This window comes from Pseudomonas sp. H1_F01 (genome assembly GCF_054681425.1).
In genome coordinates this window covers 6,424,585-6,480,415 of the sequence record NZ_CP162823.1, presented here as the reverse complement: position 1 = coordinate 6,480,415, position 55,831 = coordinate 6,424,585, and the positions used below count along the sequence as shown (strand labels likewise).

Sequence of the window (55,831 nt, the reverse complement as noted above, 5' to 3'; positions counted from 1 at the left end):
TGCTCGACGATCTGTTCCCACGGCGTGTCGTCGACCGCCGCCAGGTAATCCAGCACGTTGGTGCTGTGCTCATTGAGGAACGCATGGTCGAACACTGCCGCAGCGCCAGTGTTCTGCGCTTCGCGCTCCCACTGCAGCAGGAACTTCGCCATACCGCGCAAGATCGCCATGTCGCCACCCAGGGCCGGGCGGAAATAGGCGGTGTTGGTCGGCTTATTGCCGTTGGTGAGCATTTCGATCGGGTTCTGTGGATGCTGGAAACGCTCCAGGCCACGCTCCTTGAGCGGGTTGATGCAGACCACTTGGGCGCCGCGTTTCACCGCCTCGCGCAGTGGTTCGAGCATCCGCGGATGGTTGGTTCCGGGGTTCTGGCCCCAGACGAAAATCGCGTCGGCGTGCTCGAAATCGTCGAAGGTCACTGTGCCCTTGCCCACGCCAACGCTCTGGGACAGCGCTACGCCGCTGGCCTCGTGGCACATGTTCGAGCAGTCGGGGAAGTTGTTGGTGCCATAGGCGCGCACGAACAGTTGATACAAGTAGGCCGCTTCGTTGCTGGCTCGGCCCGAGGTGTAGAACTCGGCCTGGTTCGGGCTGGACAGCCCATGCAGGTGCTTGCCGATCAGGTCGAACGCCGCTTCCCAACTGATGGGTTTGTAGCGGTCGGTTTCGGCGTCGTAGCGCATTGGTTCGGTCAGGCGACCCTGGTACTCGAGCCAGTAGTCGCTCTGCTCCAGCAGCGAGCTCACGCTGTGCTTGGCGAAAAATGCGCCATCGACGCGGCGCTTGGTGGCTTCCCAGTTCACGGCTTTGGCGCCGTTCTCGCAGAACTTGACCACGCCGCTTTCCGGCGAGTCACCCCAGGCACAGCCTGGGCAGTCAAAACCGCCATTCTGGTTGGTCTTGAGCATCATGCGGATGTTTTTCAGTGCATTGTCGCTGGTCAACCAGGCCTGAGCGACGCTGATCAGCGCACCCCAGCCACCGGCCGGGCCCTTGTAGGGCTTGTAGCGCGGTACGGGTTTCTGGTCGGCTTGTTGATGATTGCTCACGCTTGTTTCTCCATCGCAGGGCTGTAGACCCGCGGCGCACTTTTTTGCGGCAGGTGGATGAGGTTGAGGTTGTGTTGGCGAGCCCACTGCACCGCAAGGCCGGTGGGCGACGACAGGCTGACCAGGGTCTGGATGCCGGCCCGCAGGACTTTCTGGATCAGTTCGAGGCTGCAACGGCTGGTGACGATCGCCATGCCGCCGGCCACCGGGATCTGCTGCCGGACCAACGCGCCGATCAGCTTGTCAAGGGCGTTGTGTCGGCCAATGTCTTCGCGACCCAGCAGCAATTCGCCCTGGGCGTTCATGAACAACGCGGCGTGGACTGCGCCGCAGTATTGGCCCAGGGGCTGAAACTGGCTGATACGGTCACGCAGGCCATCGAGCCATTGCGCCGGTGGTAGCGGTGCGCCGGGCAGCACCTTGAGGTTTGGCAATGCCTGTTCCACTGCTTCCACGCCGCACAAGCCGCAGCCACTGGTGCCCGTCAATTGCCGGCGTTGCTGCTTGAGGTTCCAGAAGGCGCGGTTGGCGATGCTCACCTCGGCATGGTGCGCAGCACCCGTGCCGCTCAGTTGCAGGTCATAGATGTCCGATGCGTCTTCAATGATGCCGCTGCCGAGGCTGAAGCCGACGATGAAGTCTTCAAGGTCGGTGGGGGTGACCAGCATGACCGCCTGGCTGATGCCGTTATAGGCAATCGCCAGCGCCACTTCCTCGGCCAGCGCGGTGCTGTCCGTTTGGGAGTGGTCCAGATTGCAGTAGCGATAGCTCTGGCTGGCGGCCGGCGCGGATGTTTCCATCGCTGGCGCTGGACTGACCGGAGGCTTGTCGTTCATAGGCATCACTGAAAGTAGGAATAGTGTTAAGACTAAATGCGGCAATCTGCCACGTCTAATCGCTATTACTGATCTCTCAATAGATGACGTCGATCAAGATGTTGTCGATGATTTCTGGTAGAGGGCAAAACAGGCCTCTGCCAAGGCCGAGCGTGGGGCGCCGCGCCGCATGATCAGGCCCAGCGGGACCAACGTTTGCGCGCTTTCGATGGGCTGGATGCGCAAATCTTCGGTCAGCACATTCAGGCCGCTGTCCAAGGGCATCACCGCGCAACACAGTCCACCGTGCACAGCTTGTAACAATTGATGCACCGCGTCGGTTTGCAACAGCGGTTGAGGCGTGAGGCCCCGGCTGTGGAAATTGTGGTCGATGGATTGGCGAAAGTGCATGCCGCTGGTGAGCATGCCCAGGGGCAGCTCTATCAGCGCTTCCCAGCTCAGCGGTTGTTCGCCAAAGAAGAAAAAGCGCTGGTCGTAGAGCAGACCCATGCGGGTGTGGCTGAAGGGCAGGGCTTCGAAGCGTTCGTTGTCCAGGCGTTCCAAGTAGGAAATACCCAGGTCGATACGGTTGTTCGCCAACTGTTCGAGGATGCGTTCGGAGCTCAGGGACGACAATTCGAAACGCAGGCTGGGGTGCTCGGCGTGCAAGCGCTGCATCATCGCCAGCGGGTCGAAGTCCGACAACGGCACCACGCCCAGGCGCAGCGTACCCACCAGGTTGCCACGACAGGCCGCCGCTTCGGCCTGCAGCCCGTCATAGGCCGCCAGCACCGTGCGCGCCCAGGCCAGCACTCGTTCCCCCGGCGCGGTGAAACCTTCAAAACGCTGGCCGCGGTTGACCAGCGGCAGGTCGAGTTCTTCTTCAAGGCTGCGCAGGCGCATCGACAGGGTCGGCTGGGTGATGTGGCAGCGTGCGGCGGCTTGGCCGAAGTGGCGGGTTTCGTCGAGCGCGATGAGAAATTTCAGCTGCTTGATGTCCATCTTCGCTCCAGGGCGCAGGAAGGTTCGGATTCTAGCGCTTGCGCGTGGTGGGGTCATTGGTCGGTTGGGAACCGGGTTCGTCTCGCCTGGTCTAGTCTTTGCGTCTGGACACTTAAATCAAGGAGCGTGTGCCATGAGTATTTTTAGCTTTGTGAAGGAAGCAGGTGAAAAACTGATCGACCTGCTGACCCCCGGCAATGCCAATGCCAGCGAACAACTGAAAGCGCATATTGAAAAGGTCGGCTTGGGTAATCCGAATGTCCAGGCGACCATCGACGGCGACAAAGTCATCGTCACCGGTGAAGTAGCGAGCCAGGAAGAAAAGGAAAAGATCCTGTTGGCGGTGGGCAATATCGCCGGTGTCGGCAGTGTCGACGACCAGATTACGGTGACTGGCCCGGTGGCACAGGCGGCGCGTTTCGTGACCGTGAAGAAGGGCGACACACTCAGTGCCATCTCCAAGGCCGAGTACGGCGACGCGAACAAGTACAACAAGATCTTCGAGGCCAACAAGCCGATGCTGTCGCACCCGGACAAGATTTATCCGGGGCAGGTGTTGCGTATCCCCGCGTAACCTTCAGGACTGTGGTGCCTTCATCGCGAGCAAGCTCGCTCCCACACTGGATCGGTGGCGAACAGGGATCCAACTGTGGAAGCGAGCCTGCTCGCGATGAATACGGCGCGGTTCAAAGCCCGGCAATCAAGTCCCGATAATCCCCCAACGCGTCAAACTCCCCCGTGTCCTTCGGTCCTTTGCGGCTATCCGGCTCGCTCACGGCCAGCAAGTGCGCCACGCCGAAGTCTCGGGCGCTGCGCAGCACCGGCAGGGTGTCGTCGATGAACAGGCTGCGGGCCGGGTTGAAATTCAAGTCGGCTTGCAGCGCATCCCAGAATTGCGGGTTTTCCTTGGGGAAGCCGTAGTCGTGGGAGCTGATCAAGCGGTCGAAGTAAGGGGCCAGTTCGATGCGTTCCAGCTTCAGGGACAATGAATCGCGGTGGGCGTTGGTGATCATCACCACGCGCTTGCCGGCCCGCTGGATCGCCGCCAGGAAGGTATCGGCGTCCGGCCGCAAGGCGATCAGGTGCGCGGTTTCCAACTTCAGTTCGCGTACCGGCAGTTTCAGCTCGGCGCTCCAGAAATCCAGGCAATACCATTGCAACTGACCGGCGTTGCGCTCGAACAGCGGCTGCAGCTCCATCTCGGCCATCGCCCGGCTCACGCCATGCAGTTCGGCGTAGCGCTGGGGCAGGTGTTCGAGCCAGAAATGGTTGTCGTAATGCAGGTCCAGCAGGGTGCCGTCCATGTCCAGCAGAACCGTATCGATCTCATGCCAGGGCAGCAAAGCCATAAAACTTCTCCAGCGGTAATCGGATATCCGACACAAACAATCAGAATAGGCCGGGTATAGTAGCCCGCTATCGCCCAGGGAGCCGTTTATGCGCCAGAAACCCACCATACTCGATCGCCAGATCGTCGCTACCAGCCGCCTGTTTTGCGTGGAAGAACTGAAATTGCGGTTTTCCAACGGTGTGGAGCGCACCTATGAACGTCTGGCGAGCAAGGGCGCAGGTTATGGCGCGGTGATGATCGTGGCGATGCTCGACGCCGACCACGCGGTGTTGGTGGAAGAGTATTGCGGTGGCACCGACGCCTATGAACTGTCCCTGCCCAAGGGCTTGATCGAGCCCGGTGAAGATGTGCTGGCTGCGGCGGAACGGGAGCTCAAGGAAGAGGCCGGTTTCGGTGCGCGCCAGTTGGAACACCTGACCGAACTGTCGCTGTCCCCCGGCTACATGAGCCAGAAGATCCAGGTGGTGCTGGCGACCGATCTGTATGAAGAACGGCTGGAGGGTGACGAGCCCGAGCCGATGCGTGTGGACAAGGTCAACCTGCGTGAGCTGTCGGCCCTGGCACAGAACCCGCAGTTCACGGAGGGCCGGGCCTTGGCGGCGCTCTACCTGGCCCGTGACCTGCTGACCCAGCGTGGAGCGTTCCTGTCATGACTTTCCCTCATCCGTTGATGGCTCCTGTGGTCGAACTGGCGCTCCAGGCCGGTGAGGCGATCCTGCCGTTCTGGCGCGCCAATGTGCAAGTCAACCACAAGGCCGACGAGTCGCCGGTGACCGCCGCGGACATGGCCGCTCATGATGTGATCGTAGCCGGGCTGATGGCGCTGGCCCCGGATATTCCGATCCTCTCCGAAGAAGACGCCGATATTGCCCAAAGCGTGCGCGCCGGCTGGCATCGCTGGTGGCTGGTAGACCCGCTGGATGGCACCAAGGAATTCATTTCCGGCAGCGAGGAGTTCACCGTCAACATCGCGTTGGTGGAGCAGGGCCGTGTGGTGTTCGGCGTGGTGTCGATGCCCACCAATGGGCGTTTTTACGTCGGCGGCGCAGGGCTGGGGGCCTGGCGTGGCGACAAGGGAGGGCAGCCCTTGCCGATCGCGGTTCGTGACGCCCTGGCGCCAGGTGAAGCCTTCACCGTGGTTGCCAGCCGCCGGCACACCAGCCCGGAGCAGGAACGCCTGCTGGATGGCTTGAGCGGGAGCCTGGGTGAGCTGCAACTGACCAGTATTGGCAGTTCGTTGAAGTTTTGCCTGGTGGCCGAAGGCGCGGCGGATTGTTATCCACGGCTGGCGCCGACCTCCCAATGGGACACCGCCGCCGCCCAGGGTGTATTGGAAGGTGCGGGTGGCGAGGTATTGGACTTGAGCGGCGAACCGTTCTGTTACCCACCGCGTGAGTCGCTGTTGAATACGTCATTCCTGGCGTTGCCAGCGAAAGCGGCGTGGCGTGGGAAGCTGCTGGAGCTTGCTCGCTCTTAAGCCTGGCTCGATCCTTCGTGGCAAGGGGGTTGTGGGAGCAAAGCTTGCTCGCGATACAGGCGCCTCGATCTCTGCAAGACCGCAGCGCATCCATCGCGGGCAAGCCTTGCTCCCACACAGAGATACCTCGTCACAGGGGGCGGCGGTGTTTTAGCGGTGCAACACGTACTGCCCCTCAAACTGCACCGCCACGTCCTCGCTGCCGGTATTCATCACCCGCGTCTGCAACGCCAGCCGCGCCCGTCCGTAACGTCGGTAGGTGGCCAGGAAGCGCTTCCAGACCTTTTCCTCGGGCGCTTCGCAGACGACGGTCGCATCGCGGGTCACTGGCAGCGGGTAGCTGATCTGCCCTTCCTGAATCACGATATGCCCGTCTTCGATGCCTTCCTCGCGCAGGGCCAGGTGCAGCCAGCCCCAGCCGCCGAGCACCGCGCCGCAATACAGGCTGCCACCGAACATGGTGCTCTTGTGGTTGACGTTGGCTGCAAGCGGCAAGGACAGGCGCAGTTGCCGGGCCTGCCAATCGAGCACCTTGAGGCCCATGTCCCGGGTCAAGGGGATGTCGTGGTGCAGGATCGATTCCAGGTAACGACTGTCGCGGTTCATTGCGGGGCCTTTTGCTTGAACGGGAAATGACGATAACTCAATCGGACTCATCGGCCGAACCATGGCTGCTGTCGCCGAAGTGCAGCCCATGTTTGCGTAACTTGTCGTGCAAGGTCTTGCGTGGAATGCCCAAGGCTTCGGCCAGGCTGCGCACCGAGCTGTGGGGGCGGGCCAGTTCGGCGGCGATCAGGGTTTTCTCGAAGTTTTCCACCTGCTCGCTCAAGCCGCCACTGACCACTTCCACCGGTGCGCCGGGGCTGCCGTCGGGCGCGCTGTTGTCCAGGGCCAGTTCCAGGCCCAGGGCAAAACGTTCGGCGGCGTTCTGCAGTTCCCGCACATTGCCCGGCCAACTGTGGCGCAGCAGCAGCGCCCGTTGTGCCGGTTGCAATTCATGGGGCGGCAGCCCGTGGCGAGCGCTGGCTTCATCGGCAAAATGCTGGAACAGCATCAGCGCATCCTCCCCCCGTTCACGCAATGGCGGTATGCGCAGCGGCGCGACGTTCAGGCGGTAATACAGGTCGGCGCGAAAACGCCCCTGGTCGGCGGCCTGGCGCAGGTCTTCCTTGGTCGCGGCTATGATGCGGATATCCAGCGGGATCTGTTGATTGCCCCCCAGCCGCTCCACCACGCGCTCCTGCAGCAGGCGCAGCAGCTTGACCTGGACATCCAGGCTCATGCTTTCAATTTCATCCAGGAACAGCGTACCGCCGTTGGCGAATTCGAATTTGCCGATGCGGCGCTTCTGCGCGCCGGTAAAAGCGCCGGGTTCGTGGCCGAACAGCTCGCTTTCCACCACCGACTCGGCCAGGGCCCCGGCGTTGATCGCCACGAAGGGGCCGTTGCGCCGGCCTGAAAGATCGTGCAATGCACGGGCGACCACTTCCTTGCCGGCACCGGTTTCACCGAGGATCAGCACGTCGGCGCGGGTGGCGGCCAGTGCACCGATCTGCTCGCGCAGGCGCAACATGGGTGTCGATTTGCCGACCAGGCGGGCGCTGAGTTCATGGCGATCGCTCAGGGCAAGGCGCAGGCTGCGGTTGTCCAGCACCAGTCGGCGCAGGGCCAGGGCCCGGCGTACGCTGTCGAGCAGGTGATCGCTGGCGAAAGGTTTTTCCAGGAAGTCATAGGCTCCGGCGCGCATCGCCTGCACCGCCAGTGGCACGTCGCCGTGGCCGGTGATCAGCAGTACCGGCAGCTCCGGGTCCTGGGCGTGGAGTTCGCCCAGCAGTTCGAGGCCATCCATGCCCGGCATGCGAATATCGCTGACCACCACGCCCGGCCAGTCACGGGGCAGTTGCGCGGCCACACCCTTGGCTTCGGCCAGGGGCAGGATTTTCAGGCCGGCCAGGTCGAGGGTCTGGCTCAGGGCCTGACGCAAATGGGGATCGTCGTCGATCAGCACCACCTCAATCCGGTTGTCGATGGTCATACACTTCGGTCCTCGGACGGTTGCAGGCTCACCCCGGGGGCGCCGGCTCGCAGTTTCAGGGTAATCAGGGCGCCGCCTTCCTTGTGGTTGGCGAACGACAGTTCGCCGCCAAAGGCGCGCATCAGGGTGTCGCAGATCGCCAGCCCCAGGCCGAGGCCCTGGGTGCGGGTCTTGGTGGTGTAGAAGGGTTCGCCGGCGCGGCCCAGGGCTTCCATGCAAAACCCGGGGCCGTTATCGCGGATGTACAGGTTGACGCCGGTTTCGGTGGCCTGGGCACTGAGCCAGAGTTTGCGCGGTGGGCCTTTCTCGGTGAGCGCATCGAGGGCGTTGGCCAGCAGGTTGCCGAGCACCTGGCGCAAGCGGGTTTCGCCGGCCTCGACCCACAGCGTGGCGGCCGGCAAGTCGCGGATCAGTTCCACTTCCATGCTGCGTCGGCGTTTGGCGAGCAGCGCCAGGGCGTCGTCCAGCGCCGGTTGCAGGGCGACGCTTTCCGGCGCATGTCGGTCGCGGCGGGCGAAGGCGCGCAGGTGGGCGATGATCGAGGCCATGCGCCCGGTCAGTTCGCTGATCAGCTTGAGGTTGCCCCGGGCGTCTTCGGTGCGTTGGTGGTCGAGCAAAATCTCGGCGTTTTCCGCGTAGCTGCGAATCGCTGCCAGCGGTTGGTTGAGTTCGTGGCTGATGCTCGCCGACATGGTGCCCAGGGCTGACAGCTTGCCGGCCTGCACCAGGTCATCCTGGGCGCGGACCAACTCCTGCTGAGCCTGTTCGCGCTCCAGCACTTCCTGCTTCAGCCGTCGGTTCAGTCCTTCCAGGTCGCTGGTGCGCTCGGCCACCCGGCCTTCCAATTCATGACGGGCCTTGGCTTCGAAGGCGATTCGATCCAGGTAATGACGCCGGCGTTGCATCATCAACCCGAGCAACAACATCAAGACCAGCAACGCCGCGCCACCGATGGCGACCACGGTGCGCACCGGACGATCAATCAGCGTGCGCGGGGCGAGAATGCTCACGCTCCAGCCGGTTTCCTCGATGGACTGGGTCTGGGGCAGCCAGGCGTTGGCGTCCAGGTTCAGCGGCTTGGGATCGCGGGTCGGATACGGTTGTACCGCGCTGATGGCCTCGCGCTCGGCGTCACTCAAGGGCCGGGTCGCGCGAAATCGCCACTCTTGTCGCGACGTGAGGATGACCACGCCGTTGTGGTCGGTCACCAGCAATTGTTCGGGAGTCTTGCCCCACAGGCTTTCGGTGTGGTCGAGGTCGACCTTGACCACCAGCACGCCGATGACTTTTTCGCGGTCGCGCACGGCGGCGGCAAAGAAATAACCACGTTTGGCCGATGTCGTGCCCAGGCCGAAGAAGCGGCCCAGGCGTCCGGCCATGGCTTCGATGAAGTACGGCCGGAAGGCGAAATTGCGTCCGACGAAACTGTCGTGTTTGTCCCAGTTCGACGCGGCCAGGGTCTTGCCGGAAGGGTCCATCAGGTACATGACTTCGGCGCCGGTCTGGGCGCTGATATTTTTCAGCAGCCGGTTGGCGTTGCCTTGAGTCACGCCATCGTCCGGCGCCGACAACGCGGAACGCAAGGCCGGCAGGTCGCCGAGAATCTGTGGCAGCACCTCATAACGGTGCAGCGTGCCCAGCAGGTTGGCGACGTAGAGGTCCAGGGTCTGGCGGTTCTGACCGGCCAACTCGCTGCGGTAATAACGTTCGGCCAGGTGCTCCAACGGCCACAGCAACGGCGCCAGGCACAGCGCGAGCAAGGCCAGGCTGCGCCAACGGGGTCTGCGGGGAAGGGTGGAATTCATGAGCCTCGGACGCCTGTGGTGACAGGCGTATTATGCCTAGTTGCCTTGCAAATACTATTTGTAAGGCAGTACTAGGTTTGTCCGGCAAGGCACTGCTGCAACGCACTTCGCCAGTCCGGTTGGCTCACCCCCCACTCCTTGAACAGGCGCGTGCAATCCAGGCGCGAGTTAAGTGGCCGCGGGGCTGGAGTCGGATAGGCGCTGGATTCAATGGGCTCCAGCAGCGCACACGGTTTGTGCCGATCGAGCAGGTTTTCGCCGATGGCCTGGGCGAAACCGAACCAGGACGTCTCGCCCCGGGCTGTCAGATGATAGGTGCCCCAGGCGCCGGGTTGGCCGGCCTGCCAGCGCTCGATCAGTTGCGCGGTGCTGTCGGCAATGGTGCCGGCCCAGGTCGGTGCGCCGACCTGGTCGGCGACCACCCGCAGCTGCGGTTTTTCCTGCAACAGGCGCTGCATGGTCAACAGGAAGTTGCGACCCTCGGTGGAGTACACCCAGCTGGTGCGCAGAATCAGGTGCTGGCCGCCAGCCTGGCGGATGGCATTCTCGCCGGCCAGTTTGCTGCGTCCGTAGACACTCAGCGGGTTGGGCGTGTCGTCTTCGGTGTAGGGGGCCGGCTTGAGGCCATCGAAGACGTAGTCGGTGGAGTAATGAATCAGCGGGACGCCCAGCGCAACCGCTGCCTGGGCCAGGATGCCCGGTGCCGTGGCATTGATGGCGAACGCCCGCTCCGGTTCACTTTCGGCCTGGTCGACGGCCGTGTGGGCGGCGGCATTGATGATCAGGCCGGGCTTGAGGGCTTCGATGGGCGCGCGCAGGGAATCCGGTTGTGCCAGATCGAGCTGGTCGCTGCCGCGTACGATCAACTCGCCCAGGCCGCTCAGGCGCGATTGGAGCGCCCGTGAAACCTGGCCATTCTGGCCGATGATCAGGATACGCAAGGGGGCACTCATGGGAACAGGTCTGCCTCGTGCAGGGCCTTGCCATTCTGATCCTTGGCCGAGAGGATCGGCGCGCCTTCGAACTCCCAATCGATGGCCAACTGCGGATCGTCCCAGCGAATGCAGCGCTCGGCCGAGGGTGCGTAGTAATCAGTGGTCTTGTAGAGGAAGTCCGCTGATTCGCTCAGTACGACGAAACCGTGGGCAAACCCTGGCGGGACCCACATTTGCCGATGGTTCTGCGCCGACAGGCGTACGCTGGCCCATTGGCCGAAGGTCGGCGAGCTGCGGCGGATGTCCACCGCGACATCCAGCACTTCCCCCGCCGTGACGCGCACAAGCTTTCCCTGGGCTTGTTCGATCTGGTAGTGCAGGCCCCGCAGCACGCCCCTGGTGGAGCGTGAATGATTGTCCTGGACGAACTGCAGGGTGCAGCCAGTCGCTTCGGCAAACGCCCGGGCATTGAAGCTTTCGTAGAAAAAACCCCGGTCGTCGCCAAAGACTTTCGGTTCGATGACCAGGACGTCTGGCAAGCGAGTGGCGATGACCTTCATCGTGTTTCTCCGGCGATGTTAAACAAGTACTGGCCGTAGCCGGTCTTGCCAAAATACTGGGCACGCTCGAGGACGTGCTCGCGGCTGACCCAGCCTTGCTGGTAGGCAATTTCTTCCAGGCATGCCACTTTCAGGCCTTGGCGATGTTCGATGGTCTGCACGTATTGCGAGGCTTCCAGCAGGCTGTCGTGGGTGCCGGTGTCCAGCCAGGCGAAACCACGACCGAAGCGCTCGACGTGCAGGTCGCCGCGTTGCAGGTAGGCATTGTTGACGTCGGTGATTTCCAGTTCGCCGCGCTTGGACGGCTTGATGGCCTTGGCGATCTTGATCACGTCGTTATCGTAGAAATACAGGCCGGTCACCGCGTAGCTGGATTTGGGCGCGGTGGGTTTCTCTTCGATGGATATCGCCCGTCCTTCTGTATCGAAGTCGATCACGCCAAAACGCTCAGGGTCCTTGACCCAGTAGCCGAACACCGTCGCGCCACTCTGCCGGTTGACGGCGGTCTGCAATTGTTCGCCAAAATGCTGGCCGTGGAAAATGTTGTCGCCCAGGATCAGGCACACCGAGTCGCTGCCAATGAATTGCTCGCCGATCAGGAACGCTTGGGCCAGGCCATCGGGCGACGGCTGCTCGGCGTAGCTGAACTGCACGCCAAACTGTTGGCCGTCGCCCAGCAGATTGCGGTATTGCGGCAGGTCCTGCGGGGTGGAAATCACCAGGATGTCCTTGATGCCGGCGAGCATCAGCACCGAGATCGGGTAATAGATCATCGGCTTGTCATAAACCGGCAATAGCTGTTTGGAAACGCCGAGGGTAATCGGGTGCAAGCGTGTGCCGGAACCGCCGGCCAGAATAATGCCTTTCATTACGCAATCGTATCCTTGTTGTCGAGCGAGCCCAGGCGCTCGCCCTGATAGCTGCCGTCCTGGACACGTTGGCACCACAGCAGGTTTTCGAGGTACCACTGCACGGTCTTGCGCAGCCCGGTCTCGAAGGTTTCTTGAGGCGTCCAGCCCAGTTCCCGTTCGATCTTGCTGGCGTCGATGGCATAGCGCAGGTCGTGGCCGGGGCGATCCTGGACGAAGCTGATCAGGTCGGCATAGTGCTCGACCCCTTCGGGTTTGCGTGGCGCCAGTTCTTCGAGCAACGCGCAGATACTGCGCACCACGTCGATGTTTTTCTGCTCGTTGTGGCCGCCAATGTTGTAAGTCTCACCGACCGCGCCTTCTGTAACGACCTTGAGCAGTGCACGGGCATGGTCTTCGACGAACAGCCAGTCGCGCACTTGCTGGCCGTTGCCATAGACCGGCAATGGCTTACCGGCCAGTGCGTTGAGAATCACCAGTGGAATCAGCTTCTCGGGGAAGTGAAACGGCCCGTAGTTGTTCGAGCAGTTAGTCAACAGCACGGGCAAGCCATAGGTGCGTTGCCAGGCGCGGACCAGGTGGTCGGACGCCGCCTTGCTCGCCGAGTACGGTGAGCTTGGGGCGTAGGCGGTGGTTTCGGTGAACAGGTCATCCACACCGTGCAGGTCGCCATACACTTCGTCGGTGGAAATGTGGTGGAAGCGAAACGCGCGCTTCTGCGGCTCGGGCAGGGTCTGCCAATAGGCTCGAGTGGCTTCCAGCAGGCTGTAGGTGCCCACGATATTGGTCTGGATGAAGTCCGCCGGGCCATCAATGGAGCGGTCTACATGGGACTCGGCCGCCAGATGCATGATGGCGTCAGGCTTGAATCGCGCCAGCACTGCACTGACGGTTGATTGATCGACGATATCCGCTTGGACGAATTCGTAGCGACTGTCGTGATCGATGCTGCTCAGCGATTCGAGATTGCCAGCATAGGTCAGCTTGTCGAGGTTCAGGACCTGGTGCCCGGTATCAAGAATCAAGTGCCGTATGAGAGCCGAGCCGATGAAGCCGGCACCGCCAGTGATGAGAATGCGCATCCAGTAAGCCTTTTGGACCAGAGAGTAGAGCGATAAGAGCATAGCTTGTAGGCATGGCGGGGGCGGCGCAAGGGGGATATTGCTGCGTCGACAGGCGACCAGCGCAAGAATGAACCTGTGCGTTGGGATAAATCCTCTCACCGCAGGCCCAATACCAGGGTGCGTAAGTAAGAGGGGTTGCTTATCCCACGACTCAGTGGCGTGATAGTCATCCGATCAAAACCACCTCAGGGGTCGTTGTATGCCACTCACTACGTTGGTTCACCGTGCCAGTTTGCCAAGCCCACAGATCAGCGCCGAGCAGGCGTTGGTGCTGTTGCGCTTGAATTACGGACTCAGCGGTGACCTGCGACCCCTTGGCAGCAACCAGGACCTCAACTACCGCGTCGACAGCGAGCGCGGGCGCTTTGTGCTGAAAATTTGCCATGGCGACTACGCCGTCCAGGAGCTCCAGGCCCAACACGCTGCCCTCAAGCTGTTGGCCGGGCACGGCGCGGTGAAGGTGCCGCGGGTGATTACCGCCAGCAACGGCCAGGACCTGCTGACATTGGACGTCGACGGGCAAGCGGTCCATATGCGACTGCTTGAGTACATCGACGGCCAGTCCCTCACGCAGCTCAAGCACTTGCCGCCTGAGCTGGTGACCGGCCTGGGTCGCCTGTGCGCGGAAATGGACCTGGCCCTGGCGACATTCGACCACCCAGGCCTGGAGCGTACCCTGCAATGGGACGCGCGCCACGCCCCTGCCTTGGTCGATCACCTGTTGCCGGTCATCGACGACGATCAACGGCGACAGCTGATCGCCGAGGTTGCGCAACAGGCCGAGCGTCGTTTGCAGCCGCTCAAGGCCAGCCTGCCGGTGCAGGCGATCCATATGGACATCACCGATGACAACGTGGTCTGGCAGCGCGATGCCCAGCGCCAATGGCAATTGCAGGGCGTCATCGATTTCGGCGACCTGATCCGCACCTGGCGCATCACTGACTTGTCGGTGACGTGCGCGGCCCTGCTGCACCACGCCGACGGCGACCCGTTCTTCATCTTGCCGGCGATCAAGGCCTACCAGGCGGTCAACCCCTTGCAACGCGAAGAACTGTTGGCGCTGTGGCCACTGATCGTGGCGCGCGCCGCGGTATTGGTGCTCAGCGGTGAGCAGCAGGTTTCCATCGACCCGGACAACCAATACAGCCGTGACAACCTGGCCCATGAGTGGGAGATTTTCCGGGTCGCCCACTCGGTGCCCTTCGAGTTGATGGAAGCGGCGATTCTCAGCGCCGTCGGCCACAGCCTGCCGCCCATCGCCAGCGAAGGCTTTGCGCCGCTGTTGCCGACCCTGGTGGGGCGTGAGTTCGCGCTGATTGACCTGGGTGTACTGAGCCCGCATTTCGAGGCCGGCAATTGGGAGCAGCCGGGGATCGACCAACGCCTGCTGAGTGAGGCCGCGGGCGTTCATGGCCTGGCCGCCAGTCGCTATGGGCAGTACCGGTTATCCCGCACTCGGCCGGACAGCGCCGTCGAACCCGATACTTATCCACTGCACGTGGAGTTGAGCGTTCCTCGGGGGACGCCGCTCGAATCCCCGTTCGCTGGGGTCGTGCACAAGACGGCCGACGGCCTGTTGCAACTGGACAGCGCGCAGTTGAGCGTGCGGCTGTGGGGCGTGACGTCGCCGCTGCATTCCGGCGCGGCACTGGTCAAGGGGCAGGTGCTGGGCGAAGTGACGGGGCCGTTGCGGGTCCAGTTGTGTAGGGGCGCCCAGGTGAGTCCACCGCTGTTCTGCGCGCCCTCCAGGGCACTGGCCTGGCAGGCGCTGTGTCCTTCGCCGGCGGTGCTGCTGGGACTGGCTTGCGATGCCGAACCGGAGATCGATCCCGAGTTGCTGCTGGCCCGTCGCGATGCGAGCTTTGCCCGTTCGCAGAAGCACTATTACGTCGATCCGCCGCGTATCGAGCGCGGCTGGCGCAATCACCTGATCGACATGCAGGGCCGCTCCTACCTGGACATGCTCAACAATGTCGCGGTGCTGGGCCACGGCCATCCACGCATGGCGGCAGTGGCTGCCCGGCAGTGGTCGCTGCTCAATACCAACTCGCGTTTCCACTATGCGGCGGTTGCCGAATTTTCCGAGCGCCTGCTGGCGCTGTCGCCGTCCAACATGGATCGGGTGTTCCTGGTCAATAGCGGCACCGAGGCCAACGACCTGGCGATCCGCCTGGCCTGGGCCTACAGCGGCGGGCGGGACATGCTCAGCGTATTGGAGGCCTATCACGGCTGGTCGGTGGCGGCCGATGCGGTCTCGACGTCCATCGCCGACAACCCCCAGGCCCTGAGCAGCCGCCCGGACTGGGTGCATCCGGTGACTGCCCCGAACACCTATCGCGGCGAATTCCGTGGCCCCCACACTGCGCCGGACTACGTGCGCAGCGTCGAACATAACCTGGCGAAAATCGCCGAAAACAAGCGCCAGCTCGCCGGTTTCATCTGCGAACCGGTGTACGGCAACGCTGGTGGGATTGCGCTGCCGCCCGGTTACCTGAAGCAGGTCTATGCGATGGTGCGCGAGCGCGGTGGGGTCTGCATCGCCGACGAAGTACAGGTCGGTTACGGGCGCATGGGCGAGTTTTTCTGGGGCTTTGAAGAGCAAGGCGTGGTGCCGGACATCATCACCATGGCCAAGGGCATGGGCAACGGCCAGCCGCTTGGCGCGGTCATTACCCGCCGGGAGATCGCCGAGGCGCTGGAAGCCGAGGGGTATTTCTTTTCGTCGGCCGGAGGCAGTCCGGTCAGTTGCCAGATCGGCATGGCGGTGCTGGATGTCATGGAAGAAGAGAATCTCTGGGAAAACGCCCGGGTGGTGGGCGGGCACTTCAAGGCGCGGCTGGAGGCCTTGATCGACCGCTATCCATTGGTCGGCGCGGTGCATGGCTCCGGGTTCTACCTGGGCGTGGAACTGATCCGCGACCGCGACACGTTGGAGCCGGCCACTGAAGAAACCACGGCGCTGTGCAACCGTCTGCGAACGTTGGGGATTTTCATGCAGCCGACCGGCGATTACCTGAACATCCTCAAGATCAAGCCGCCGATGGTCACCACGCGCCAGAGCGTGGATTTCTTCGTCGATATGCTGGTGAAGGTCTTGGACGAGGGGCTGTAACTAATCTGGAACGCCAAGCTGTTCCCCTGTGGGAGCGAGCTTGCTCGCGATGGACGGTGCCCAAGCCAATATTGATTTGGCTGACCCAACGCTATCGCGAGCAAGCTCGCTCCCACAGGGTTTTGCGGTTTTTTAAATCGATTTTTGTCGATGTTTGGCGCTATTTTTTGATGGGTGCTAGTTTTTCTGGCTTTATTAGTCGATATTTATCGTTTATAAAGTTGCCGCTGCCCATCGCCCAGGAGATGACCCATGACAACGTTGCACAGCACTCCCCGCGCGGATGGTTTCCACATGCCTGCCGAGTGGGCGACCCAGACCCAGGTCTGGATGATCTGGCCCGAGCGTCCGGACAACTGGCGCCTGGGCGGCAAGCCCGCGCAGGCCGCTCACGTAGCCGTCGCCAAGGCCATCGCCCGTTTTGAACCGGTGACCGTGGCGGTGTCTGCGGCCCAATATGAAAATGCCCGGGCGCGTCTCGACGTGCCGAATATCCGCTTGGTGGAAATGTCCAGCGACGACGCCTGGGTTCGCGACACAGGGCCGACGTTCATCATCAATGACAACGGCGCAGTGCGCGGTGTCGATTGGGATTTCAACGCCTGGGGCGGTTTCGACGGTGGCCTGTATGCGCCGTGGAACCGTGATGCGCAAGTGGCCGGCAAGATCCTCGAGATCGAGCGCAGCCCGCGTTATCGCACCGAAGGTTTTGTGCTCGAGGGCGGCTCGATCCACGTGGATGGTGAAGGCACCCTGATCACTACCGAAGAGTGCCTGCTCAACCGCAATCGCAACCCGCACTTGAGCCGCGAAGAGATCGAGGCGGTGCTCAGCGCGCAGTTGGCGGTGGACAAGATCATCTGGCTGCCGGACGGTCTGTTCAATGACGAAACCGATGGCCATGTGGATAACTTCTGCTGCTACGTGCGGCCGGGTGAAGTGCTGCTTGCCTGGACCGACGACCCGCAAGACCCGAACTACACCCGTTGCCACGCGGCGATGAACGTGCTGCAAAACAGCACTGACGCCAAGGGACGCCCATTCACAGTGCACAAAATGCCGATTCCGGGGCCGTTGTACGCCACCGAGGAAGAATGTGCCGGCGTCGATGCGGTGGAAGGTTCCCAGGAGCGCAACCCAACCGTGCGGCTGGCCGGTTCTTATGTGAATTTCCTGATCGTCAACGGCGGCATCATCGCCCCAAGTTTTGACGATCCGCTGGACGCACCGGCCAGGGATATCCTGCAGAACCTGTTCCCGCAGCACGAAGTGGTCATGGTGCCAGGACGTGAACTGTTACTGGGGGGCGGCAATATCCATTGCCTTACTCAACAGCAACCTGCACCGCGGGCAAAATGAGTGGCGATGTAACAGCTGGGTTTTATCGAACGCGTCGGCTCTAAGTCGGCGGTTTTGGATCCATCCTGGCAAGCCCGCGGCCCAATTGGGTCGTGGGTTTTTTTGTGTCTGTTTATAGCTGTCATGGATACGTTGGCATAGCTCTTGTATCAGTGTTCCGGCAGTTTCGGGGAGCGGAACTGCGTTGTTTTGTCATAAACCTTGGATAAATTGGCCGCTCATCAACCAGGAGAGGGCGCTGGAATGAATATGACAAGCGAGCGCACATGCCATCCCTTGGCCGTTAATGGTGAGTCGCTTCAAGCCTTGGCGCAGTGGTTGAAGTCCAACGGAACGCGTCAGATCAGAGAACCTGATCCGCGCCGGATGATCGTTGAACGTTACCCCGTTGGCTTGTTCAGCGAGGCAGAGCTGGAAGCGTTGTGGGATGTGATGCAAGGATAGAATTCGACGGATTGATAAAAAGCGCTGGCCGGGATGGCAGCGCTTTTTTTGTGTCCGCTGGCTTTCGAATTCACACAAATCCCTGTGGGAGCGAGCTTGCTCGCGATAGCGGTGGATCAACAACACTGCTGTTGACTGACACACTGCCATCGCGAGCAAGCTCGCTCCCACAAGGGGTGGTGTTCAGATTCAGTGGGAATTCGACCGATCCGCGAAATAGATTGAAAGCCATTCCAGCGTTTTTCCGCAGCCCTCCCGAGGCTACCCTGCTGTCATCGAATCCTGACGGCTAGCGGAGTTCCCATGACCACCCTTCACTACATCTACGACCCGCTGTGCGGCTGGTGCTACGGCGCCAAGCCGCTGGTGCAGGCCGCCCGAAGCGTATTGCCGGTGATTGCCCATGGCGGCGGCATGATGACCGGTGCCAATCGCCAGCAGGTCTCGCCACAATTGCGCAATTACGTGATGCCCCACGACCGGCGCATCGCCGAATATTCCGGACAGCCATTTGGCGAGGCCTATTTCGAAGGTTTGCTGCGTGACCACAGCGCCGTGTTCGATTCGGCGCCGCCGACCGCCGCCATCCTCGCTGCCGAAGAGCTCGGCGGCCACGGCCTGGAATTGCTCGGGCGCCTGCAAACCGCGCACTACGTCGAAGGCCGGCGCATCGCTGACGAAGCCGTCCTGCTGGAGCTCGCTCAATCCATTGGCCTGCCGGCCCAGGCGTTCCTGGCGGCGTTGCGCGCGGTTGACGTGCAGGGGCATATCAAGGCCAGTCGTACCTTGCTGGCCCAGGTCGGCGGCCAGGGTTTCCCGACCTTTGCCCTGGAGCAGGACGGCCAGTTCACGCTGATCGACATCGGCCCTTGGCTCGGCAAACCCGAGGCATTCGCCCAATGGCTGACGCAAGTCTTGCCGGAGCAGGCCTCTACGCCATCGTCGGCCTGCGGTCTGGATGGTTGTTCGTTTTGATCGATTCTTAGATGTTTTTCGCCTAATTACAGACGATTCACGAAATTGACACACCGTTGAGGGCGAGACTAGGATTCGTCCTACGCCTGTGGCTAACAGCCATGACTCTTAAATAATAAAAAGGCCCGACACGATCATTCGTGGGCGGGCCTTTTCATTATTTTCAGGAGCAAGAGTCCGAAAAAGAGCGCAAAAGCGCCATTTCGGTTGCCCGCCGCAGTGCGTATCAACCCGTACAAGGAAAATAATCATGTTGAACAAGCGCATTAGTTTGATCGCACTGGGGATCTTGAGCACGACACACGCCATGGCCAACGACCAGGCTGAGTCCAAAGGGTTCGTTGAAGACAGCAGCTTGAAAGTGCTGTTGCGCAACGCTTATATCAACCGCGACTACAAAGATGGCAACGAAGACAAGGCCGAATGGGGCCAGGCGGCCATAGGTACCTTCTCGTCCGGTTTCACCCAGGGCACCGTGGGTGTCGGTGTGGATGCGTTCGGCCTGTACGCGCTGCGTCTGGACGGTGGTAAAGGCCGCAGCGGTGCGGGCGGCATCGACTTCTTCAAGCAAGGCGACAGCGGCAACGCGGCCGATGATCTGTCCAAGTTCGGCGCAGCGGTCAAGTTCCGGGTCTCCAACACCGTGCTGGCCTACGGCGACCAGATGCCGGCCCTGCCGGTGCTCAGCTATGACAACTCGCGCCTGCTGCCGGAAAGCTACACCGGTACGCTGATCACCTCCAAGGAGATCAAGGGCCTGGAACTCAATGCCGGCCGCTTCACCGCCGAATCGCGCAAGAGCGCCGAAGGCCGCGACAGCGGTGGCCTGAAGTCGATCAACGTCTTGGGCGGCAGCTATCAGTTCACCGAGCAGTTCAAGGCTTCGCTCTACGCTTCGGATGTCGAGGACGTATTGAAGAAGCAATACGTGAACGCCAACTATGTGTTCCCGCTGGCCAAGGATCAGTCCCTGACCCTGGATTTCAACGGCTATCGCACCAAGCTGGATAACAGCTACGTTCGTGAAAACAACGTCACCGGCGATGACAACAAGATCTGGAGCCTGGCTGCCACCTTCGCCACAGGCCCGCACAGCTTCACGCTCGCCCACCAGCGCAGCACCGGCGACAGCAACCTGGGTTATGCCTACGGCGGCTATCAGCGCGAGCAGAATCGGGTGGGTGATGGTGGTAACACGATCTACCTGGCCAACTCCTACTGGTCCGACTTCAACGCTGAAGACGAACGCAGCTGGCAGTTGGGCTATGGCCTGGACTTCACCACCTTCGGCGTGCCGGGCCTGACCTATAACGTCGCTTATGTGCGTGGCGACAACATCACCACCTCTACCAGCGAAGGCGGTACCGAGCGCGAGATCTTCAACCAGTTCAAGTACGTGGTCCAGAGCGGCCCGGCCAAGGACTTGAGCGTAAGGTTGCGCAGTTCCGTGCTGCGGGTGTCGCAGAAGTCCAGCGAGTACAACGTCAGCGGCAATGAGCTGCGGGTGTTCGTGGATTACCCGATCAACGTCTTCTGATGCCTGATCGCGTTGTAAGTGGATAAAACCGTGGCGAGGGGGCTTGCTCCCTCGCCATGCCTGAAGTGAATAGCGTTGCGGCCTCAAACTCGGGTGCTTTTGGCTTTTAACGCAAAAAACAACGCTGGAACCGCCTGTTTTCCCGAGCAAAAGTCGTACTAATGCGGCTTTATCCGCCGTTTCAAGCACCGCTTGAAATGCCTCAAATACTTTCTCATGGACGTAAATCCTGCACCTACTAGATTAGGCCGCTCAATGCAGCGGAGACCTATGAAAAATGATCGTTCTGAACAGGGAAGTGGGCGAAGCGCTAAGACGTGACAAATACGTCAACGTTCGCGGTGGGGACTTCAACCTCTACGGTCATTTCGGCGATTTTGTCCGGCTGACCAAAAGCTGGGAAAACATGGAGCCCGACAGTTACTACGGCCAGGCCGAGTCAGGCATGCGTTTTCGCCGCTACAGCGACTTCGAATACAACCCTACGACCCGTGAGCTCACGCAGCTCGAACACCGGGCCTACATTCAGTCCAAGGCCAACAACAGCTATGTCGGTGGACTGGAGCGACACTTCCAGGACTTCTCCAACGAAGTGATCAATTCGCCGGTGATGCGCAGCCTGATCGACACGGACTTCGAGGTTTACAAGAACGTCCTGCCACAGGAACTGCACGATGAAATCTGGCAGTGCCAGATCCATCAGATCCGCATCGAGATCAAGCCGGGCAAACAACTGGAAATCACCCCCGAAGGGATTCACTGCGACGGCTATCCGTTCAGCGGCGTGCACTTCTGGGGCCGTCAGAATGTGGCGGGTGCGGAAAGCCGCTTGTACAGCGCCCAGGAAGAACAGCTGGCGGCGACGACCTACGAGGACATCCTCGACACCACGTTCTTCCTTGATCGTGACATGCGCCATTACGTGACCCCGGCGCGCAACACCCATAGCCATGACATGGCGTACCGGCAGATCCTGGCCATCTCCTTCTCGCGGCCCGGGACCGCTTTCGACATTGTTCGCTGAACGGCTCGAACCCATGGACGACCCGGCGCAGCAGGTCCTGTTGCGCCGGACCATGGTCCGGGACGCCGAGCGACTGGAGCGGTTTTTTCGCGGTTTCGACGAAGTGTCGTTCTGCGAGTGGCAGGACGCGCGATTCTTGCGCGGTGTGTTATTGCAGGAAACCACCACCGCCTACCTGGCCATCGATGCGAGCGGTGAAGTGGTGGGCGCGGTGATCGGCGGCATGCTCGGTACCCGTGGCACCATCAATCACTTGGCGGTCAGCCCGCAGCATCGCACCAAAGGCCTGGGCCAGCGACTGGTCGAAGCCGCATCGGCTGACATGAAGCGGGTCGGCGTGCTGCGCATGTTCCTTTTCGTCGACGATGCTAATCTGGCCGGCAAGCGCTTCTGGGCGGCCCAGGGCTTCTGTGAGCCCCGGGGTGAAATCACCTTCGAGAGGGATTTATGAACAAGACTTCCAGCCAGCCGCTGGCGGTCGAACCACAAGCCTCGCGTACCTTTGCTGAAGCCAGTCCGGTGGTAGCGGGTTATTTCACGGTTTCGTTTGTGTTCGGTCTGATGGCGGTCAACGCCGGGTTGCCCTTGTGGTTGCCGGTGGCGATGTGCCTGTTCGTTTACGCGGGCGCTTCGCAATTCGCGGCGCTGGCGTTGATTTCCAGCGGCGCGTCGCTGACCACCATCGTGCTCACCACGTTCCTGATCAATGCCCGGCACATGCTGATGTCGGTCTACATGGCCAAGGCCCTGCGTGCGCTGGGGCTCAGCCGTTTAGAGCGCTGGTGCTACGCGGCGGGGCTGACGGATGAGTCGTTCGCGTTCCACAGCGTCAAGCTCGGCAGCGGGGCGCCGGTGAGCGTGCGCTATCTGGTCGGCTTCAACCTGTTCTGCCATACATCCTGGGTGCTCGGAGGCTTGCTGGGCGCCGTGTGTGCGCAGTACGCGGCGCACCTCATCAAATACCAGCTCGACTATGCCCTGACGGCGATGATGCTCTATGTGCTGGTTTCGTTGTGCAACACCCGCAACAAACTGATCGCAGCCCTGGCGGCTGTCGTCTGCATGGGCGGGCTGAGCCTGCTGGGCAGCTCGCCGTTCAATGTCTTCATTGCCACGTTCGTTGGCTGCGGGGTGGGTGTATGCCTGACCAAACGTTCCTGATTCTGGTCGTGGTCCTGATGATGGCCGTGACCTTCCTGCCACGCGCCCTGCCGCTGCAGATCAATACCGAACACTGGCCGCCCTTCGTCGCCCGCGCCCTGGAATACCTGCCAGTGGCGATCGTCGCTGCCATCAGCCTGACTCCCTTGTTGATCAAGGATCAGCGGATACAACTCGACCGCCCTGAGTTTTATGCCGCGATTCCGACGCTGTTATGTGCGTATTTCAGCCGCAACCTGTTTCTCAGTGTGGCGGTGGGCACGGCGGCGTACATCGCGCTCGGTTCGTTCCTGTAGCGTCAGGTCCACCACATCGTGCAGTGCCTGGCCGGACAACTCCGGATTGTTCACCGCCAGGCGGACCTCTAGGAAGTCCTCGAAATCCGGGAAAATCGCCAGGCCGTTGCGCAACGCGGCTTCCCGGGACACCAGCCCCAAGCCATCGAGCTGAGTGATCAACGACAACGTCAGCGTCTCACTGCAGGAATACACCATGCGCTGGCTCGAGCCGTACTCGCCCAGGCCGGCGTCGAGAAAGCGCAGGAAACTGTGGGAATACGGACATTCTTCTGCCGGACGCACCTGAAACTTGTCACCGAGCAGGCCAAGGGAATCGTCTGCGTCGCCACAATGGGCGCCGACCACCCGCACCTGCACATCGGGCATGGTGATGCTGGTAAAACCGCCCTGTTGCTGGCCGATCAGGATCGCCAGGTCAAAATCTTCATTCCTGAGCTTGCTCAGGTTCTCCATCGACTCGGCGTAGCTGAATTCCAGCTGATACTGGGGGAACACAGCGATCAACCGGTCGATCATTCGCCGGTTGAACTCTGCCGGCAGGGTGGTATTGAGCGCCACTCTGAGCGTGCGCTGTCGCGGGGTCTTGAGCGCCGCGACTTTCTCCTCCAACTGCCGGGTGGCAACCAGCACCTGATCCATGAAGGGGGTCAGTTCCGAGCCTTGGCTCGTCAACGTCAGGCCCTTGTTCGAGCGCCGGAACAACCGGAAACCGAACTGTTCCTCGACCTTGTTCAACTGCGCCGCCAACGCTTGCACCGTGAGGCACGAATGCTCGGCCGCTGCCGACAACGAGCCGGTCTGCACGATACGCATGAGGTTGCGTAGGGTTCTGCTATCCATGAGGTAATGCCCTCTGCTTAAGTGGGCTCGCTATTGTTGTGCACCTGATCCGGGCCAGGCAGTGCATGCGGGCTATCATCATGCACCTTGCCACGGTTGTCGCGATTTTGTGCCGAAAAGCGCTGAGATGCGATGGTTGGAGCTTATGCGGGATTTGGGGATTTTGCCCAGTCGGTGCTGGCCGGGATCAGTTAGCAGGGTCATAGGTGGACTGTCTTGCGAAAAATCCTGCGTGAGTTTTACGCCCGACCCTGGTTACGTTTGTTGACTTGGGAAGTCATGCCGAATTGTTCAAATAGGGGATCTGTTGAGTCCACTTGCGAATAAAAACTTAAAAATAATCCACATCTGTACTATCCTTTAAGCACCACCCCGCGACAAAGGAGCCCAAACCCATGGCGACTTCCTCCATTACCCTCAACGCACAGCAACAATTGGATTCCCCGGATGCGGGTCGAGTCGCGTTGAAGTTTTTCTTCAACCTCATGGCGCTCTGGGGCTGCAGCGTCGAGCAGCAGCGAACATTGTTGGGCAAGGTGGGGAACACGACCTTCTACAAATACAAACAATTGCCGGAAAACGTGAAGCTGCCTCGCGATACGCTCGAGCGCATTTCCTACCTCATGGGTATTCACAAGGCGCTGAGTATTATCTTCAGCAACAGCCGGGACCGTGCTTATCAATGGGTCAGCAGCCCCAACACCGCGGCACCGTTCAACGGCCAGTCGGCGCTGTCCTACATGCTGACAGGGCGGGTGGTGGACATCGCCGATGTGCGGCGATACCTCGACGGAGTGCGCGGTTAATGGTGCCACCACTGGCGGACCCGCAATGGAAACGGGCCTATCGGATCGTCAACAGCAGCTTCCCGCCGATTTCGCTGTTTGAAGACGTACTCGACGCGGAAGACCTGCCCACGGCCTACGCTCTGGAAGCGTTGACCAACGATCGGCTGATGGAACAAGCCGGCGTGCTGTCCCGGGTACGCCCCGAAGACCGCATTTCCGGGCCCGGCTCCTCGCCGGTGATGGCGGCGTTTACCCACATCGGCAAAAGCAGCCGCTTCAGCGACGGCACCTTCGGTGTCTACTACGCGGCCAGCAGCCAGGAAGCCGCCATCGCCGAGACCTGCTATCACCAGGCGCGATTCCTTGGCGCGACCAACGAGCCGGACCTGGAGTTGACCATGCGCACCTACGTCAACAAGGTCGTCAAGCCCCTGCACGACATCCGCCACGACTACCCCCACCTCCACAACCCGGACCCCACCGCCTACGGCCCGTCCCAAGTGTTTGCCCGGCAGCTGCGTGAAACCCTGTCCTGGGGGCTGCTGTACAACAGCGTCCGCCTGCCCGGCCACGAATGCGTGGCCGCGTTTCGCCCGCCGGCTGTTTCGATTCCGACGCAGGGCAAGCACATTCGGTACGTCTGGAGTGCCCAGAAGCGGGAGATTTCGTTTGTGTTTGAGGTGAGCGAGGTGTGAGTCAGGTTTCTACGGCGTTTTATGGCTGGGCAATAATTATTGCCCAGCCATAATTTTCAACAATTCGTGATTATTGAAATCAGAGGTTGCCACGCAGCCAACAGGAGCAAGCCTCGTCACAGAAGCGCAGTCGATTGATCAAATCTTGAACTGCTGCACCGAAGCCTGCATCGACCCTGCCGCATTGTTCAATTGATCCGCTGTTTGCGTCAGGGTGTGAATCGAGCGGGTGTTCTCGCGGGACTGCTCGGCAATCGACTCCACCCGCTGAGCCATCTCATCACTGGCCTTGGACTGCTCGGCAATGGTGTGGGAAATTTCCTCCACCACTTCGGCCGCATGCCGGGCACCGGTGCGGATTTCGCTGATGGACACCCCGGCCTGCTGGGCCAGGTTGACGCCTTCGTCCACACGGCTGACGCACGCCTGCATGTTCGCCACCGCGTCCCGGGCGCTGGACTGGATGCGCTCGATCATCGCGGTGATTTCCTGGGTGGACTGCGTGGTGCGCGCCGCCAGGTTGCGCACCTCGTCGGCCACCACCGCAAAACCACGCCCCGCCTCACCGGCACGGGCGGCTTCGATGGCGGCGTTGAGGGCCAGCAAATTGGTCTGCTCGGCGATGCTCTTGATCACCTGGATGATGGAATGAATGTCCTCGGACGATGCGTCCAGTGCCGTGATCTTGCTGGACGACTGGTTGACCACTTCAGCGATCCGGTTCATGCCCTCCACCACCCCGAGAATCACCTGGCCACCGCTGCTCGCCAAATGTTCGGACTGCGCGGAAATCGTCCGGGCGCTGTCGGCGTGCTGATGGATCTGGCTGATGTTCGCTATCATCTGCTCCATGCTTGCCGCCATGCTAGTCGCGCTCTGGGCCTGCTGATCGGCGCTGGACACAATCTGCCGCGCCGTATCGCCCAGGTGCCGGGACGTGCCGTGCAACTCATCGCTCTGACCGCGGATAGTGGCGATCATCTGCCGCAGATTGGTCTGCATCTGCTCGATCACACCTTGCAACTGACCCAGCTCATCCTTGCTCTGGGCCCCCATCGAGCGCTGCAAGTCCCCTTGGGAAATCGCCTGGGTATTGAGGATGATCTTGTTCAGCGGCGTAAGTACCGCCTTGAGCAGGCTCCACGACAACAGCGCCAGCGCCACACAAGTGGCCAACAAGGTAACGATCAGCCAGGTTTGCGAGGTTTGAATGCTGCTGTCCTGATGCTCGCGGGACGACTGCGCCTGGTTCTCGATCAGTTCGCTCACCGCCTCGTTGCGTTCCTCCAGCGCTGAAAACGCCTTGTCGAACTCTGCGCGCAACGCATGGCCGTCCTGGGAACCACTCAGTGCCTTGCCGATTATTTGCTTGGCTTTGTCGATATAGGTTTCGACCTGTGGTTTGAGCTCGCCAATCGCCTTGGCGACATCCCCTGGCAACTTGGCCTCGGCGTTTTCGGCGATGACCTTGCGCATCCGCTGCGTATGCTCATCGAATGCCTCCGTCACCTCCTTGGCCGCCTGAGTGTCCCCCGGTGCCACCAGCAATGCAGCCAACACATCGGCACGAATGGCGTCGTGCATCATGTCCGCCTCCATGTGCTTGCGCATGGCCGAAATACTGGTCTCGTTCTGCACCAGGGCCTCGGTCATGGAGTGATAACCCCACAACCCGATACCGCCGAGCAATAGCGCAAAAGAAAGACTGACCAACCCCGAGCCTATGATCTTGGTGCGGATCTTCATGCTTACTGCTCCTGGAGCGGAGAATTCTGGGAAAGTGTAGTCGAGTGCCGGCGGAGCCTTGGGACGGGCCAGGCTCCTATTTGGGTATCGGCGGGGTAAATGATTAGATGAATACGCCGCAGACTGTCTGGACAGGAGGCAGGGTCGAGGGAGTTTTTCTCGCGAGGGTGCGAAGCAAGCGCCTACGCCTTCGCCACGATCTCGTCCCACGCTGTGGGGGTGGGGAATAGCTCGCTCAGAAAACCCACAAACGCTTTAACGTTAGGGCTTCCCCGACGGCTTTCAGGCCACAAGGCGGTGATGGAGAAACGGTCGACGGCGAACTGTGGAAAGAGCGGCTTCAGTTCTCCCCGGGCAACATAGGGCGCTGCGACATAAGTGGGTGAAATGCCGATGCCACCGCCCGCTGCGAGCACCGCGGCAACCGCATCGCTCGCGTCGATGACGATGGCTGCGTCGGGTGCGATCTCCACCATTCGGTCCCCCACGCTAAATGGCCAGCGCAGCGCTTGACCCGAACTCTGGTAGCGAAAATTCACGCAGTCATGGTCGGCCAGATCACTGAGTTCCAGCGGCGTGCCGCGTTTGGCTAGATAGGCTGGCGAGGCAAAAGCGCAAATTCGATGCGGTCCCAGCGTACGAGAAATGAGTCGCGAATCGGCCAGATCGCCCACGCGCACGGCCACATCGATGCCTTGTTCAACGATGTCCGAAAACTGATCGCCCAAGCGCAAGTCGATGGCGAGCTTGGGGTAGCGCTCGCGAAACCTGGGAATCGCCGGCGCCAATATGTTCAATCCGATAGGCGGTGGCGCTGTCACTTTCAAGATGCCGGAGGGCTCAGCGCGCGAGGCCGCTGCGGCCTGCTCAATGTCCTCCACCTCGCGCAGAATCCGCAGCGCCCGTTCGTACAGATCCCGTCCTTCAGCTGTCAGGGTGAGCGAGCGGGTGGTGCGGTTGAACAAACTCAGCTCGAAATGCTGCTCCAGGCGTTGCACGCTCTTGCTGATGGCGGACGGCGACACTGATAAATCGCGCGCTGCAGCGGTATAACTGCCCAAAGAGGCCGCTCGGGCAAAGGCAATGAGACCGGTAAGGCGGTCCAACCCTATTTGTTCCTTCATGGCATCAGTAAAGCGACTTCCGCCCTAATTATCAATGTTGTATCGAGCCTTTAGTCTTTGCCCATCGACGCCATCAAGGCGTTCAAGGAGAGAGACCATGAGCCATTTCACTGCTACCCAAAACGCATTGACCCAACCGCTTCCAGCCCAACTGGACGGCCGCACCGTGGTGATTTTCGGCGGCACGTCCGGCATCGGTTTAGCCGCCGCGACTCAGGCCAAAGCTGCCGGGGCATTCGTGACCGTGATCGGTTCCAACGCCGAGCGTGCCGAGCAGGCTGCCCTGGAACACGGGCTCGCCGGCTGGCGTGTTGCTGATGTCACCCATAGCGAGGCTATCTACACCGCCTTGGCGGACATCCCGCACGTGGATCATTTGGTTCTACTCGCCGGCACATTTGTGGGTGGTAAGGTGCTGGATGCTGAAATCGATCACCTGCGCCGGGCGTTCGAAGAGCGGATGTGGGCTTCTGTGCACGCCATTCGCGCGCTCGGGGATCGTTTGTCCAAGGACGGCTCCATCACCTTTATCTCTGGCTGCTTGGCCGACCGGCCCAATGCGCACGGCACTGCTGTGCTCGCTGCTGCTTCGGCCGCGATGGAAGCATTGGCACGTGGCCTGACCCTCGAACTGGCGCCTGTTCGCGTCAACACCCTGTCTCCAGGCCCGATCGATACGCCCATTTTCAGCAAAGCCCTGGGTGAAGGGCGCGATGCGTATGTTCGTGCGTGGGCACAAGCGTTGCCATTGCATCGTGTGGGTACTGCTGCTGAAGCAGGTGCGGCTACCGTTTTTCTGATGACCAACACGTTTATGAACGGCGCCACGTTGAACATTGATGGTGGGGCTCGGTTGGTCTGACTGGTACGAGAAGGGGTTAGGCCAGGGCCTCTACCGAGGGGGCAACGAGGGCGATATTTCGAGGCCATTTAGAAATGAGTAGAAAATATTATTTTCAGGTGTGGACGCTTGTTGAACGCTATCGTGGCCCGATCCAAGACCCCAGATAGGCCATGCCAAGTTTGGCTCTACTCAATCAGCATTGGTTACCTATCGCGAACGGTATCATAGTGTAATACCATGAATAGCAAGCAACTCAGCACCCTAAAGGCCGTCTTCTCGAAGCCCACTCCGGCGACATTGGAATGGGCTCGCATCGAATCGCTGTTTGGTGCCGCGGGCGCCAAGACCATTGAAGGCAATGGGTCGCGAGTACGGTTTGAACTGAATGGTGTGGTCGGTACCTTCCACCGGCCACACCCCGATAAAGAAGCAAAGCCCTATCAGGTTCGTGATGCTCGGGCTTTCCTTGAACTAGCAGGCGTTACCCCATGAACGTGATGAGTTACCAGGGCTATGCAGCCCGAATCGAATACAGCGAAGAGGACGGCCTGTTTGTAGGCCATATCGCAGGCATTAAAGATGTTGTTGGCTTCCATGGAGAGTCGGTTCAGGAGTTGCGAGCTGCGTTTGAGGAGGCAGTTGTCGATTACCTCGACACTTGCGCCAAGCTCGGCCGTGCTCCACAGAAACCCTACTCAGGAAAGCTGAGCCTACGACTGGCTCCGGCTCTTCATGCCACAGTGGCTGCCAAGGCAGAGTTGGCTCACAAGAGCATCAATCAGTGGGTTTCCGACGTTCTGGATCGCGAAGTCCACGCCTGATCCTGGCACCAAAACGGGGACTGACTAGATTGATTCAGTGTTTGTCCGTAACCCCGTGGCGAGGGAGCTTGCTCCCGCTGGGCTGCGAAGCGCCCTTTTTTTAATCCGCTCCCGCAAATGAAATTCAATGCTGCCCCGCTCGGAGCAGCATTGCACAGCGACTCTTAAGCAGAATTACTCCCCGGCGCCTCCAGCACCTTCACCACATCATCGATGACGGCCTTGCTCATATCCTGCAAATAACACGACGCCCAGGCATACCGATCCGTGCCGCGAATCATCGCCGCGTTCTCGGCCAGGACCTTGGCAACGTGGAGCAGGTCGGAGGCGTGGGACAGGGCTTCGCCGATGGGTATGCCGCTGTTGACGCGGAATAGCGGGCGGTCGGAGTGGTAGGAGAAGGGGGTTAGGCCTGGGGTTTTGAGGTCTTTGGGATGGGTCATCGCGCACCTCCATTTGCTAATTGGCGGCAGGTGGTGACTAGCAAAGCGATAAAGCGAGACTGCAGCAGATCCAAGGCATGCATCGATAAACTCCCATATCAAATGAGAGCTGCCACGTTCGTTCTCAGGCGAATGGGTGGCAGCTGTGCGCAGGCTGAGAAACCGGAGATACAGGAACCCGGCAGACCCGAAGGTCTCCCACGCACAGCCGCCATTGCACGGAATGAGCAATCAGGGTCTGTCCCCGTTTCCCCCCTAAATAGACTGCCATGCCCAAATAGATATGCAGCGCGTCTTTTGACAGTCCGGTTGCCGACACAATGGCGAGCTTGATGCTTTGCGAGGTTGAGTATCCATATCAATTCCTCCTCTCTGCGCCATTGCCAGGCTTACGCTAGACCCCATTGCTGTTGATCTTTCCAATCATTTGGAAATCCCATGAGTAGCAGATGATCCACTTTCTGCTGATCCATGATTTCGGCCAGGCGGAGCTTCCACTGGCTGTCTGGGCTGATCAAGTCGGTTAGGTAGGCCAGCATCGTCAATACAACGTACAGCCGCTGCTTGGGCTGAGGCCGGTCGGCGGGAGCCGTTGGGATGACCCATTCTTTAGGTAAGGATGGTCGAATCGAGAGCTCCCGGTTCCATAGCCGTGAGTGGTGGGCACAGCAGTTTCGAATGAAGGTCAGCGTGTGAAGCCAGGAGGCCAATACTTCGAAGGGCAGGCTGAATCGGGTGGCGATAGCTTTCTTATCGGCGCTTCTGCCTATGGCATTGAAGAGGGTAGATACCGTCCCAAGGCTGAGTTCTTCCAGGACTGCCCAAGCGGGCGGCAGCTCAGGGTGGGCATAGGTTGCACCGTAATATCGGAAGTAGTTGTCACGCATGCGGTTTTCGATCCGCTGTTGCTGGAGCCCATCGGTCTGTCGGCCCTTTTTGATGCGGTCGATATCACGTCTGAGTTTGCTGCCCTCCTTATTCATTTGCTCCCGCAACGGACGCAACAGATCGGGGTGTGAGTATGACGAGGAGAAGACTGACGCGTCAGCTATCCAGTCAGGCCCGTATTTTGGACACATATGATTGCTGATGGTCGCTCGTATGGCGACTTCGACACGTTCGATGGCATCCATGGTGATGCGCCGCAACGAACCATCGAAGCGGTAGATGTCGACGATTGCCTTCAGTGTGCTGCCTGGCTTGAACGTGTGTTCAGGGTCTGGCTCCTGAAAGGGGCGCATGTAGGGACTCAGGCGAAACAGCGTGACCACTTCGAGAAAACGCATGGCCCGATCATCGTTGGCGATGTGCAAGCCTCGTTGTTTCAGCAGTTCCAATTGCTGTTCTACGCTGAGGGCCGGTTTGTCGAAGGGCCTCATGTAGTTTTCTCCAGGCAAAAAAAACCCGCACGATTTGAGCTTGCTGACTGGGTCAACCTAGGCTTGGCGGGTGTGTTGGGGTGCATTATAGGTAGGTGTAAGAGACCGTCAACGTTGCACTGACGTGAAATTGTAACGAGTAGACGCGCGAGTAAAGCTTGGTCTGTCGATGCTGATAAGGCAGTGCTGGACTTTATCCAGCTTCTAGGAGGTTTAAACCTCCCAGAAGCAACAAAGCCCTCGCATTTCTGCGAGGGCTTCGTCTTGTATGGTGCGGCACCAGACGAACGGTATGTTTCGGCGAGAGTAGGTTTTTCGGGCATCTGGAGTTCGCTGGAAAATTCGGCGTACCCCAACTAGTAACTATAAATAAATCAGCTAGTTATGGCTTTCAGTGGAGTCGAATCGGGGATTTTTAAGGTGTCGGCACGTTGTTGGCCTGCACGTAAAATATCCAGAGCGGCATACGGCGAAATGCCCTTCGCTTGGGTCGAACTTGGCGATCAGAATGAATTCCTCGGGGTGGCAGTCATGTTTGCCTGTTGGGTGATCGTCTGGCCATTGTTCGAGTGTGAGTTGCCGCAGTATTCCGAGAAGCTCAATTCCTGGATTGGATCGCTCAGGTAAGAACGCAGCTGAGCAGATAGGCTCTCGCCTGCTTTTCAAAAAGCCAGACCGGCACTGCGGCGAATGAAGACCTGCATCGTTGACGAACTTCGTCACCCCTCCGACTGCTGGGCTTTGATGGTCTTTGCGAGGCTGCCTACCGGCGCTTGACTGGTGAGTGGCCGGCTCAGGGAATGCTCTGCTTTTGATAGGTGAGCCAGTAAAAGCGAACGGGGTATGTCTCCGACCGGAAACGGGCAGAGGTAAAGACCTGAGCTGTCAAAGGGCACGATTTCGCCCAACTCTTGCTTAGCGAGCCGGTCATTTTGGGTGAGGTGTGTCGTAGGATTGCAGGTAACCAATCAAGGAAGTTGAAAATGAGTGCGGATGAAAGGAGCGTGAAGCTCCATCAAAGCGCAAGCACTGAATCTGCGAACTTTGACCGATTTGTCCTTGGCGCCACAATGGCAGCCTGCGCCTACCTTGCGCAGACAATGCCATTCGGCCCCATTGGCGTTAACGTGCCCACGATGTACCTGGCGACCCTGTTCATGATGGCACTGAGCGCAGTATTCGGCTTCCTCCGGATTGAGTCGACAATCTCAACCATGAACGCCAACTCAAGCTATTTGCACATGATTGAGATGGGCCAGTTAAACGACTTCTCAATGCGCCAAATGGCGAGAAATGCAGTTGATAAGGTTGCCGACCGTACTAAGACGATGTATGTGCTGCGAAATTACACGATGCTGTTTTCGTTTGTCAGTTACGTCGTAACAAAGGTGTATGCCACGTACCCCGCGTGACGTCCCATGCTCCCACAGTGACCACTGTTAACAGGCAGTCAGGCTGATCTCGAGCATCTATTAACTGGTGACATCGCGCCACTTCAAGCCAACCAACGAGAACAGAATGACCACAGAAACACATACATCAGTCCGTTTAACACTTTTCAAGCATAGCGCTGGGTCATTCTTGGCAGCCTTAGATGAGGCTGTACGGACCGGACACATGGTTGACACCTGTGCGGGGACATAGTGGACACATTATGCACTGTAGTCAGGGGTATTCACGTCGAAGGTCCGTAGGAAGTGATGGCAGAAGTAGACGTCAAACAAGCCATCGCTTTCAGCGTTAGGGCGTATTGCGATGTGCTGTCCAACCAGTCCTTTGGCGATGCTGAAGTAGCGTTTCTGAAAGCGAAACCGACTGTGATAAACCTTGGCCAACACATCATCCGGGCCATATTCAAAGTCTGACAGTTGCTGCGGATACGCCCAGGGGCTGCTCCGATAGCGGTCCATAGGCACCTTGTAGCCCAGCGCCTGATGCGGGCGTTGTAGGTTATAAACCTCACGCCATTGATCAAAAGCCGATTGAGCGTCCATCAGTGTGGAAAAGTGACGTCCATTGAGCACTTCTGCTTTGAGTGAACGATGGAAACGCTCGAGCTTTCCATTGGTTTGAGGGTGTCGAGGACGGCTGAAGCTGATCCGAATTCCCAGCCGAATCAGCCAGATACTCAGCTCTGTAATTTCTCCTGGATTGCGTGGCGAACCCCAGGGCGGGCCGTTATCAACGTTGATACGAGCCGGCAAGCCATAGCGCTGGAAAACCTCAATCATCTTCTCCTTCACCGTGGCTCCCCGTTCGTTGTCACAAGCCTGAATGGCCAGGCTGAACCGAGAGTGGTCGTCCAGCAGGGTCAGGGGGTGGCATCGACCTTGTTGCAGCGCGAAATGCCCTTTGAAATCCATCTGCCAAAGATCATTAGGCGCGTCGTGTTCAAACCGCAGCGTCGCCGCTTGTTCTTTCTGAGACGGTTGAATCAGGCCATGCCGGTGCAAGACATTGGTAACGGTACTTGGAGCGATACGCCTTTCCAACAGGCTGCTAATGGTGCGTCCGCCCCATGCTGGATGGGCCTGCCTAAGGGCGATGACTTGTGCTTCCAAAGCGGCCGGGGTCAGTTTGGGGCTGGTCGCTGGTCTGCGGGATTTTTCTTGCAGACCAGACTGGCCCTGCGCTTCGTAGCGTTCGATCCACTTGTACGCTGTTTGCGGGCTGATACCGAATCGTCGGCACAGCTCACGTTTATTGCTGCCGGGTTGCCGTGCTAAGGCAACGAATTCTTCTTTCAGGCTCATGGTGTCTCTCGTAGTCCAGGGCATGATGGTTTTCCGGCGAAATTAGCTCGCTGGAAAGTGTCCACCATGTCCCCGCACACCCGTCAACCATGTGTCCGGTCCGTACAATGAGGCCCAAATCCCCCACGGGCCCATCCATATGTTTTCAACCACTCCCCAAGGTTCGGGACTGGTTGAAGCGATCACTGCCCTATCAGAAGCTATGCCTTGGAATGCCATAGCGAAGGTTGCGGTTGCGTGGATTGAGGCAAGAAAAAGCCGAGAAATAATCATTCATACAGAGACCGGTGAATCGATCCAGGCAAAAGGCTATTCGGCTTCTGAAGTTCAAAAGCTCCTGCAAAAATCTACGAACGTTATCGTCATCGATACGCAGCCTGTCGATCAACCATTGGGCCAAAAGGGCGTTAATGGCTGAATGCTCGATTGCGCCGTAGTTCTGGCGACCATGCGCGGTGACCACTCTGGTAACCACCAAAAGTAACCACCCCGCCTGGTTACCATCCATCAAAGGGATCTCCGTCTCCAAGTCGCCCGTCGCCCACCAACCTTGACAGCTGTTAACAGGGTGACGAATTGGTCAGTACCGCCAATAGCATTCAAACCACAGCCAGCAACATTAAATACCTAGGCGACGCCGCTCATCATCTGACAATGGATTTGTTAGCGCTTCACGATATGCCGCTTCGCACTTGTTGAAGAAAGAACGGTGAAATACTTGGAGCGCAACTCCGACCATCGCACCGTACCTAACCCAAAATATATAGCGAACCGCGCCTAGCGTAAGTGAACTTCGGAAGCTTGTAGGAAGCTTTGTTTTTGAATCTACAGGCACGATAAGCCCCCCGTGCCCAGCATACTTGTGCTCACCGAACTGTCCATAGAAGGTTTCATACGTTGGATCTGCGTCAATTTGCAAAAATACGGTATTCCTATCTGCTCGGCCTAGGGCGAATTCGCTTACAGCTAATGGGCGCGGGCCACCCGACTCTGCAACGTGACAACACAGGAGTTTGGCAAAGTAGCGGAATACGTTGAGATACGGTGCGGAGTGCAGATCATATTGTGGCAAGCTGAATACTGATTCCGGAGCCTTTCCTTGCGAAAGCAACTCGGAGACCAAGGCGTGAAACCGGTCAAACTCGTGATCAGGAGCTTGGGTGTGAGTGCTGTTACAGGAGGCGCACATGCGAGCCGAGAAATGAAAAGCGTGGGACTTCGGACCTTGCGCGCTACGAGGAGTGCTTGTGCCATCAAAACTGCCGATGACCATAGAATCTTTCCCAAAGATCTTTCGCAAAGCAGAAGCTTTTATCTTGTGTTCTCCCGTGAGGGATGCAGAGGAGCCACACAGGCAACAGCGGTCAGCTTGGTATGGTTCGAAAAAAATCCCCATCGGAAGGCACCTTACGATCTAGAGATATTTGGAGTTGTCGAAGACTCAAGCCGCCCACTAGAAGGCGCCATGATAGCCTCAGTGGGAGCATTTGAAACTTGTCCCGTAACTGGCAGCAGAGACGAATCACCAACTCCTTGAGCTCACTTTAGTACGTTTCTCGGTAATCACTCTTGCGGCGACTCGCCGGTATTACCCTCGATTCCCGCTCAGCCACCCTCCACGATCCGATGTCAGGTTTTGTCAGGCTCATCGCGCCGATCCGATGTAAAGTTTTGATAAGTCGCTGGCTCTGACCAGATCGGCCGGTATCCACGCTGGTATCCACGGTTTGGGTAAATCCGGCGCAGATACCATGGGTGGTGACCATGTGCTGTGACCACCACTGGTGACCGCTCTCTCTGGTCACTGACGCATCAAATCCCCTTTGTAGAAACAACCCCATGGAAGGCTGGCGCTAAGCGCCTATCGGGTGTTTTCGCGCAGTGCTTCGCGCACGTCCGTCGCGCACCTGGCCAATGCGCGAAACCGTCCCCTGTCAAAGTTTCACGCAGACCTTCACGCAGTGTCTTCACGCACCTGAACTGCGTGAACTCTCTGTGGGAGCGAGCGACACGACGCTGGTACGCAGCAAGGTACGCACTCGCCGATGCGTACCGGCCGAAAGTTCGCACCCGAGGTTCGCAACCACTAACGCGCGAACCAAGGCCGCCCGCCTGTGATCAAAAGATATGGTTGCTACGCACTGGTTTCCACTGCGGTTTCCATCAGAATCAGGCTTTTCGACTGGAAACCTGGCAGTCGGCTAGCATATTTTCGGGTACCGCGCAGATAGCGTTTACCCCCATTGGGGAAACACCCATGATTGAGCTCGAGAACCTTCAGAGAAAATTAAATGCCAAGCATCGTTTGGGGCCGACACCCTCAGGAGGCCTACGACAATCCCTACGAGCACGAAGCTCAGCGACAATTCCTCCGAGAGTGCGATGCCCTGCTCCGTGAATTGATAAAACGTCTCAGGCCTCACACGCTCAAATATCACCGTGACGAGCAGTCCCTACAGAAAGCGACCTGGCTGCTCACAATGGATTTACTGGCGTCGTTGCTGGATTGCGTCGCCTTACTGACGGAAACACGACACCGGCCAGTGGCACGTGTTTTCCGTGACGCGGTGGAAGCAATCGACGTGATGCGTTTTTTGCATTCCCAATCCCCTAAGGCGGCCTCGGCCTTAAAACATTGGTACGGGAACGAAACCATCAAACATGGCGAGGTGCGGAAACTAATCGAAGAATTAGACGGCGTGGAAGCGGCCACTGAACGTAGAGTTTTTTACCAAGAGCTTTCCAAGTTCACCCATCGTACCTATCGGGCACTTCTCCACAGTGTTTCTCTCGGTCGAGACGATCTCATGGTTCACGACAGCCACGGTTCCGGCCATCTGGTACTGCCACAAACCATTGCTGCGTATATGGCCGTGCTAGGGGACATAACTATTCAGGCGAGTGGGAGCGTCAGCTCTACCGGACTGCTTTCCACCGATGAGGTGGTGGAAGCCTGGGGTGCCGCTTTAGAGAGTCATACAGTTCCTCGACGCTTCGCGATGCGAGTAAGCTCAGGCGCCCCCTCTTCGACCACGCTTTGACGGAATGTGAGACAGCCATGAGACGCCAACCCGCGGCGGGTTGGCGTCTGAGGCTTTATCCATGCGTGGGGCCGTCAAACAAGCAAGCTTGGTCATCTCATACCCCCGACAGACCCCAGACGGATTCTGGACAGGCTCTGGACGGTCTACGCAGCGGCAGGTCGGTCGACTCCGCCAGAGAGCCGCAACCAGCATGGGCGGAGGCAGATCGGGCAGCAGGCCGGATAGCCCCCTCGTCCAGAAAACGGGAAAGGTCCACGACTGTGATTGTGAGGATGGTGAGCCACGCAGACATCAAGGAAAGCGACCCCAAAATCCTTGACGTAGCCTTGAGGAAATTTTTGACAGGTTTAGACGGATTTCTCCGGCCCCACCACCGGTTGGCACGCTGAAAGCCGCGCAAAGCAAAGCTTCTCGAGCATTCGCCCGGCTTTGCCAGCACCAGCCTCGTCAAAAATCCTGGAGGATGCCGTCAAGGTAAATACTTCAGCATTTGGCAGCCCCTATGAGCGTCGATGCCGGCGCCCCAGAGATCTCGAGAAAGGATTCGCCGAACCGAAATCCAGCGTCTAGCATCAGATCCAGCGATCAGACGTCTCGAGGCGCCAGGCGATTCAGGTCGAATTGTCAAATACAGATGGGACAGTCAGTACATGGAAGTTTCTACTACAATTTTTTAAAAGACCCGGGTACGGAGGGAAGGTTGATGCCAAATGGCTTTCATCACCCCAATCATCGTAGGATGGGTAGCGCCGTGACATCAGAAAAAAAAATTCGACAGCCTATCCGAGACGGATTTCATGAAAAAACAGAACCTGACACTACCAGTGGTGTCATATGTGTTGTAGAGTCACCGCCGCGATTGAGGACTTACGTTCGCGCAAGGCGAACGTCAGATGCCGCGAAATGCGGGTGATTCTCGAAAGTTTGGGATTCACCATCAAGGAGGGTCGAGCGAACCACAAAATCGTTTTTCACGACGGAATACAGAGTTTTTTGTCGACGAGTTACGACTGTGGGCATGGAAAGGACGCCCTCATCAAGCCCGTTTACGTGGGCAAGGTGGCTAGGGTTCTGAGTGATCACACCAGAGACCTTGTGGAATATTTGGAGAAAATGAAATGATCGACGCAAGCAGCTACTCCATTGAAATTCGGAAAGGGAATTTTGAGGGCGAGATTTGCTTCCAGGCTCGAGTTAAAGAAATACCGTATTTAGAGGAGTACGCCGACTCCTATGAAGATGCTTATGCATTGGTGATTGACAGCATTGAAACGACCGCGATGCAAATGGCTGAAAAAGGCAAAACAATGCCAGAGCCGCTAGCGATGGTTGAAGATTACAGCGGGAGAGTAACTCTGCGGCTTCCGAGAACTCTACATCGTTATCTGTCACATTGTGCTGAAAATGAAGATGTTAGTCTCAACGCCTTATTAGTTTCGGTTCTCGCAGATTTCCGTGGCTTTGACGTTGCTCATGATCTTTCAAGTAAAGACTACTATCAAGCAACAGCAATGAAATACAGAACTTTGATCGGCCCTGTAGAACACAAAGTTACACGACAATCCAATCTAAGAATTGTCGCCAGTAATGCTTATCAGCCGGCACAAGTAGCATGAACAAAGAAGCACTGCAGAGAGCTATAGCAAGCCTAAAATTTGTAGATATATTTATAAACGAATCCACCTCTAAACTAGCCGAAGGATTTGACCCTAAGTTCGACGCAAGAACTGAAACTCTTATTTTTCAAACGAAAAACTTAGTAACCTCCTCCGCGGTTATCGAGGGAGGCGATGATGAGGATTCGTTTACTTTGTTCAGAGTCACCTCAGAACTCGGAATAAGAATTTTTTGTAAAGACGACGAAAAAACAGATCCGGATGAGCCGGATGTACTAGCGATGATAGAAGCAACGATGCATGCTGACTATGAGATATCGGATAAATCCATCACAGAGGATCAGCCAGCATTGGATGAGTTTGCGCTAAACAACGTTTCATACCATGTCTGGCCTTATTGGCGTGAATATGTAACATCACAATTGATGCGTATGAATATGCCGAAAGTCGTCTTGCCAATGTTTTTACGACCTTCCAATCAAGACTAAGCCTCGCAAATGCGGGGTTTTTTTTTGCTATATCTACGTTAAATACGACTTGCAGTGAAATGCAGAGTGCTGAGCATGGCGCATCAAGAAAATATCTTCTTAACCTGCCAAAAACGTCACTGTACTCGATTTAGAAGGCGGCCACACTCGCACATGAGAGCATCTAATATGGAGAGCCGCAGATGGTTTTTTGCAGTTTGTGCGAGATCGAATTGACGTCTGAGAATGACTCTAGAGAGCACCTCATCCCCAATAGCATCGGCGGCCGAAGAAAAATCAAAGGCTTTTTGTGCAAAAACTGTAATAGCACTACAGGTGAAGAGTGGGATACGGAGCTCAGCAAGCAATTGAATCCGTTATGCCTAATATTTTTCATTCAAAGAGAAAGAGGGAGCCCTCCCTCCCAGACATTTAAGACTACAGAAGGTAGATCTCTAACACTTCACAGCAAGGGCGGCCTGTCACCCGCCAAAGTAAGCTTTGAAGAGGCGACAGTTGACGGAAAGACGAGTATTAAAATCCTTGCCCGAGATATCAAAGAGGCAAAATCAATCTTAAGAGGCGTAAAAAACAAACATCCGACCATAGATATAGAACAATTGGTTTCCGGCCTATTACCCACGGAGGAATATCTTTCCGGGATGCTGGAATTTGACCTCGCGTTTGGTGGCCCCAAATCCGGAAAGTCGCTCGTTAAATCGGCACTGGGCTTGGCACACAGCGCAGGCGTTGCGTCTAGCTGTTGCGAGCAAGCTATCGAGTACCTTCGCCGCGATGGCAACCCTTGCTTCGGTTATTATAATGAGCTGGATTTAGTAGAAAATCGTCCACTTAATACCCCGTTGCACTGCGTGGCCATCCAGGGTGACCCCGACTCCGGGCTGCTTCTGGGTTATGTGGAATACTTTGGTATACAGCGAATGGTTGTGTGCCTTTCTGAAAACTATACAGGGAGTAAAATTTCCAAGAGTTATGCGATAGACCCAGTCACAGGTACCGAGCTGAGCGTAAATGTCCGTATACCGTTGAACCTGGAGGATGTCTATGCAGCATACAATTACGAGAAATATGACCCTATCAAAATGCAACAGTGTTTTGAAGCAGTGATGCCCGTTGCATTAGCAATGTCAGAAACCAGAGAAAGAGATCGGGCTATATCTGAAACCGTTAAGTTTTCATTTAAAAACTGTGGGGCAAATGAAGGCGAACTGATAACTGACGACCAGTACAAAAAAATTTTGCCGACTGATGGCAGAAAAGCTGGCGCCTTATCTGTTAAGACATAAACAGCCGTAGAGCATTCAACATCGAAAGCACGGGGTAGCAGTCCCGGCGAACAACACCCGAGGATTGAGAAGTGTCCGTTATAGACTGTGATTATCTACCTGCCGACAAGTTGGCGTTTCCGCCGGAACTGGCGCTGCTGATTGTCAGGAAGGCCAGCGCAATGGCGGCGGCATTCGAGGAGCAGGCGCTCGACCAGCTAACCAAGGATGCCCGGCGAGCACTCTCCCAAGGCACGGAGCCTCGGCGAGTCATCAGGGAGATGCGCTTGTAGATGGCCAAGCAAACTTTCGGGATACCGGGAGTTCTCCAGCACCTGCCCTACCAAAAGGGGAGGCCAGGTCAGACCGTCTGTGTTTTGTAGCGAGAGGAGCAGCTAGGGAGTTGGCAATAGGCATGCCTGGATGGCAACTTCTTGAAGTAACGTGATATCTAAACTCTGCAGGGCGCAATCTTGCATTTGGCGGGTAATGGCATCTTCAATCGTACACACCGGTTTGACCACGCCTTGAAATCTTTTCTGTAGCATTTGCACTGCGTTGAGCTCATAAAACTCGTTGAGGCAAACCCAGGTGTTTGTCCGCAAGTAGCAGCATCCCGGCGGCAAATAGAAATTGTGAAAGCGATCAGTTGGCTGACACCCAAATGTCAGGCCTCGGCCATGCTGCCTGGATGTTGTTTTAGCCACGATCGTAATCGACTCATTGCTTCCCAGAACAACGAAAAGCTTTTCTCCTGTCTCACCATCATGAAAATGAAAGTTCTCATCGAAAAAAACTGACCCTGGCGTCATCCAAGATGCTCCAACAGTTCTTTTCGCTCTGCAGCTATCCTCATAACCTCTGCAGCCTCCTGAGAACGCACAGCTAACTCATACGGAATCGGCTTCTGGTGTCCACCCGGCTGACTGTAAACCTTATCCCAAGGGAGATTCTCTAAGTGAGTGGCCTCAACCATATCGTCTGAAAGGGAGGCTTTGTACCGATCTGCAAGCCGCTTCATATGCGCCAACTCACGCTTCGTGAAATGCCTATCAGAGAATTCAATCTGTGGGGTGACCGTAAGCATCGTCTGCCGACCGCCACGGATAGGCGTTTCTTTAAAATGGAGAGCTTCAGCCAAATCCGGCTGAGGCGTCTCAATCTCAGCAAACAAATCTACAGGTACTGGGCCCATCGGCCATGCGGAATAAGTTAGGCCGGTTACGCTTCGCCCGGTATCACGAAAATGCTCGAAATCTAAAAAATAGAGCAGCTTGAAAAGCTTCACCTTTCCGCAATTTTTAGTATTTTTGACGAAAAAAATGATCGACTGGATCAATTTTTCGCGATCGTGCGTGATGAGCATTTAGAGCCTCCATTTCACTGGAGCTTATCATATGGGGTCAAAATTCAACTGACCAAGCTACCAATGGCACCTCTGGAGCATTGCAGCCAAAGTAAACAGCAGACTACCTACCCGTAAACTGACGTTATCGCTCAAAGAGCGTCCTTTCCCCCTCATTGACGAAACACCACGTGAATGACCACTACCCTGATTCGAGGTGGTGATGGCGCCAAGTGTAGGTGATTTGAATTGGCTTGTTGCGCGAATGACTGACGAGGGTGGAATCACCAGTCCTTTAAAGAAACGGGGAACGAACGGGGAAAATTTCTGCTAACGGAAGTCTAAAACGAAAAATGCCCACCGTAAGGTGAGCCTAAGTCGTTGTTCTATATGGTGCCGGCACCAGACGAACGGTATGTTTCGGCGAGAGTAGGTTTTTCGGGCATCTGGAGTTCGCTGGAAAATTCGGCGTACCCCAACTAGTAACTATAAACAAATCAGCTAGTTATGGCGTTCGGTGGAATCGAACTCGGGATTTTTTAGATGTCAGCACGTTGTCGGTCTGCAAGTAATTCAGAGCCGCATACGGAATGGTAAACCTCCTGAATTCGAACGTTGTTGATCATCCCCTCCGTCGAGAATAGGTAGGAATCCGCCAAAAGCTGCCGTGGCGACAGGCAGCAGACGGCCAATAGCGGTCGCCCAACTGCTTCACCCTCGCTTAAGGACTAGCCAAAGTGATATACCGCGCTTGGGTCTAAGCATTACACAAACAGGCAGTCTTATGATGCGATTCTCAATTTATAGCGGATTGGTTTTGGTGGGCTACTCGGCGCTCGCTTACGGAGATCCCCCGATGGGCGTTGTTTTCGGTCAATTCGAACCTGCCGATGGGTACGCAGCTATCCAGAACCAGTGCTCCACGAACCATCATGACCAGACCGTTCTGGATCTTTCTGTTCAGACCAAAGCGGGTCTTGTCATTCCATGTGCGGGTCTGGCCATCCTGGATTACTCCGAAGAGCTCGCGCCACCGTGCATCGAAGTGAACATTTTCGGCATTCCACATCCGCACTATGGCGAGCTGTTTCCTCACCACGTCACCCTGTATGAGCGTCAATTCAGCTAATTGAAATGTCCCGCCGATGTCCGCTTCGGGTAGTGGACTCAACCGGCCAAGAGCGGTCATTCAGCCTGTCTTACATTGGATTCCGAGTTTCGCATCTACGATGCGCTCATACGCGATTCGATGCCAAGTGTAGCGACGTCCTACGTGATCACTGACGAACTCGCATGCTTGGTGGACGTTGCTGTCGCACGGCTATGCAAACGCGAACAGCAACAGCATATGTGCGACAGGATCTGGCTCTATTACGGAGCCAAGCATCCTGGGGTCGCATTGGAAAGCAGCGGGGTGTGAGCGAAGGAAAGGTGCGCGAGCTAATCAAGATAGGGGCTCCCTGGATCGATTGTGTTCTAGAATTGATGAGAGAAGCTGCATAAAAAGGAGTTGTCCATATGGGGTAGCTCTGTTTTCATGGCACGTTGTTAAGCTTTTTCAGCGCGACACCACAGGAAATGCCCGGCGATTGCCGGGCTTTTGTCAATGGCGAGCGCCTGAAGACCCGTCAGCTTTTAGCCAGGCAATGAAGGCCCCATGGAAGAAAAAGAATCGATCCAGTTGGTGATTGAGTCAGAGCAAGATGCGATAAATCTGATTGAACTTGCTCTCAATGGCGAATTTAAAGATAAGGATGTTTCTTTTGATTTTCAGGGTTGGCCGAGCCTGGATATTAATATCAAAGGCGAGCGATACCACAGCACTTTGCCTGTTGGCGTGATGAAAGGACTGGTTGAATATCAAGGAGTGCTCAATCGAGCATACGCACTCGTATCTGAAAATGAATCTGCAAAGTCGATTTCTGACTCCGAGAGAAAAGACCTCGAAGTGGTATTTCAGGTATCTCAAGGAAGTTCCGAAATTGTAGGTGCTATCGCCGAGCAATTCGGTACATTAGCGGAGCAAGCAATGCTAACCATGTCAGGCGATGAACTTGTCATAACTATTCTTGGGCTGGGATTGATTTTCGGTTTGTCGAAGGTTGCTTTAGCAAAATTTAAAATTAATGGTGAGCTCAAGGCTGAAAAGCAGCGGCTCGATTACGCCGAAAACATTGTAGAAAAAAATGTAACTCTCAGCAAGGTGAACTCAGATCTCAGCAAAGCCTTGGTTACAGTAGTCAAGGGCGCTTACGACGCAGACCATTTGAGTTTGGGAAGCATAGATTTGGATGAAGAAGAAATCAAAAGCATAACGCAGCGTACCAGATCTTCCACTGAGAAAATTAGAATCGACGACCTCTTTCTAGTGAAAAAGTTAGAAACTGCGGCTAATCGTTGGAAGTTGGTTTTTCAGCATCCTAGTTACGGCCTCATAAATGTTGTTCTTTATAAGAGTCAAGAGGCCGAGCGGGTGTTAGATGAAATTCAGCATGCATTTCGCTCTGAGACGGCCGTGCATCTTTATATGCTCGGCGCCTTTAAAGGTAAGAAACTCATTTCCGCTGCCGTTGTAGGCTCGCCAACTTTAGGTCTTTTGTACGAAGATGATGAAGCATAAATAAAACTTTTTCCAAATGAAGCCCGTCTATTGCGGGCTTTTCATGTATACCTTCCTGCATAGGAAGCTTTTTAGTTGACAAGCATAACTACAGAAAAAACCAGCTTTCTGGTCTATGCTTCTTGCTTTTCATCGCGACCATGGTTCGGCTGATTGCATGGGCTTCGCGGTGAGTAATCTACGTAATCTGTACGAAGCACCCGATGCCCAGTAGAGTTTCTGGTGAATGAGTTTTCAAAAAAAAGGAACCTCATTTAGTTCAGATAGACTGACTTTTACGCTCAAGCCAAACTTTTCGTTCACATCATTTACTAGATCGACAAACCAAGCGGGAGCTTTCGGGGATACCAAAACTTCTTCTATGAGTACTTCAAGATTACATTTTACTATTTTCCCCAAGTCTTGAGTTCCATAGTCACTAAGCAGCGCCCTGACTTCTCTTTCATGCTCGAAGGATTTTCGTTTTCGCCAAAAAGCATCATTAACTCCCGCATAGCTATTTTTCAGGTCTATATACTTGATGCGACCAATTGCTATCGATGGATCCCGGTCTAGGGATAAATATAGGCTTTGATAAGAGGTTCGGACTGCCACAGCGTTTGCAAGGAATGTGGAGTAGAGGCGCCACATTGCTTCAGACTCATGTTCGCTCTCGTGCCAACAGCTTACGAATGTTCTCTTCTTATGATTTTCACCGCCTACTTCCAAATCACGAAGAAGCTTTTGTGCTTGTTCTTCTACGTCGGCATCAGAAAGTTTACACTCAACTCCATCTGGTGGATTTCTGATTGCCGATCGAAAGAATTCCAAATAATGCGAATCCCATCCGTCCTTCCTTTTTTTGAGTCCCTTAGCGCCCTCGAATATGTCCTCAAAGCAGTCAGTGCGAGTGAAGTACAGGCCGCGCGATGAAAGTAAACTTACATATTTAGTGAAGTCCATATACCGCCACAGCTTACTTGACGGTTCCGGCACGACATATGGGCGCTGTGAAAATACATTTCGTACGGCCGTCTCTTTAAGCTGATCTTTGCAACCGTCGCAGACATACAGAGGGGTGTCGTCGAACCCATAGCCAAGATGGGAAGTATCGCCCGCAGTAAAAGCGTAGTCGCACGATACGCAACTGCCATGACTTTCAAATTTCAGACGACGAAGCTCCAAAGTAAATCTGTTCGTCATTATTTGCATAGCAATCTCGTTAGCTTGGGTAAAGCCACCTCTCTGTATAGCGGTGAGTGGCTGTAAGTTTGATATAAATTCAATTCTCGGGGTAATTAATTTTTTGTATTCACCAGCCAGTATCGCCCTCGAGCCGGTATAGCTTTGGCTCCTTTTTTAAGGCGGTGTGTTCGTCTATTACAACATCCTCTCTTCTGGTTGTTGGCGGATTATGCAGCGAGGAAAATATGCTAAAGACCCCCTTTCCTGGCTTTTTTTTATTTACCTTTAATTTTCCGCTACGAAGAAGCTGAACTGTTTTTTTACGCTGCGCATCTGAGCGTTCTTTTTCTAGGACGCGTCGTTTCTCTGCTTTCGCGAGATCTCTTTCTCGCTCTTGATTTCGATTATTTTCGCCGGTATTTCGTGCTTTCTTTCTCATGAATTTCGAAGCGCCTCCATGAACTTCTTTTTTCAAGTGTTGCGGCCTTTTACGCAGCTACGTGAACTACCTTGCAACACCCACTGCCAAGCAAGCACCGATCTAGCAGATGGGATGTGCCAGACTACATCGGGTCGACAATGCCTTTCAAGAAGCTTACAGGCGCCGGTGTGCGCAGAAGGGGGGCTAATCTTTTGCTGGCCGGCAAATCCGGGGCGAAGGCGATCGGCATGTGTCCGTTTCTGGCCGTTTTCTGACCTTCGTTTAGAGGTTGAACTGCCAGGATTTTCCTAAGCGATGAGTGAGTAATTGCATGGTCAGCAAATAGTAATAGCGCGTCGATTGAGTGTGCTGGTTTAGGTGGTGATTCAAAAACCACGCAAGGTGTTTTCTCTGCCAAGTCCATGGATTGTCGCGTTGCCAGCGCTCAGCGATCGCTGTTTGGATGGCCTTCGCCTGACGCAGGTGGCGTTGGCGCGTGGTATGCGACCCGGTTAGGACGCCCGCCAGGAACAGATCCATATCGAATGCCGTGCTCATGCGCGACCACCAATGTAAGCGGCCACCACGACGATACGGTTGTGCCCCAGCTCATAGCTGATTTGTACTCGGGCTTCCTGATCGAGACGTCGGTCGAGTTGATAGCAATGGCCACCGTTGATGGGGGCGGGATGGTGGGTGATTTGCTCATAGCGTTCGCACGCATAGGCTGCCCGCAATTCGTGGAAGCCTTTGAGGTTGTACTGATGGAGGATGTCCCGTGCAGGACGGACGATTCCCCGTTGGAAATCGAGGTAGGTTTCGTTCGGTGCAAGTAGGTTGCGGCTACCGTCGGGTGAGACCTGTTCGGCGAATTTCAGCGCCTCGCGAATATGATCATCCGCCCTGATCCAGCGAGGTGCCGAGGCACCTGAGCGGCCCCCCTTGGTGCCATCCTGGATGTTGATCTTGCCGTATTGTTCGGCCTCACGTTTTAAGCGCGGAAGGTCGGCCAAAATGGCCTCACGTAAGCGCATGCCGGTGGCTCGCGCTAATTGAGCGATGGCCGCGGCACGCGGCTGCTGGTGTGCGCAAAGCACCTCTACAACCCTCTTCACATGTTCGCGGTCTTGGCCTTGCGGCACCGAACGACGAACACTGGTGCGCCGCATTCCTAGCGCCTTGCTCGGACTCGGTACTTTCACATACTGATCACCGCGAAGCGCTGCCAGGGTCCGATTGATGCTGGACAATCGGTTTTGCGCAGTGGCGATGGCGAGATCGCTGCGCTCAACCAGGTGACGCAGATGCTCCGCGTAATCCAGCAAGGTCTGCCGATCTATCTGCCGTGCATCATTAATTCCCGGGCCGTCCTCCGACCGACACCAGCGCACGAACGTCTGCCAACGATCACTGTGTGCTTTGACCGTCCCGTAATGCCCACCGCCAAACAGGTCTTTCAGTGCCTGCGGCCCGGCATAGCTCAATTGCCGGCCATAGCCAAAGTTCCGCCCATCCCGTTTACCTACCAGTACCATGATCGAACGCCTCTCGAAGCCAACTCTTAAAACCTTCCCCACGTCATCCCGCCACGAATGTTGAGTGTTATCAGGGATCAAGGCCCCTGCGACCTGTGAGGGTTGTCCACTAACGCGGGACTGGCGGCTCTTTACGACCGGGAGCTTGGGCATCTCATGATCTGGCCTCCTGAGCACTTCCGAGGAAGTGGGCGGGTGGAGGCTGCGCTGGCTGACGAGACCGACGCCGCGAGATCTTGAGTCAGGTGAAGGCAGTGAGGCGATGACCGGGGCATACCTGACTGTCAGTCAGGTGCAGTCCATTCCGTGGACTGCGGCACCGTCATCGGCATCGCTGTTGCTGGTGACTTCGGTTTTGTCACGCCGATTGTCACGAGGTGGGATGCCGCAAAGCCTTGTACGAGTTGGGCTGCAGCAGCGGTTGGAGCGCCCGTCTCTTTCCAGAAGAAAGAGACGGGCGCAGGTTGGCTCAATGAAATGGCCAAGCGGATAGGTTGCTGCAGGGCAGCTATGAAAGGGGGAAGTTGCCGCAGTGGGCACATTGGTAAAAGTAGGCATCCATCACATCGCTGTGACCGTGCGAGCCGCCGGACGCTAATCGCACTTTGGGAGAACCACCACCGTGTGGCGTAGCCTTAAAGGTTCTGGCTACCTGGGTTGCTGTCAAAGACAGCGCTTTGCCCGATCTTTTCTACGCCTGTGGATAATTTTGGTCAAGGCTCGAATTTTCGGGAATTCTGCGGCTGTGGATGAAATTATCCACCGGTGGAAATCTATGGTTTTCCACAGACAATTTGCGTGGGCTTTAGATTTTTTAAATGAGGTCCATCCAAGCAGGGCGGCTTTGCAGCCCCGCTTGGATGGACCCGCGTGGAAGGGCGGACAACGGTGATCTCACAGGCTTACCCACGTTTGGATGCGCCACGGCTATTTTGTAGGGCCGTGATGTTGTCGCCGACTGGGTGAGCGAATTCGTGTGGCGTCACATGCCCATGGCGGTTGGCGTCGATGTAGTTGCTCCACCACGCCATGATCAGCCGGCGCTGCTCCAGAAATTCAGCTTTGTGGATATACGCGGCGCGCACGCGGTTGCGTTCCTTGTGGCTCATTTGTCTTTCGATGGCTGCGTCGGTCCATAACCCGGACTCCAGCAGAGCGCTACAGGCCATGGTCCTGAAGCCGTGGCCGCACACGTCCTTGCTGGTGTCATAGCCGACGTTACGGAGCATGGTGTTCACCGTATTCTCGGACATGGGCTTCCAGTACTTGTGGTCGCCCGGTAGCACCAACTCTGAAAAGCGACTGAGGCTTCGCAGGCGCTCCAGTATTTCGATGACCTGCGGCGATAGCGGAACCATTTGAATGTCGCCGTTCATCTTGGTCCCACGTGTGGAGTTGCGTACCCCTTCAATCGGTGCGCGCGTATCGGGAATTTCCCACATGGCGCGTTGGAGGTCGAACTCACTCCATCGAGCGAAGCGCAGTTCGCTGGAGCGGACGAATACATGCAGAGTCAGTAGCACAGCAAGGCGCGTTAGCTCGCGGCCGTTGTAGTTGTCGATACGGTGTAGCAATTCGGGTAGGCGGTTGAGGGATAGGGCCGGACGATGGATTGTGCGTGGCGCGTGAATCGAGCCTGCCAGATCCAGTGCAGGATTCATGGTGATCTGCCGAGCCCTTTTGGCCCCGCGCATGATGGTGGATAAGTAGTTCTGTACCCTTAACGCCACATCCATGGTGCCGCGTTCCTTGATGCGCTGGGTGATCTCTAGCAGGTCGTGGGTATCGAGTTCAGCGATGGGTCGTTGGCCGATCAGAGGGAAGACGTGAGTGCGCAGTCGGCTCATTACGGTTTTTGCGTGGCCTTCGGTCCAGCGGCGGGACATGTCGGCGTGCCACTCCAGGGCAACGGTTTCGAAAAGCAGTGCCGCACGCTGGGCCACGATCTTGGCCTTCTTCTTTTCTTCCATTGGGTCGAGGTTGTCGAGCAGCAACGCCTTGGCTTCGTCTCGCTTACGTCGTGCGACGGAAAGGGTAACGATGGGGTAATTGCCGATGATGAGCGTGCCTTCCTTGCCGCTGGGCTTGGTGTACTTCAAGCGCCAGGTCTTTACGCCATTGGGTTTGACGAAAAGGTACATGCCGCCGCCGTCGAACAGTTTGTAGGCGCGTTCGCGGGTTTTGGCCGTGCGGCATTGCAGGTCGCTGAGGGGGATCGCTAGACGTGGCATAGGGGTACGCGCTCCTGACCGGGAAATCGCAGTACCCCTAACATACCCTCGGGGAAGGGGGATTTTGTTGGATCCCGACGGAGGGTTCTGGAACGAAAAAACCCGCCAAAGGGCGGGTTTTCGGGGCTTCCAGAGCATTCGGTGGAATGCAGTGGAGCCTAATGTGGTGCCGGCACCAGGAGTCGAACCCGGGACCTACTGATTACAAGTCAGTTGCTCTACCAACTGAGCTATACCGGCGTGTGGGCGACGATTATAGCGATTGGGTGCGTTCTGTAAACCCCTGAATTCTGACTATTTTTGCACGACCCATGCTCAAGCGCGGCGCAGCAGGGCGCGCATTTTCTGCAAGGCTCGCCACGCACGACTGTTTTGCATGGCCTGGAGTTGGGCTTCGGCCTGTTCAGCCCGTTGCAGGGCGGCGCTGAGCTGTTGGTCTGCGTCGTCGATGGGGTGGCTGAATTTGTGGCCTTTGCAGAGTTGGAAACCGTCGAGGTTGCACGGGGGGATGTCGAAGGCGGGTTTGAGGGCCAGGTGTTCTTCGGCGAGGTAGTAGGTGTTGATGCCGTCGAACAGGATGGACTGGTAGCCGGCACCGGTCACCAGGGTTTCCCAGGTCTGGTCACGGGCCCATGGGGTTTCGATGAGGATGATCCAGGGGCGCCAGCGGCTGAAGTCCATGCCGCGCAGGACGGTTTCCTCGTGGCCTTCGACGTCGATTTTCAGGAAGTGGATGGGGCGGTCCTGGGCGTATTGCTCGCAGATGGAGGCCAGGGTGCGGGATTGGACGGTCTGGTTGCGCACGTCCATGCCAGCGTCGCGGTGTTGTTGGGCGACGCTGGCCTCTACTGTGGATAAGCCGGTGTCGGCGATGGTGTAGAAGGTCAGGCTTTCGGCGTTTTCGCCGGCCACGCATTGCAGGTTGATGTCGTGGGGGCGTTGTTGGCAGAGGGCGTCGTAGTAAGCCGGTACCGGTTCGATGTTGATGCCGCGCCAGCCACGATCGTAGAACGCTCGGGTGACCGAATCATCTGTCGGATGGTTGGCGCCGACGTCGAGGTAAAAGCCGTTTTCCACCGATTGAAGGGCGCGCCACAGGCGTATGTCTTCGAAGTTCTGTGCGTAGGAAATGAACGTCACGGCCAGTCCTTGAGTGTGTCGGCATTGTGTCAATCACGATACGTTTGGCTGTTGTATAGCACGGGCGCGGTGGACGCAATTACTGGCGCGGGGCAGCACTGAATTCGGCGGTTATGTCGTTTTGCTTAGACGCTTATGCACAACGGGCAGGATGAGGCGGATGGAACCTTGCGGTTTTGTGACCGCTTTCGCGTTTTGTCGCAAATCCCTGTTTTCATGGTTTTTTATCCATATGAACAAAAAATGACCAATGTTGAATCGGTCAGGAAATCGCGAATTTCTTGGATCCAGGTTTATTTCATCAACAGAGTTATCCACAGGGTGTTTCGTCTCAGCAACGCTCTGCCAGCAACATCAGATTGCGCGGCGTAAGCGGTGTTTCGCAGAAGGTGCCAAGGCGAACCTCGTAGCCTTTTTGACTGAGGAACAGCGCCCGATCCAGTACCAGCCAAAGCTCCAGTGGCCGCCGGAAAAGGCCTCGCAACAACTCCAGGTTGCGCACTTCGGCCAGGCGCTGATGGCCTGCTGCTTCCAAGGCGAGCCAATCCGGCGTGCCGACTGTGGATAAGTCTTTCAGGGCCGCCAGATCGATGCAGTATTGGGCGAAGGATTTTTCCAGCCAGGTGCTGGGCAGTGAGGGGGTGGGTAGGTAGTCGTCGCACTCTCTGATGTGCCGTTGCAGCAGGTCGAAGCCCAGGCGCCGGGCCATGGACTGGTCTCGTTGTCTTCTGACGCGGGCGCCAGCGGTGACGGTTTCGGTCAGCGGCAGGCTGAGATCATCGAGCGACAGCTGTAGGACAGAGCCCTTGGCGGCGTCGGACAGTGCTTGATAACGCTCGGTGTTGATGCGGTTGTAACAGCACGGTGCGATAGCCAGTTGTGCACAACCAGCGGCGCTGGCCAGTTGCATCAAGCGCACATGCAGGTCGCCGCAGGCGTGCAGGGCCACAGGCGTGTGTCCGGGGTGGAGCGCCTGGGTTGCGTCCGCCGCCAGCACGTCTTGTTGCAGATGTGTGGCGGGCAGGCGATGGCGCAGGCTCAGTTGTTGGCCGCTGGCGACCAGTGCGGGGTCGTATTCCAGGCAGGTCAGTTGCTGCTCACCGTGCAGCAGGCGTCGACCGAGGTGGCCTTTGCCGGCGCACCAATCCAGCCAATGGGTCGGTTGGGTGGTGAAGTGCAGGCGGCTGGCGAAGGCTTCGATCTGCTGCCACTTGCGTCCGGGCACGTCGACGTTGAGGCGATGGCTTGGTGCCTCAAGCGTGCTGGCCGGCAATTCTGCGACAGCGCTCAATGCACGGGAGATAGCGGCCAATTCGGGGAATGGAGCTGGCGCGTGTTCCATCAACCACGGCTGATGATGGTCGTTTTCCGCGGCCTCCAGAGAACGCTGGCGTAGCCATTGGGACAATTCCGGGTGGGACGTTTCCCAAGGCAGTTGCAGATGGGTGAACGGACGCGGTTTCCACAGTGCCTGGTGCGCCGTGAGAAAAGTATCCAGCGCCGTGAAGCGGGCGAGTAGAGCCTCGCCCGTCAGCACGCCACTGTCAGCGCCCTTGGCAGGCATCGATGCGCAACCGGCGCTCCAGCTGCTTGAAGCCTTGCACCAGGACGAAGGACATCAACAGATAGAACATGCCGGCCGCGAAGAAGATTTCCACCGGCATATAGGTTCGGGCAATGATGGTACGGGCCATGCCGGTGAGTTCCAGCAAGGTCACTGTGCTCGCCAAGGCGCTTGCCTTGAGCATCAGGATCACTTCGTTGCTGTAGGCCGGGAGGCCGATGCGCGCGGCGCGGGGCAGCATGATGTAGAGCAGTGCCTTGGGCCGCGACATGCCCAGGGCCCGCGCGGCTTCGATCTCGCCACGGGGGATGGCCTGGATCGCACCGCGCAGGATCTCGGCGATGTAGGCAGCGGTGTGCAGGGTCATGGTGGCCGTGGCGCACCAGAACGGATCTCGCAGGTACGGCCACATTGCACTGCTGCGCACGGCATCGAACTGCGCCAGACCGTAGTAGACCAAAAACAGTTGCACCAGCAGCGGCGTGCCACGGAAAAAGAAGATGTAGGCGTAGGGAAACGCCCGCACGTACCACAGGCGCGAAGAGCGGGCGATGCCCAGTGGAATCGCCAGCAGCAGGCCGGCGATCACGGCGATGGCCACCAGCTCCAGGGTCAGTGTCGCGCCCTGGGCCAGCTTCGGCAGCCACTTGATGATGACGTCCCAGTTCATTGGGTACTCCTGGTAAATCCACGGGCGGCGCGTCGTTCCAGCAGATGCATGCCGATCATGGCGAGCACTGTCAGGCCCAGATACATGAATGCTGCGACCATATAGAAGGTGAACGGTTGTTTGGACACGGTCACGCCGATTTGCGCATGGCGCATGATCTCTTCCAGGCCGATTACCGAGACCAGCGCGGTGTCCTTCATCAGGATCATGAACAGGTTGCCCAGGCCTGGCAGGGCGATGCGCCACATCTGCGGCATGATCAACCGGGTGAAGATCCGCCACTTCGACAGGCCCAGGGCTACGCCGGCCTCACGGTGGCCCTTGGGGATCGCCAGGATCGCGCCGCGAAACACTTCCGTGGCGTAGGCGCCAAAGCACAGGCCCAGGGCAATGACCCCGGCGGCAAAGGCGTCGAGGGCGAGGTCCGGTTTGCCGAAATACTCACCCAGGGCACGCATCAGGTTGACGGTGCCGAAATAGATCAACAGCACCCAGAGTAATTCCGGGATGCCGCGAACCAGTGTCGAATAGGTGCCACCCAGCCATTGCAGCGGCTTGTACGGCGAGGTCTTGGCCAAGGCGCCGAGCAGGCCGAGCCCCAGCCCCAGGCAGAGGGCTGTGAGCGCCAGTTTGACGGTCATCAGCGCGCCGGCGGCGAGCGCCGGGCCGAATCCGTAGAGATCGATCATCATGGGTAAGAGTTCATATCGCGGCAGGCTTTGCTAAGGGCCGGCGTTGCCAGGGAACAGCGCCGGCCAGGCACGTCAGTATCAATAGATGCTGAACGGGAAGTACTTGTCGTTGATCTTTTTATAGGTGCCGTCGGCAATGATTTCCTTGAGGGCGGCGTTCAGCTTGTTGCGCAGCTCGTCGTTACCCTTGCGCACCGCAATGGCGATCTTGTCGCCTTCCACCACCGGGTCGCCCTTGAATTCGTAAGCACGGCCAGCTTCGGTTTTCAGCCAGTCGTAGTTCACGTATTTGTCCGCCAGGATCGCGTCGACGCGACCGGAGGTCAGGTCCAGGTAGGCGTTTTCCTGGGTGTCGTAGAGCTTGGCGGTGATATCGCTGCCCAGTTCGTCTTCCAGCCAGGTACCGGCGAGGGTAGAGCGCTGTGCCCCGATGACCTTGCCTTTGAGAGATTCTTTATCGACTTTGAAATCGACGTTTTTCGGTGCGATGAATTGCAATTTGTTGGAGTAGTACGGGTCGGTGAAGTCCACGGCTTGCTTGCGCTCGTCGTTGACCGACAGCGAAGAAATCAGGAAGTCGAACTTCTGGGCCAACAGGGCGGGAATGATGCCGTCCCAGTCGGAGGTGACCACTTCGCATTCGACTTTCATCTTGGCGCAAAGGGCATCGCCGATGTCTTTATCGAACCCCACGACCTGGCCGCTGGCGTCCTTGTTGTTGAACGGAGGATAGGCCGCTTCGATGCCCATCTTCAGTTTGTCGGCCGCCATGGCGCTGGCCGAAAAGACCAGGCTGGCCGCTGCGGCCAGGAGGAATTTCTTGTAGGTCTGCATGTGTACTGCTCCGTTAGCGGTTGCTGGACATGAATTGTTTGCAGCGCGCCGAAAGCGGGTTCTCGAAGACCTGCTGTGGCGATCCTTGCTCCTCGACCAGGCCTTGATGAAGGAACACGACTTCGCTGGAAACCTGACGGGCGAACCCCATTTCATGGGTGACCAGCAGCATGGTGCGTCCTTCTTCGGCCAGGGCGCGGATCACACTAAGTACTTCCTGGACCATTTCCGGGTCAAGGGCGGAGGTGGGTTCGTCGAACAGAATCACCTTGGGCTGCATCGCCAGTGTGCGGGCGATGGCGGCGCGTTGTTGCTGGCCGCCGGACAGTTCGGCCGGGTAGGCGTGGCGCTTGTCGGCGATACCGACCTTGGCCAGCAGGGCTTCGGCCACTTCGACGGCTTCGGCCTTGCTCTGGCCAAGCACCCGGCGCGGCGCTTCGATGATGTTATCGAGCACGCTCATGTGCGGCCAAAGGTTGAAGTTCTGGAAGACAAAACCGATCTCGCTGCGCATGCGGTTGATCTGTTTGCCGTCGGCGGCCACCAGTTCACCGTTCTTTGCGGCCTTGAGCTTGAGCTCTTCGCCGGCCACCAGGATCTGGCCCTGGTTGGGGTTTTCCAGCAGGTTGATGCAGCGCAGGAATGTGGATTTGCCGGACCCGGAGGATCCGAGGATCGAGATCACATCGCCGTCGCGGGCGGTCAGCGAGACGCCTTTGAGCACCTCCAGCTGTCCGTAGCGTTTGTGCAGGTTGCGGATTTCAAGCGCGGGCGTGGCCTGGGCCATGTGCGGTCCTCATGGTATGTGCTCCCTTGCTGTTGGCTGCCTTCCTTGG

The 55,831-nt window shown here is 57.6% G+C and carries 57 protein-coding genes and 1 tRNA gene (1 of these 58 cut by a window edge); 25 read left to right on the top strand and 33 right to left on the bottom strand.

Annotation, left to right across the window (positions count from 1 at the left end; genetic code table 11):
- From AB4O09_RS29180 to AB4O09_RS29170, 3 genes are all read right to left on the bottom strand, one after another.
- Positions 1-1,049, bottom strand: partial view of an FdhF/YdeP family oxidoreductase gene (locus tag AB4O09_RS29180; protein WP_027911791.1) — the 5' portion only. The gene continues 1,300 nt to the left of window position 1, outside the view; only the first 1,049 of its 2,349 coding nucleotides appear in the window; its start codon is at positions 1,047-1,049; its stop codon lies off the left edge, out of view.
- Positions 1,046-1,885 (bottom strand): formate dehydrogenase accessory sulfurtransferase FdhD, encoded by an 840-nt coding sequence (gene fdhD / locus AB4O09_RS29175; protein WP_039013470.1) that lies wholly within the window; start codon positions 1,883-1,885, stop codon positions 1,046-1,048. Before fdhD ends, AB4O09_RS29180 begins: the two co-directional genes overlap by 4 nt.
- A gap of 93 nt (positions 1,886-1,978) precedes the next feature.
- A complete protein-coding gene (locus AB4O09_RS29170) occupies positions 1,979-2,866 on the bottom strand; it encodes a LysR family transcriptional regulator (RefSeq protein WP_003196722.1) in 888 nt (295 codons plus the stop codon).
- Positions 2,867-2,999: 133 nt separating this feature from the next.
- On the opposite strand from AB4O09_RS29170, the gene lysM reads away from it, so the two are divergent.
- Positions 3,000-3,440, top strand: a complete 441-nt coding sequence (gene lysM / locus AB4O09_RS29165; RefSeq protein WP_003196724.1) for a peptidoglycan-binding protein LysM — start codon at positions 3,000-3,002, stop codon at positions 3,438-3,440.
- Between the two features lie 112 nt (positions 3,441-3,552).
- On the opposite strand, the gene yrfG is transcribed toward lysM, so the two are convergent.
- The gene (gene yrfG, locus AB4O09_RS29160; RefSeq protein ID WP_003196727.1) at positions 3,553-4,215 is read right to left on the bottom strand and encodes a GMP/IMP nucleotidase; all 663 of its coding nucleotides are present in this window, start codon (positions 4,213-4,215) and stop codon (positions 3,553-3,555) included.
- 88 nt (positions 4,216-4,303) lie between these two features.
- Between yrfG and nudE the strand changes: the two genes are divergently transcribed.
- On the top strand, positions 4,304-4,870 hold the full coding sequence (gene nudE, locus AB4O09_RS29155) for an ADP compounds hydrolase NudE (protein ID WP_003196729.1): 567 nt from the start codon (positions 4,304-4,306) through the stop codon (positions 4,868-4,870).
- Positions 4,867-5,694 (top strand): 3'(2'),5'-bisphosphate nucleotidase CysQ, encoded by an 828-nt coding sequence (cysQ, locus tag AB4O09_RS29150; RefSeq protein ID WP_223528970.1) that lies wholly within the window; start codon positions 4,867-4,869, stop codon positions 5,692-5,694. Before nudE ends, cysQ begins: the two co-directional genes overlap by 4 nt.
- A gap of 150 nt (positions 5,695-5,844) precedes the next feature.
- On the opposite strand, the gene AB4O09_RS29145 is transcribed toward cysQ, so the two are convergent.
- The 7 genes from AB4O09_RS29145 to rfbB form a co-directional block, all read right to left on the bottom strand.
- On the bottom strand, positions 5,845-6,300 hold the full coding sequence (locus AB4O09_RS29145) for a YiiD C-terminal domain-containing protein (RefSeq protein ID WP_003196733.1): 456 nt from the start codon (positions 6,298-6,300) through the stop codon (positions 5,845-5,847).
- Positions 6,301-6,337: 37 nt separating this feature from the next.
- Positions 6,338-7,729 (bottom strand): sigma-54-dependent transcriptional regulator, encoded by a 1,392-nt coding sequence (locus AB4O09_RS29140; protein WP_003196734.1) that lies wholly within the window; start codon positions 7,727-7,729, stop codon positions 6,338-6,340.
- Positions 7,726-9,534, bottom strand: a complete 1,809-nt coding sequence (locus tag AB4O09_RS29135) for a sensor histidine kinase (RefSeq protein WP_013692047.1) — start codon at positions 9,532-9,534, stop codon at positions 7,726-7,728. Before AB4O09_RS29135 ends, AB4O09_RS29140 begins: the two co-directional genes overlap by 4 nt.
- A gap of 71 nt (positions 9,535-9,605) precedes the next feature.
- Positions 9,606-10,487 carry a dTDP-4-dehydrorhamnose reductase gene (gene rfbD, locus AB4O09_RS29130; protein ID WP_032833053.1) on the bottom strand — a complete coding sequence of 294 codons (882 nt, stop codon included), beginning with the start codon at positions 10,485-10,487 and terminating at the stop codon, positions 9,606-9,608.
- Entirely contained in the window at positions 10,484-11,029 is a 546-nt protein-coding gene (gene rfbC, locus AB4O09_RS29125) for a dTDP-4-dehydrorhamnose 3,5-epimerase (RefSeq protein ID WP_003196741.1), read from the bottom strand. The genes rfbD and rfbC overlap by 4 nt, the downstream gene beginning before the upstream one ends.
- On the bottom strand, positions 11,026-11,898 hold the full coding sequence (gene rfbA / locus AB4O09_RS29120) for a glucose-1-phosphate thymidylyltransferase RfbA (RefSeq protein ID WP_003196744.1): 873 nt from the start codon (positions 11,896-11,898) through the stop codon (positions 11,026-11,028). Before rfbA ends, rfbC begins: the two co-directional genes overlap by 4 nt.
- Positions 11,898-12,980: a dTDP-glucose 4,6-dehydratase gene (gene rfbB, locus AB4O09_RS29115; protein ID WP_003196746.1), complete on the bottom strand. Its 1,083-nt coding sequence runs from the start codon at positions 12,978-12,980 to the stop codon at positions 11,898-11,900. Before rfbB ends, rfbA begins: the two co-directional genes overlap by 1 nt.
- A 241-nt stretch (positions 12,981-13,221) precedes the next feature.
- Here rfbB and AB4O09_RS29110 point away from each other — a divergent pair, with 241 nt between their 5' ends.
- From AB4O09_RS29110 to AB4O09_RS29070, 9 genes are all read left to right on the top strand, one after another.
- Positions 13,222-16,134 carry an aminotransferase gene (locus AB4O09_RS29110; RefSeq protein WP_003196748.1) on the top strand — a complete coding sequence of 971 codons (2,913 nt, stop codon included), beginning with the start codon at positions 13,222-13,224 and terminating at the stop codon, positions 16,132-16,134.
- 252 nt (positions 16,135-16,386) lie between these two features.
- Positions 16,387-17,493 (top strand): agmatine deiminase, encoded by a 1,107-nt coding sequence (gene aguA / locus AB4O09_RS29105; protein WP_003196750.1) that lies wholly within the window; start codon positions 16,387-16,389, stop codon positions 17,491-17,493.
- 243 nt (positions 17,494-17,736) lie between these two features.
- Positions 17,737-17,937: a hypothetical protein gene (locus AB4O09_RS29100; RefSeq protein ID WP_003196752.1), complete on the top strand. Its 201-nt coding sequence runs from the start codon at positions 17,737-17,739 to the stop codon at positions 17,935-17,937.
- A gap of 303 nt (positions 17,938-18,240) precedes the next feature.
- Positions 18,241-18,912, top strand: coding sequence for a DsbA family protein (locus AB4O09_RS29095; protein WP_027911788.1), 672 nt, complete (start codon positions 18,241-18,243; stop codon positions 18,910-18,912).
- A gap of 250 nt (positions 18,913-19,162) precedes the next feature.
- Entirely contained in the window at positions 19,163-20,449 is a 1,287-nt protein-coding gene (locus tag AB4O09_RS29090) for an OprD family porin (RefSeq protein ID WP_003196762.1), read from the top strand.
- Between the two features lie 277 nt (positions 20,450-20,726).
- Positions 20,727-21,473: a 2OG-Fe dioxygenase family protein gene (locus AB4O09_RS29085; RefSeq protein WP_003196764.1), complete on the top strand. Its 747-nt coding sequence runs from the start codon at positions 20,727-20,729 to the stop codon at positions 21,471-21,473.
- A 13-nt stretch (positions 21,474-21,486) separates the two neighbouring features.
- Positions 21,487-21,924 carry a GNAT family N-acetyltransferase gene (locus AB4O09_RS29080; protein WP_003196766.1) on the top strand — a complete coding sequence of 146 codons (438 nt, stop codon included), beginning with the start codon at positions 21,487-21,489 and terminating at the stop codon, positions 21,922-21,924.
- The gene (locus AB4O09_RS29075; RefSeq protein ID WP_069971237.1) at positions 21,921-22,634 is read left to right on the top strand and encodes an AzlC family ABC transporter permease; all 714 of its coding nucleotides are present in this window, start codon (positions 21,921-21,923) and stop codon (positions 22,632-22,634) included. Before AB4O09_RS29080 ends, AB4O09_RS29075 begins: the two co-directional genes overlap by 4 nt.
- Positions 22,613-22,930 carry an AzlD domain-containing protein gene (locus AB4O09_RS29070; RefSeq protein ID WP_013692053.1) on the top strand — a complete coding sequence of 106 codons (318 nt, stop codon included), beginning with the start codon at positions 22,613-22,615 and terminating at the stop codon, positions 22,928-22,930. Before AB4O09_RS29075 ends, AB4O09_RS29070 begins: the two co-directional genes overlap by 22 nt.
- Here AB4O09_RS29070 and AB4O09_RS29065 read toward each other — a convergent pair.
- Positions 22,847-23,773, bottom strand: coding sequence for a LysR family transcriptional regulator (locus AB4O09_RS29065; RefSeq protein ID WP_003196769.1), 927 nt, complete (start codon positions 23,771-23,773; stop codon positions 22,847-22,849). The two genes, AB4O09_RS29070 and AB4O09_RS29065, sit on opposite strands and share 84 nt — an antisense overlap.
- Positions 23,774-24,168: 395 nt before the next feature.
- On the opposite strand from AB4O09_RS29065, the gene AB4O09_RS29060 reads away from it, so the two are divergent.
- Together AB4O09_RS29060 and AB4O09_RS29055 are read left to right on the top strand one after the other, a co-directional pair.
- Positions 24,169-24,579 (top strand): MbcA/ParS/Xre antitoxin family protein, encoded by a 411-nt coding sequence (locus tag AB4O09_RS29060; protein WP_003196771.1) that lies wholly within the window; start codon positions 24,169-24,171, stop codon positions 24,577-24,579.
- Complete coding sequence (locus AB4O09_RS29055; protein ID WP_013692054.1) at positions 24,579-25,256, top strand: RES family NAD+ phosphorylase; 678 nt, start codon at positions 24,579-24,581, stop codon at positions 25,254-25,256. The genes AB4O09_RS29060 and AB4O09_RS29055 overlap by 1 nt, the downstream gene beginning before the upstream one ends.
- Before the next feature lie 138 nt (positions 25,257-25,394).
- Here AB4O09_RS29055 and AB4O09_RS29050 read toward each other — a convergent pair whose 3' ends face one another.
- Together AB4O09_RS29050 and AB4O09_RS29045 are read right to left on the bottom strand one after the other, a co-directional pair.
- Positions 25,395-27,002: a methyl-accepting chemotaxis protein gene (locus AB4O09_RS29050; RefSeq protein WP_003196775.1), complete on the bottom strand. Its 1,608-nt coding sequence runs from the start codon at positions 27,000-27,002 to the stop codon at positions 25,395-25,397.
- 182 nt (positions 27,003-27,184) lie between these two features.
- Positions 27,185-28,126 (bottom strand): LysR family transcriptional regulator, encoded by a 942-nt coding sequence (locus tag AB4O09_RS29045; protein ID WP_003196777.1) that lies wholly within the window; start codon positions 28,124-28,126, stop codon positions 27,185-27,187.
- Between the two features lie 97 nt (positions 28,127-28,223).
- Between AB4O09_RS29045 and AB4O09_RS29040 the strand changes: the two genes are divergently transcribed.
- The 3 genes from AB4O09_RS29040 to AB4O09_RS29030 all read left to right on the top strand — a co-directional run bounded on the left by AB4O09_RS29040 (position 28,224) and on the right by AB4O09_RS29030 (position 29,791).
- A complete protein-coding gene (locus AB4O09_RS29040) occupies positions 28,224-28,988 on the top strand; it encodes an SDR family oxidoreductase (RefSeq protein ID WP_013692057.1) in 765 nt (254 codons plus the stop codon).
- A 219-nt stretch (positions 28,989-29,207) separates the two neighbouring features.
- A complete protein-coding gene (locus AB4O09_RS29035; protein WP_072409133.1) occupies positions 29,208-29,462 on the top strand; it encodes a type II toxin-antitoxin system HicA family toxin in 255 nt (84 codons plus the stop codon).
- The gene (locus AB4O09_RS29030; protein WP_003196781.1) at positions 29,459-29,791 is read left to right on the top strand and encodes a type II toxin-antitoxin system HicB family antitoxin; all 333 of its coding nucleotides are present in this window, start codon (positions 29,459-29,461) and stop codon (positions 29,789-29,791) included. Before AB4O09_RS29035 ends, AB4O09_RS29030 begins: the two co-directional genes overlap by 4 nt.
- 164 nt (positions 29,792-29,955) lie before the next feature.
- Here the strand turns inward: AB4O09_RS29030 and AB4O09_RS29025 are convergent, their stop codons facing one another.
- The gene (locus AB4O09_RS29025) at positions 29,956-30,234 is read right to left on the bottom strand and encodes a DUF3077 domain-containing protein (protein ID WP_013692059.1); all 279 of its coding nucleotides are present in this window, start codon (positions 30,232-30,234) and stop codon (positions 29,956-29,958) included.
- A gap of 389 nt (positions 30,235-30,623) precedes the next feature.
- A complete protein-coding gene (locus AB4O09_RS29020; protein ID WP_003196783.1) occupies positions 30,624-31,613 on the bottom strand; it encodes an Abi family protein in 990 nt (329 codons plus the stop codon).
- A 983-nt stretch (positions 31,614-32,596) separates the two neighbouring features.
- On the opposite strand from AB4O09_RS29020, the gene AB4O09_RS29015 reads away from it, so the two are divergent.
- Positions 32,597-33,025: a hypothetical protein gene (locus AB4O09_RS29015; RefSeq protein WP_460107819.1), complete on the top strand. Its 429-nt coding sequence runs from the start codon at positions 32,597-32,599 to the stop codon at positions 33,023-33,025.
- Between the two features lie 240 nt (positions 33,026-33,265).
- Here the strand turns inward: AB4O09_RS29015 and AB4O09_RS29010 are convergent, their stop codons facing one another.
- The 3 genes from AB4O09_RS29010 to AB4O09_RS29000 all read right to left on the bottom strand — a co-directional run bounded on the left by AB4O09_RS29010 (position 33,266) and on the right by AB4O09_RS29000 (position 35,762).
- Positions 33,266-34,390: an IS481 family transposase gene (locus tag AB4O09_RS29010; RefSeq protein ID WP_460107817.1), complete on the bottom strand. Its 1,125-nt coding sequence runs from the start codon at positions 34,388-34,390 to the stop codon at positions 33,266-33,268.
- A 169-nt stretch (positions 34,391-34,559) separates the two neighbouring features.
- Positions 34,560-34,874, bottom strand: coding sequence for a hypothetical protein (locus tag AB4O09_RS29005; RefSeq protein ID WP_460107815.1), 315 nt, complete (start codon positions 34,872-34,874; stop codon positions 34,560-34,562).
- A 111-nt stretch (positions 34,875-34,985) separates the two neighbouring features.
- Positions 34,986-35,762 (bottom strand): hypothetical protein, encoded by a 777-nt coding sequence (locus AB4O09_RS29000; RefSeq protein WP_460107813.1) that lies wholly within the window; start codon positions 35,760-35,762, stop codon positions 34,986-34,988.
- A gap of 895 nt (positions 35,763-36,657) precedes the next feature.
- Here AB4O09_RS29000 and AB4O09_RS28995 point away from each other — a divergent pair.
- From AB4O09_RS28995 to AB4O09_RS28975, 5 genes are all read left to right on the top strand, one after another.
- Positions 36,658-37,407, top strand: a complete 750-nt coding sequence (locus AB4O09_RS28995; protein WP_460107811.1) for a hypothetical protein — start codon at positions 36,658-36,660, stop codon at positions 37,405-37,407.
- A 1,121-nt stretch (positions 37,408-38,528) separates the two neighbouring features.
- Positions 38,529-39,026 carry a toxin-antitoxin system HicB family antitoxin gene (locus AB4O09_RS28990; protein ID WP_460107809.1) on the top strand — a complete coding sequence of 166 codons (498 nt, stop codon included), beginning with the start codon at positions 38,529-38,531 and terminating at the stop codon, positions 39,024-39,026.
- Complete coding sequence (locus AB4O09_RS28985; protein WP_460107806.1) at positions 39,023-39,514, top strand: hypothetical protein; 492 nt, start codon at positions 39,023-39,025, stop codon at positions 39,512-39,514. Before AB4O09_RS28990 ends, AB4O09_RS28985 begins: the two co-directional genes overlap by 4 nt.
- Before the next feature lie 182 nt (positions 39,515-39,696).
- Positions 39,697-40,800 carry an HNH endonuclease gene (locus tag AB4O09_RS28980; protein WP_460107804.1) on the top strand — a complete coding sequence of 368 codons (1,104 nt, stop codon included), beginning with the start codon at positions 39,697-39,699 and terminating at the stop codon, positions 40,798-40,800.
- Between the two features lie 71 nt (positions 40,801-40,871).
- A complete protein-coding gene (locus AB4O09_RS28975) occupies positions 40,872-41,072 on the top strand; it encodes a hypothetical protein (RefSeq protein WP_460107801.1) in 201 nt (66 codons plus the stop codon).
- Positions 41,073-41,174: 102 nt separating this feature from the next.
- On the opposite strand, the gene AB4O09_RS28970 is transcribed toward AB4O09_RS28975, so the two are convergent.
- Both AB4O09_RS28970 and AB4O09_RS28965 read right to left on the bottom strand, forming a co-directional pair.
- Entirely contained in the window at positions 41,175-41,591 is a 417-nt protein-coding gene (locus tag AB4O09_RS28970; protein WP_460107798.1) for a hypothetical protein, read from the bottom strand.
- Positions 41,588-42,145, bottom strand: coding sequence for a Panacea domain-containing protein (locus AB4O09_RS28965; RefSeq protein WP_460107796.1), 558 nt, complete (start codon positions 42,143-42,145; stop codon positions 41,588-41,590). The genes AB4O09_RS28970 and AB4O09_RS28965 overlap by 4 nt, the downstream gene beginning before the upstream one ends.
- An 835-nt stretch (positions 42,146-42,980) precedes the next feature.
- Between AB4O09_RS28965 and AB4O09_RS28960 the strand changes: the two genes are divergently transcribed.
- Both AB4O09_RS28960 and AB4O09_RS28955 read left to right on the top strand, forming a co-directional pair.
- On the top strand, positions 42,981-43,253 hold the full coding sequence (locus tag AB4O09_RS28960; RefSeq protein ID WP_460107794.1) for a hypothetical protein: 273 nt from the start codon (positions 42,981-42,983) through the stop codon (positions 43,251-43,253).
- A 528-nt stretch (positions 43,254-43,781) separates the two neighbouring features.
- Positions 43,782-44,744, top strand: a complete 963-nt coding sequence (locus AB4O09_RS28955; protein ID WP_177073259.1) for a hypothetical protein — start codon at positions 43,782-43,784, stop codon at positions 44,742-44,744.
- Between the two features lie 234 nt (positions 44,745-44,978).
- Here AB4O09_RS28955 and AB4O09_RS28950 read toward each other — a convergent pair whose 3' ends face one another.
- The 12 genes from AB4O09_RS28950 to AB4O09_RS28895 form a co-directional block, all read right to left on the bottom strand.
- A complete protein-coding gene (locus AB4O09_RS28950; RefSeq protein ID WP_218180307.1) occupies positions 44,979-45,935 on the bottom strand; it encodes a hypothetical protein in 957 nt (318 codons plus the stop codon).
- Between the two features lie 100 nt (positions 45,936-46,035).
- Positions 46,036-46,383, bottom strand: a complete 348-nt coding sequence (locus tag AB4O09_RS28945; RefSeq protein ID WP_256346752.1) for a hypothetical protein — start codon at positions 46,381-46,383, stop codon at positions 46,036-46,038.
- Positions 46,384-46,611: 228 nt separating this feature from the next.
- Positions 46,612-46,887, bottom strand: a complete 276-nt coding sequence (locus AB4O09_RS28940; protein WP_065835162.1) for a hypothetical protein — start codon at positions 46,885-46,887, stop codon at positions 46,612-46,614.
- Complete coding sequence (locus tag AB4O09_RS28935; protein WP_460107789.1) at positions 46,884-47,864, bottom strand: integrase domain-containing protein; 981 nt, start codon at positions 47,862-47,864, stop codon at positions 46,884-46,886. Before AB4O09_RS28935 ends, AB4O09_RS28940 begins: the two co-directional genes overlap by 4 nt.
- A gap of 902 nt (positions 47,865-48,766) precedes the next feature.
- On the bottom strand, positions 48,767-50,095 hold the full coding sequence (locus AB4O09_RS28930) for a tyrosine-type recombinase/integrase (RefSeq protein ID WP_169390144.1): 1,329 nt from the start codon (positions 50,093-50,095) through the stop codon (positions 48,767-48,769).
- Between the two features lie 164 nt (positions 50,096-50,259).
- Positions 50,260-50,335, bottom strand: a tRNA-Thr gene (locus AB4O09_RS28925).
- Positions 50,336-50,410: 75 nt separating this feature from the next.
- Positions 50,411-51,235, bottom strand: coding sequence for an FkbM family methyltransferase (locus AB4O09_RS28920; protein WP_003196785.1), 825 nt, complete (start codon positions 51,233-51,235; stop codon positions 50,411-50,413).
- Positions 51,236-51,566: 331 nt separating this feature from the next.
- Entirely contained in the window at positions 51,567-52,799 is a 1,233-nt protein-coding gene (locus AB4O09_RS28915; protein ID WP_003196786.1) for a methyltransferase, read from the bottom strand.
- The gene (locus AB4O09_RS28910) at positions 52,780-53,469 is read right to left on the bottom strand and encodes an ABC transporter permease (RefSeq protein ID WP_460107786.1); all 690 of its coding nucleotides are present in this window, start codon (positions 53,467-53,469) and stop codon (positions 52,780-52,782) included. Before AB4O09_RS28910 ends, AB4O09_RS28915 begins: the two co-directional genes overlap by 20 nt.
- Positions 53,466-54,161, bottom strand: a complete 696-nt coding sequence (locus tag AB4O09_RS28905; protein WP_003196790.1) for an ABC transporter permease — start codon at positions 54,159-54,161, stop codon at positions 53,466-53,468. Before AB4O09_RS28905 ends, AB4O09_RS28910 begins: the two co-directional genes overlap by 4 nt.
- A gap of 78 nt (positions 54,162-54,239) precedes the next feature.
- Positions 54,240-54,995 (bottom strand): ABC transporter substrate-binding protein, encoded by a 756-nt coding sequence (locus AB4O09_RS28900; protein WP_003196792.1) that lies wholly within the window; start codon positions 54,993-54,995, stop codon positions 54,240-54,242.
- A gap of 13 nt (positions 54,996-55,008) precedes the next feature.
- Positions 55,009-55,782, bottom strand: coding sequence for an ABC transporter ATP-binding protein (locus tag AB4O09_RS28895; RefSeq protein ID WP_003196795.1), 774 nt, complete (start codon positions 55,780-55,782; stop codon positions 55,009-55,011).
- Between the last annotated feature and the right edge of the window lie 49 nt (positions 55,783-55,831).

Coding starts and splice junctions, on each gene's coding strand:
- fdhD (WP_039013470.1), bottom strand. CDS start 1,885: ATGAACGACAAGCCTCCGGTCAGTCCAGCGCCAGCGATGGAAACATCC.
- AB4O09_RS29170 (WP_003196722.1), bottom strand. CDS start 2,866: ATGGACATCAAGCAGCTGAAATTTCTCATCGCGCTCGACGAAACCCGC.
- lysM (WP_003196724.1), top strand. CDS start 3,000: ATGAGTATTTTTAGCTTTGTGAAGGAAGCAGGTGAAAAACTGATCGAC.
- yrfG (WP_003196727.1), bottom strand. CDS start 4,215: ATGGCTTTGCTGCCCTGGCATGAGATCGATACGGTTCTGCTGGACATG.
- nudE (WP_003196729.1), top strand. CDS start 4,304: ATGCGCCAGAAACCCACCATACTCGATCGCCAGATCGTCGCTACCAGC.
- cysQ (WP_223528970.1), top strand. CDS start 4,867: ATGACTTTCCCTCATCCGTTGATGGCTCCTGTGGTCGAACTGGCGCTC.
- AB4O09_RS29145 (WP_003196733.1), bottom strand. CDS start 6,300: ATGAACCGCGACAGTCGTTACCTGGAATCGATCCTGCACCACGACATC.
- AB4O09_RS29140 (WP_003196734.1), bottom strand. CDS start 7,729: ATGACCATCGACAACCGGATTGAGGTGGTGCTGATCGACGACGATCCC.
- AB4O09_RS29135 (WP_013692047.1), bottom strand. CDS start 9,534: ATGAATTCCACCCTTCCCCGCAGACCCCGTTGGCGCAGCCTGGCCTTG.
- rfbD (WP_032833053.1), bottom strand. CDS start 10,487: ATGAGTGCCCCCTTGCGTATCCTGATCATCGGCCAGAATGGCCAGGTT.
- rfbC (WP_003196741.1), bottom strand. CDS start 11,029: ATGAAGGTCATCGCCACTCGCTTGCCAGACGTCCTGGTCATCGAACCG.
- rfbA (WP_003196744.1), bottom strand. CDS start 11,898: ATGAAAGGCATTATTCTGGCCGGCGGTTCCGGCACACGCTTGCACCCG.
- rfbB (WP_003196746.1), bottom strand. CDS start 12,980: ATGCGCATTCTCATCACTGGCGGTGCCGGCTTCATCGGCTCGGCTCTC.
- AB4O09_RS29110 (WP_003196748.1), top strand. CDS start 13,222: ATGCCACTCACTACGTTGGTTCACCGTGCCAGTTTGCCAAGCCCACAG.
- aguA (WP_003196750.1), top strand. CDS start 16,387: ATGACAACGTTGCACAGCACTCCCCGCGCGGATGGTTTCCACATGCCT.
- AB4O09_RS29100 (WP_003196752.1), top strand. CDS start 17,737: ATGAATATGACAAGCGAGCGCACATGCCATCCCTTGGCCGTTAATGGT.
- AB4O09_RS29095 (WP_027911788.1), top strand. CDS start 18,241: ATGACCACCCTTCACTACATCTACGACCCGCTGTGCGGCTGGTGCTAC.
- AB4O09_RS29090 (WP_003196762.1), top strand. CDS start 19,163: ATGTTGAACAAGCGCATTAGTTTGATCGCACTGGGGATCTTGAGCACG.
- AB4O09_RS29085 (WP_003196764.1), top strand. CDS start 20,727: ATGATCGTTCTGAACAGGGAAGTGGGCGAAGCGCTAAGACGTGACAAA.
- AB4O09_RS29080 (WP_003196766.1), top strand. CDS start 21,487: ATGGACGACCCGGCGCAGCAGGTCCTGTTGCGCCGGACCATGGTCCGG.
- AB4O09_RS29075 (WP_069971237.1), top strand. CDS start 21,921: ATGAACAAGACTTCCAGCCAGCCGCTGGCGGTCGAACCACAAGCCTCG.
- AB4O09_RS29070 (WP_013692053.1), top strand. CDS start 22,613: ATGCCTGACCAAACGTTCCTGATTCTGGTCGTGGTCCTGATGATGGCC.
- AB4O09_RS29065 (WP_003196769.1), bottom strand. CDS start 23,773: ATGGATAGCAGAACCCTACGCAACCTCATGCGTATCGTGCAGACCGGC.
- AB4O09_RS29060 (WP_003196771.1), top strand. CDS start 24,169: ATGGCGACTTCCTCCATTACCCTCAACGCACAGCAACAATTGGATTCC.
- AB4O09_RS29055 (WP_013692054.1), top strand. CDS start 24,579: ATGGTGCCACCACTGGCGGACCCGCAATGGAAACGGGCCTATCGGATC.
- AB4O09_RS29050 (WP_003196775.1), bottom strand. CDS start 27,002: ATGAAGATCCGCACCAAGATCATAGGCTCGGGGTTGGTCAGTCTTTCT.
- AB4O09_RS29045 (WP_003196777.1), bottom strand. CDS start 28,126: ATGAAGGAACAAATAGGGTTGGACCGCCTTACCGGTCTCATTGCCTTT.
- AB4O09_RS29040 (WP_013692057.1), top strand. CDS start 28,224: ATGAGCCATTTCACTGCTACCCAAAACGCATTGACCCAACCGCTTCCA.
- AB4O09_RS29035 (WP_072409133.1), top strand. CDS start 29,208: ATGAATAGCAAGCAACTCAGCACCCTAAAGGCCGTCTTCTCGAAGCCC.
- AB4O09_RS29030 (WP_003196781.1), top strand. CDS start 29,459: ATGAACGTGATGAGTTACCAGGGCTATGCAGCCCGAATCGAATACAGC.
- AB4O09_RS29025 (WP_013692059.1), bottom strand. CDS start 30,234: ATGACCCATCCCAAAGACCTCAAAACCCCAGGCCTAACCCCCTTCTCC.
- AB4O09_RS29020 (WP_003196783.1), bottom strand. CDS start 31,613: ATGAGGCCCTTCGACAAACCGGCCCTCAGCGTAGAACAGCAATTGGAA.
- AB4O09_RS29015 (WP_460107819.1), top strand. CDS start 32,597: ATGAGTGCGGATGAAAGGAGCGTGAAGCTCCATCAAAGCGCAAGCACT.
- AB4O09_RS29010 (WP_460107817.1), bottom strand. CDS start 34,390: ATGCCCTGGACTACGAGAGACACCATGAGCCTGAAAGAAGAATTCGTT.
- AB4O09_RS29005 (WP_460107815.1), bottom strand. CDS start 34,874: ATGGATGGTAACCAGGCGGGGTGGTTACTTTTGGTGGTTACCAGAGTG.
- AB4O09_RS29000 (WP_460107813.1), bottom strand. CDS start 35,762: ATGGGGATTTTTTTCGAACCATACCAAGCTGACCGCTGTTGCCTGTGT.
- AB4O09_RS28995 (WP_460107811.1), top strand. CDS start 36,658: ATGCCAAGCATCGTTTGGGGCCGACACCCTCAGGAGGCCTACGACAAT.
- AB4O09_RS28990 (WP_460107809.1), top strand. CDS start 38,529: ATGATCGACGCAAGCAGCTACTCCATTGAAATTCGGAAAGGGAATTTT.
- AB4O09_RS28985 (WP_460107806.1), top strand. CDS start 39,023: ATGAACAAAGAAGCACTGCAGAGAGCTATAGCAAGCCTAAAATTTGTA.
- AB4O09_RS28980 (WP_460107804.1), top strand. CDS start 39,697: ATGGTTTTTTGCAGTTTGTGCGAGATCGAATTGACGTCTGAGAATGAC.
- AB4O09_RS28970 (WP_460107798.1), bottom strand. CDS start 41,591: ATGACGCCAGGGTCAGTTTTTTTCGATGAGAACTTTCATTTTCATGAT.
- AB4O09_RS28965 (WP_460107796.1), bottom strand. CDS start 42,145: ATGCTCATCACGCACGATCGCGAAAAATTGATCCAGTCGATCATTTTT.
- AB4O09_RS28960 (WP_460107794.1), top strand. CDS start 42,981: ATGGGCGTTGTTTTCGGTCAATTCGAACCTGCCGATGGGTACGCAGCT.
- AB4O09_RS28955 (WP_177073259.1), top strand. CDS start 43,782: ATGGAAGAAAAAGAATCGATCCAGTTGGTGATTGAGTCAGAGCAAGAT.
- AB4O09_RS28950 (WP_218180307.1), bottom strand. CDS start 45,935: ATGCAAATAATGACGAACAGATTTACTTTGGAGCTTCGTCGTCTGAAA.
- AB4O09_RS28940 (WP_065835162.1), bottom strand. CDS start 46,887: ATGAGCACGGCATTCGATATGGATCTGTTCCTGGCGGGCGTCCTAACC.
- AB4O09_RS28935 (WP_460107789.1), bottom strand. CDS start 47,864: ATGGTACTGGTAGGTAAACGGGATGGGCGGAACTTTGGCTATGGCCGG.
- AB4O09_RS28930 (WP_169390144.1), bottom strand. CDS start 50,095: ATGCCACGTCTAGCGATCCCCCTCAGCGACCTGCAATGCCGCACGGCC.
- AB4O09_RS28915 (WP_003196786.1), bottom strand. CDS start 52,799: ATGCCTGCCAAGGGCGCTGACAGTGGCGTGCTGACGGGCGAGGCTCTA.
- AB4O09_RS28910 (WP_460107786.1), bottom strand. CDS start 53,469: ATGAACTGGGACGTCATCATCAAGTGGCTGCCGAAGCTGGCCCAGGGC.
- AB4O09_RS28905 (WP_003196790.1), bottom strand. CDS start 54,161: ATGATGATCGATCTCTACGGATTCGGCCCGGCGCTCGCCGCCGGCGCG.
- AB4O09_RS28900 (WP_003196792.1), bottom strand. CDS start 54,995: ATGCAGACCTACAAGAAATTCCTCCTGGCCGCAGCGGCCAGCCTGGTC.
- AB4O09_RS28895 (WP_003196795.1), bottom strand. CDS start 55,782: ATGGCCCAGGCCACGCCCGCGCTTGAAATCCGCAACCTGCACAAACGC.